Origin of the sequence: Agathobaculum sp. LCP25S3_E8 (assembly GCF_052117165.1) — a bacterium.
GTDB lineage: Bacteria > Bacillota > Clostridia > Oscillospirales > Butyricicoccaceae > Agathobaculum.
Map to the genome: position 1 here is coordinate 1 of NZ_JBQKJR010000021.1, position 49,280 is coordinate 49,280.

Here is a 49,280-nt window from a genome sequence, read left to right on the forward strand (position 1 = left end):
AAGGCAAAGCTAAAGGGCTTGCCGCCTGCAATTCACAGACAACAAGCCCTTTCGGCTGCTTAAACAATTTTTGCTTTCAAATATTGTCTAACTTTTGGGGGTCACTTCACAGTCGGTCTCCGGCGTTTTTCTGCTTTCTGAGAAAAAAGGTTATTCCCAGAAATGCTGCGCGATGTCATCTGCCTGCGCTTCAGCTGCACAGAGCAGAGCTTCTACATCGTTGCCGATGATGTCCAGCCCTTCCGCGGCGAGTGTGTCAAAGCGTCCGTGGCTGAGCAGTTTGCAGATGGACAGCAGATAAGCGGAAGCGTGGTCGGTGAGCACGGGGTCGCGGTTATCCACCACACCGCCGCGCGTGGTGACATAAACAAATCGCTGCAAGCGGCAGTCTCCTACGGGATAATTGTCACTGCCATAGTGGAAGGTCAGACCGGTCACGCACAAATGCTCCAGATAAGTTCGCACCATGGACGGCACGCCCATATCCCAGAACGGGCAGGCCAACACAACAGCGTCCGCCGCTTTGAATTGGTTGGCGAGTGCGAAGAACGGCGTGTCGAAAGCGCCGGCAGAGGATAGTGCATCGCGCTCGGCAATGTCGTCAGCGCCGTAAGGCGTCAGATGCAGCGCGGAAAGCTGCAATACCTCAATTTCTGCATCCGGGATGCGGCTGACCAGTCGTCGGGCCAGCCGCAGGGAGCGCGATGCATTTCCGCGGATGCAACCGTTGACAAATAGAACTTTTTTCATAACTGATTACTCCTTTGGCAAAGCCTTTCCGCATTTGCGGCAAAAGGCAAAATCACTTTGCACCGGTGCGCCACAGTAGGGACAGAAGCTGCTGCCCGATGACAGGGTATCGGAGGTGTTTTCTGGCTTGCTGCCAAAATACTGGTTGAGTGGATCGGGTTCTTCAGCATCATCCGTGATATCGAATTCGGAATAACGGTTTTTACCGGTAGCATTTTTGAAGTTGTAAACGGCGTTGCATATGCCGATGATGATAAACAACACGCCGAACAACGGGAAGATGATGCCGACCAGGCCAAAACCTTGTGTCATAGACGCGGCAAGCACCGTCCAGAAGATGCCGAAAATGATGCCGAATACAGAGCCAAAACCACCCATCATAGAGGGGCCGCGGCCGGGTTTGATGCTTTTCATATAACTCCACCTGCCTTTGCTTCATCATAGCACAGGGGGCGTCAAAAGACAAGAAAACCGCTCCTTTTTTTGAAAGGAGCGGCAAAAGGGAGGGTGAAGGTGATTAGGTTTCGCTTCGCTTGACAAATTTACTGCGCGGAGCGCGGCAGATTGGGCAGACATAGTCATCCGGGATGGTATCATCCAGTCGGACATAGCCGCAGACTGTGCATTTCCAGCCGGCATCCGGCCCGACTTCATGATAAACGGGTGCGGCAGGCGGTGCATCTTTGCCACGGCCTTCGAGCGCCTTTACGGTCAGGCAGTCCCCGTCGGCAAGTACCTCAGCGTCGGTTAGTTCGCAGACAAACAGCGTGTATGAGCCGATGGCCACCGTTTCGGTCACACGCAGACTTAGGCGTGATACCATGCCCTCGCGCAGCCAAGGACAGCCGTTTTCGTCCTTCTCAAAGGGAAAAGCAGCAAATTTATCGATCGCGCGACCGGATTTGTAGCCGAATTCGTTGACGATTTTCTCCTCCGCATCCTGTGCAAGAAGGGTGACGGCGGCAACGCCGGACTTTTTGAGTGCGGCGCCGGTGGCGGAATCATTATTGAGGGACAGCGTGAACTTTGGCGGGCGGGAAGAGGTTACCTGATGCAAAGAATTGATGATGCAGCCGAAATTTTTGCCGTCGGCCGCAGTGGAAATCAGAGAAAGACTGTAATCGAGCTTTTTATAGGCGGCGTTATTCATAAAGCAGCTCCCTTTCTTATTATTGAAAATAAATACTAATTACAAATAAATATTATCATATATAAAAGGGAAATGCTATATCAAAACCTACAAAATTTCAGAGTAGAATTTGGGGAATCACAACAGGTTGATAAGGCTGGGGCGTTCCAGCTCGGGTAAGTGATTTAATTGTGCAAGCAGTTCCGTGCAATCGAGCAGGAAATCCTCTGAACTTTCGGACTCATGTGCAGCAAGCACGCGGTCGAACAGCCGGTCCGCCTGATCAATCTCGTCGTGCAGCAGCAGGGAGCCAAGCAAAAGCTGCGCACTGTCCCAGTGCTGGTGCGCTTTGTCCAGCTCGCCTGCTTGAATTTCAAGGACGATGCTACTGGTAACTTGCTCTACCGCATGCAGACTCCACCAGCTGCCCCAGATGAGCAGCGCCAGAAGCAGCAAAGCGATGCAAAGACGCCGCATATCAGCGTTTCTCCTTTCTTTGGATGAAGCTGTTGCCGCAGTCATCCAGTGTCATTAGAAATACGTCGGACACGGCAAGGCTTTGGTTTCGCAGCCGGTTTTCAATATCTTTGGGATCGAGCTGCAGCAAGCGCAGAGATCGGCGCACCAGCTTGCCGTCGGACACAACGACCAGAGGCAAACCGGTGTCCTTGGGGGTGATGCCCAGCATTTCCGCCGTGACCGGCTGTTGCGGTTGCTTGAGAATTACAGACAGCGTGCCGTCCGGCTCGATGACGCCATATTTGACATCGGACACGGAGGATACATTTTGCTTGCGCAGCGTTTCGATAATTTCATCGGTTGTCAGACGCATTTCGCGCAGCTTAGGGATATCCAGCTGCCCGCCGCGGATGATAATGGCGGGTTGACCGTTGAGCAGCCGCCGAAATGCGCGGCTTTTGAGTGCAATCCAGCTGAGCAGGATTTCGAGTACGATGAGTGTGGCGATAGGGACCAGTCCAGCGAACATCGGGATGCCCAGATCCTGCATGGGAACCGCTGCCAGATCGGAAACCAGGATGGTGATGACCAGCTCGGACGGATCCAGTTCACCGATCTGACGTTTGCCCATCAAGCGCACTGCAGCGATGACTGCAAAGTATAGAATCAGCGTACGAAGCAGGGGAACAGCCATGTTTCGGCCTCTTTTCTATCAGAATTTACCGGTAGTATAGCACAAAAACGGAAGAATATACCCAGACAAGAATTTAACAAAGTAAAATACGAAATAGTTGTTGACATTCGCTGTAAGCGGATTTATAATATGAATTACATTTTGAACAATGCAAGTTGGCGATGACCGGAAAAGTAGCGTCTGGAATCCAAAAGAGAGAGCCGCCGGGTGGTGCAAGGCGGTGGAGGAAGGAAAGTGCGAAAGTCCTCCGTGAGCCGAGCGTCTGAAATGGGATGAAATAAGGCCCTGTGTAAGGCGTTCCGCGTGATCTGCGTTAAAGGATCGAGTGAGTGGCCGCAGTATGCAATCCAATGATACGCGGCAAAAAGAGTGGTACCGCAGAGGAATAGTCTTTGTCTCTTTGTAGAGACAGAGGCTTTTTTTTATTTTGTGATTTGAAGAAAGGAGGCGGATTCGCATGGTAAAGAATGGTTCTGAGATTTTGGTGGAAGCGCTGGTAGAGCAGGGAGTCGATACGATTTTCGGTTATCCGGGTGGCGCAGTCCTCAACATCTATGATGCGCTTTACAAAAACAGCGACCGCATTCGACATATTTTAACCGCCCATGAGCAGGGCGCTGCCCACGCAGCTGACGGCTATGCGCGCGCGACCGGTAAGGTTGGCGTGTGTCTGGCAACGAGCGGCCCGGGCGCAACCAATCTGGTTACGGGCATTGCAACAGCTTACATGGATTCCATTCCGATGGTTGCCATCACCGGCAACGTCGGTACGAGCCTGATTGGACGCGATTCCTTTCAGGAGGTTTACATCGCCGGTATCACCATGCCGATCACCAAGCACAACTTCGTCGTGCGCCATGTGGAGGAACTGGCCGATACCATCCGTAACGCGTTCCGCATCGCGGCGTCCGGCCGACCCGGTCCGGTATTGATCGATATCCCGAAGGATGTTACAAGCGCGGAGTGCGAATATATTCCGGCCCCTAAGGTCGAGGTTCATGAGACGTATGATGTAACGACGGAGCAGCTGGAAACGGTTGCTGGTATGATCGCACAGGCGGAGCGTCCGATTATTTATTATGGCGGCGGCGTGGAGACGGCAAATGCCGGTGCGGCACTGCTCGAGTTGATGCGCCGGGCGGATATCCCTTCTGCGCACACTATGATGGCGATTGGCTGCATTCCGGACACCGAGCCGCTGAGTTTGGGTTTGGTCGGTATGCATGGCACGGTTTCGGCGGCATGGGCGGTTGAGCGCAGCGATTTGCTGATCTGCATCGGCGCGCGTTTCTCCGACCGTGTGGCGACCAATCCGCGGCGCTTTGCCCCCAAGGCAAAGATTATACATATTGATATTGACGCGGCCGAGATCAATAAGAACATCGGCGTGGATTATTCGGTGGTCAGCGATGCAGAGAATTTCCTCCAAGCGCTGCTGCCGTATGTAAAAGAAGCGAAGCACGAGGCATGGCGCGCACAGATTGCCGAGTGGCACAAAACACTTGACTATGTGCCCAAGGATGATGACAGCGTTATTCATCCGCATCAGTTGCTGCGCACGCTGTATGACATGATTGGGGATGACGCCATCGTTGCGACCGATGTCGGCCAGCATCAGCTGTGGTCGGCACAGTATAACCGCTGCCGTAAGGTGCGTCATTTTCTGACTTCCGGTGGTTTGGGTACGATGGGATTTGGCTACGGCGCGGCAATGGGCGCGCAGGTTGCTTTCCCGGAAAAGACGGTGGTCCATATCACGGGCGACGGTTCATTCCATATGAATCTGAACGAGTTGTGCACGTCGGTTACCTATAATCTGCCGATTATCACGATTATTATGAACAACAACGTGCTGGGTAATGTGCGTCAGTGGCAGACCATGTTTTATGAAAAACGCTATTCCCAGACCAATTTGTATCGTAAGACCGATTATATCAAGCTTGCCGATGCGTTTGGCGGCCGCGGCTTCCGCGTGACGAACATTGCGGAGCTGCGCGCGGCGCTGGCGGATGCGCTTGAGCGCACCGGTCCGGTGCTGATCGACTGCTGCATCGACAAGGATGAGCGCGTACTGCCCATGATTCCCGCGGGTGGTACGGTGGACGATATCGTGGCGGACTGAGAAAGGAGTAGAAAATGGAAAAATATATCCTTTCTGTGACCGTGCAGAATAATGCGGGCGTACTGGCGCGTGTGTCCAGCTTGTTTGGCCGTCGCGGCTATAACATTGACTCGTTGACCGTATCGGCGACCACCGATCCCAAGATTTCCCGCATGTCCATTATCGTGCAGGGCGACGAACCCATTCTTGAGCAGATTATCAAGCAGCTGCTTAAGTTGGAAGAGGTGCAGCGTGTCGATCATTTGCAGGAGGATGATTCCTGCTGCAGTGAGCTGGTATTCGTCAAACTTCATGCGGAAGCCGGCAGTGAGCGCGATGCCATCCGCCAGTTGTGTGAGCTATATGATGCACATATTGTGGAATCTACCGATCAGTCGATGATTGTCGAGCTGTCCGAGGTGCCCAGCCGCATCGATGCGTTTCTGGATGTCATCTCCAACTTTGAAGTGATGGAGATGAGCCGTTCGGGTGTTACCGCTATTGAGAAGTAACGGCGGTATATTCAATTTGTTTTCCTAATTTCATTTATATATATTTAGGAGGAGTTAAAAATGGTAAAGATGTTCTATGATTCGGACTGCAACCTGTCCCTGCTGGACGGCAAGACCGTTGCTATCATCGGTTTTGGTTCTCAGGGCCATGCACATGCGATGAACCTGAAGGATTCGGGTGTCAATGTTGTCGTTGGCCTGCGTCCGGGCTCCAAGCATGAAGCAAAGGCAAAGGATTACGGCCTGACCGTTATGACGCCGGCTGACGCTGCTGAGGCGGGCGACATCGTTATGATGCTGGTTCCGGACGAAAAGCAGGCGGACATCTATAAGGAGTCTATTGCGCCGCACCTCAAGCCGGGCAACTGCCTTGCGTTTGCGCACGGCTTCAATATTCACTTCAAGCAGATCGTTCCGCCGGCAGACGTTGACGTTATCATGATCGCGCCGAAGGGCCCGGGCCACATCGTTCGTCGTACTTACACTGAGGGTCAGGGCGTTCCGGATCTGGTATGTGTACATCAGGATGCAACCGGCAAGGCGATGGATATCGCGCTGGCTTATGCTTGCGGTATCGGCGGCGGCCGTGCGGGTATTCTGGAGTCTACCTTCAAGACCGAGACCGAGACCGACCTGTTCGGTGAGCAGGCTGTTCTGTGCGGCGGCGTTTGCGAGCTGATGAAGGCTGGCTTTGAGACGCTGGTTGAAGCGGGCTATGCACCGGAGAACGCTTACTTTGAGTGTGTACATGAGATGAAGCTGATTGTTGACCTGATCAACGAAGGCGGCTTTGCCAAGATGCGTTACTCTATCTCCGACACTGCGGAGTACGGCGATTACCGCACCGGCAAGCGCATCATCACCGAGGAGACCCGCAAGGAGATGAAGAAGATCCTGCGCGAAATCCAGGACGGCACCTTTGCTTCCGAGTGGATTCAGGAGAACAGAGCGGGCGGTCGTGCACGCTTCCTGGCGACCCGTGAGCTGGAGGCAAATACCCAGCTTGAGGAGACCGGCAAGAAGCTGCGCGGCATGATGAGCTGGCTGAAAAAGTAAAAAATACTGCGCACAGGCGGGCGGGTTTCCGCCCGCCTGTTTCGCAAAAGAGGAGGGAATCCCCGTGTCCAAAAGAAGTGACAATATCACTGCGGGTGCAGAGCGTATGCCCAATCGTTCGCTTCTGCGTGCCTGCGGTTTGACCGAAGAAGAGATGAAAAAGCCGATCATCGGTGTGGTTTCCGCATACAGTGAGATTATCCCCGGTCATATCAATCTGGATAAAATTGCGGACGCTGCCAAGGCAGGCGTGCGTATCGCAGGCGGCACGCCGGTACTGGTTCCGGCTATCGGCGTATGTGACGGCATCGCCATGGGCCATATCGGCATGAAGTACTCGCTGCCCAGCCGTGAGCTGATTGCGGACAGCGTTGAGACGCTTGCGCAGGCGCATCAGTTTGATGCACTCGTGCTCATCCCGAACTGTGACAAGATTGTGCCCGGCATGCTGATGGCCGCGGCGCGCCTCAACATCCCGTCTATCATCATTTCCGGCGGCCCGATGCTGGCCGGTCATTATGACGGACAGGAAATTTCGCTTTCCAAGACCTTTGAGACGGTCGGTGCGTACAAAGCTGGACTGATTGATGATGCGAAGCTCGAGGAATGCGAGTGTGGATCGTGTCCGGGTTGCGGTTCGTGTTCGGGTATGTATACGGCAAACTCGATGAACTGCCTGTCCGAAGCGATCGGCATGGCACTGCCCGGCAACGGTACAATTCCGGCTGTGCATGCCGCGCGTATTCATCTGGCCAAGCATGCGGGTATGCAGATTATGGAATTGTTACGCCGCGATATCAAGCCGCGCGACATTCTGACGCCTGCAGCCTTCCGCAATGCGCTGACCTGTGAAATGGCGATTGGCTGCTCGACCAACTCGGTGCTGCATCTGTTGGCGTTGGCGAACGAAGCGGGCGTGCCGCTGGACTTGAATGTACTCAACGAGCTGTCTGCCAAGGTGCCGAATATCTGTCATCTGGCGCCGGCTGGTCCGCACCATATCGAAGAGCTGTACATGGCGGGCGGCGTACCGGCCATCATGAAGGAGCTTACCAAGCGGGACCTGCTTGACCTGTCGCTTATCACCGCGACCGGCAAAACGGTAGGCGAGAACCTTGAGGGCGTCGAGAACAAGAATCCCGAGGTTGTGCGTCCGCTGGAGAATCCGTATTCCGAGACAGGCGGCATTGCGGTGTTGTGGGGTAACATTGCCAAGAACGGCTGTGTCGTCAAGCGTTCGGCTGTCGCACCGGAAATGATGGTGCACGAAGGCCCGGCGCGCGTGTTCGATTCCGAGGATGACGCAATCAAGGCTATCTATGCCGGAGATATTCATAAGGGGGATGTTGTGGTCATTCGCTACGAAGGCCCGAAGGGCGGTCCCGGCATGCGCGAGATGCTCAACCCAACCTCTGCACTGGCCGGCATGCAGCTCGATAAGGACTGCGCGCTCATCACGGACGGTCGCTTCTCCGGCGCGTCCCGCGGCGCATCCATCGGCCACGTTTCGCCGGAAGCCGCTGCGGGCGGCGAGATCGCGCTGATCAAAGAGGGCGATATCATTGCCATCGATATCCCGAACAGCAAGGTCAATGTCCAGATTTCCGACGAGGAGATGGAGGCGCGCCGCGCAAAGTTTGTGCCGCGTGAGCCCAACATCAAGTCGGGCTGGCTGTACCGCTATTCGCGTCTGGTTACCTCGGCTGATCAGGGCGCGGTGCTCCGATAAAACACAGAAAAAGCCTGAAGCGGCCGCTTCAGGCTTTTTCTGTGTTGCAGACGGCTTGTTTCTGCCGGTTAAATCTGGTATACTGGTGACAAATGAAAATAAAGGTGGAACAAGTTATGCTTTCTCAGGCCAAAAAGGAATTTATTGAGTTTATGATGAGCGCGGATGTGCTGCGCTTCGGCGACTTTACGACCAAGTCCGGCCGCAAGACACCGTATTTTGTCAATACCGGCAATTATAAAACCGGTTTGCAGAACTCCCGCCTGGGTGAGTTCTATGCAGCACTGGTCAAGGAGACCATCGGTGATAACTTTGACGCGATGTTCGGCCCTGCGTATAAGGGTATTCCGCTGGCGACATCGGTTTCCGGTGCGCTGGCTCGGAACTACGGCATTGACAAGCCCTTTTTCTTCAACCGCAAGGAGGCTAAGGACCACGGCGAGGGCGGCAATATCGTCGGCTACAAACCGAAGGACGGCGATCGCGTTATCATCATCGAGGATGTAATTACGGCAGGCACGGCGATCCGCGAGACCATGCCGGTGCTCAAGGGCTGCGCAGATGTCAAGGTAACTGATATGTTCATTTCGGTCAACCGCTGCGAGGTCGGCACCACACCGGGCAAGACTGCGGTTATGGAGGTTGGCGAGGAGTTCGGCATCAAGGTGCATGCGCTCGTTACCGTTCAGGATATCCGCGAGTATCTGGCGGACAAGGCAGAGTATGCCGATTTGCTGCCGTTGATGGATGCGTATATGAAGCAGTACTGCGTGTTCTGAGACAAAGCTTGTATTGTATAAAAAACGGCCCGTTTCCAAAGAAACGGGCCGTTTTGTTTTTAGGATAAGGATTGCAGGAATTTGCGCATGCGGAAACAGGCTTCCCGCAGATGATTCATGGAATAGGAATAGGAAATACGCACGTGGCCTTCGCCGCTTGCGCCAAAGGCGCTGCCCGGTACGACGGCGACCTTCTCCTCTTTGAGCAGACGCTCGCAGAATTCCTCGCACGACAGCCCGGTCGAGGTGATGGACGGGAACATATAGAACGCGCCTTGCGGCTCGAAGCATTCCAGCCCCATCGAGCGCAGCTCACCGAGCAAGAAGCGGCGGCGGATGTCGTATTGCGTGCGCATGCGTTCAATATCGTCCTCGCCGGAACGGATGGCCTCAATGCCCGCAAACTGTGCGGTGGTCGGTGCGGACATGATACCGAACTGATGCACTTTGCAGATGTGGCGCATCAGCTCTTTGGGGCCCATCGCCCAGCCGAGACGCCAGCCGGTCATCGCGTAGGACTTGGAGAAGCCGTCTACAACGATGGTGCGCTCCTGCATGCCAGGCAGTTCGGCAAAGCAGACATGCGGGTCCTTGCCGTAGGTCAGGCTGCAATAGATTTCGTCCGACAGAACGACGATGTTAGTGTCACGCAGGACAGCTGCGATCGCTTCCAGCTCGTCCCGTGTCATGATGGCGCCGGTTGGATTGTTGGGATAGGGGAGAATCAGCAGCTTGGTGTGCGGCGTAATGGCCGCGCGCAGCGCGTCTGCAGTCAGCTTGAACTGATCCTCTACACGCGTGGGCAGCGCGACGGGTACGCCGCCTGCCATCTGGGTCAGCGGCGTATAGCAGACAAAGCTCGGCTCAGGAATCAGGACTTCGTCGCCGGGGTTGACCAGTGCACGGATAGCGTTGTCGATTGCCTCGGAGCCGCCTACCGTCACCAGAATTTCCTTATCCGCATCATAGCAAAGCTGATATTTGCGTCGGGTCAGCGCCGCGATTTGGCGGCGAAGCTCGGCAAGACCCCAGTTGGAGGTGTAGAAGGTCTGGCCTTTTTCCAACGATTGGATACCAGCGCGGCGAATCTGCCACGGGGTTTCAAAATCCGGTTCGCCCACGCCGAGCGAAATTGCGTCGGGCATGGTTGCAACCACATCGAAGAATTTACGGATGCCGGAGGGCTTGACCTCCTTGACCCGGTCGGAGAGCAGCTGTTCGTAATCTACCATGCAATCATGACCTCTCTTTTGTCATTATCTGAGGGGTCAAATTCCACGCCGTAATCCTTATACTTTTTCAAAATGAAATGTGTGCCGGTCGAAAGGACGTTTTCCATCGGCGCGAGCTGTTCGGAAACAAAGCGCGCCACTTCTCGCATGGAGCGGTCCTTGATGATGACCGTCAGGTCAAAGCCGCCGCTCATCAGATAAACGCTTTCCACCTGATGGTGGGAGTAGATTTGACGCGCGATTTCGTCAAAGCCCATGCCCTTCTGCGGGGTGATTTTAACCTCGATGAGTGCGGTTACGCTTTCCTTTGCGGTTTTGTCCCAGTCAATAACGGTCTTATAGCCCAGGATTGTAGAATTCTTTTCAAAAGTCCGGATTGCCTCTGTGACCTCTTGCTCGCTTGCACCGGTCATGGCGGCAAGCTGGGCGGGGGTCAGGCGAGCGTCCTGACTGAGTAAATCCAGCAGCTTTTCAGGATTTTCCATGATAATAACCTCCTGTTTGAGTCAGTTTGCGGTCATAGGACAGTGTGATTCACTGCCGTATGGCTATTATACACCAGAGCAAATGAATTTGTCCACTGTGCGGCCTGTTTCTATGACAAATCTCAGATGAGCCAGTCGTATACGCCAATCATGAGCGGCATAGTGACGATGGAAAGCAGGGTGGACAGCACATAAAGCGCGCTCGAGTGCGCCGCGTCCCGGTCGTACAGCTGCGCCAGCGAGGTGACGGTGGCACAGGCGGGTGTGATGCAGGCCAGATAGACGGTCATCAGAATATTTTTGCCATCTGCAATCAGGTCCGCAGCGCCGACAGCGCGAAACAGCAGCACGGTCAGCAGCGGACAGAACAGCAGGCGCAGCGCCGCTGCCAGATAGCCGCGCGGTGCGCTGAACAGCCGGGCGAGAGGGGTATCCGCAATGACCATGCCGGCCAGCAGCATGCCCAGTGGACCGAGCATTGATCCAGTGGTGTTCAGCGTTTGGTTGATAAAGTCGGGCAGTTCAATGCGCAGCAGGAACAGCGCGCAGCCGATGGCAATAGCGATGATGTTGATGTTGAGCAGAATTTTACGCCACTCCATGCCGCCGGTGTTGCAGAGCAGGCTGCGGCAGTGCGTCCAGATGAGGATTTGCTGAATGACCAGGAAGGCGCAGGAATAGATGACATAATCCGCGCCCAGCAGAGCATTCACCAGCGGGATAACCAGAATGCCTGCGTTGGTGTAAATGATTACGGCACGTTCGATGACATCCAGCCGAAGCGGACGGGCAAGCACACGGGCGATGAGCAGGAATAACAGATGTGCCACGCCTGCAAAAGCAAAGGAATAAAGCAGTCCGCCTATCACCTGCGGCGTGTATTCCACCTGAAAGGCATTGATAATCACACATGGCGTCACAATATATACCATGACTACCGAAATGCTGCGGCTGTCCTCGGTGTGCAGCAGTTTGGCTTTGACGATGATATAACCCATGAACAAAATGAGAAAAAGCTGCACAATTTGTTCTGCCAGAATCAGGCTAATTTCCATATGGTCCCCCTGTTTTGTCGATGCAATACAGAAGCCGCCTGTCGGCGGCTCCTGTTGATGGATTAAAATTGGGATTAGAACAGACCGGTGATTTTGCCATCGGCATCGACGTCAATCTTTTCCGCAGCCGGCACCTTGGGCAGGCCTGGCATGGTCATAATGGCGCCAGTTTCAACCACGACAAAGCCTGCGCCCGCAGCAAGACGAGCGGAGCGAACATTGACGACAAATTCGGTCGGACGGCCGAGCAGCGCCGGGTCATCGGACAGGGAATACTGGGTCTTGGCAACGCAAACGGGTAGATTGCCATAGCCCATCTCGGTAATGTTCATCAGTTCCTTGTGTGCTGCAGGAGCGATGGTTACGCCCAGCGCGCCGTAAATCTCCTTGGCAATCTTACGGATCTTTTCTTCAAGCGGCAGTTCATCTTCATACAGCATATGGAAGTCCGCCTTGCCTTCGTCCAGCACGGCAAGGACCTCTTCGGCCAATGCCTTGCCGCCCTCGCCGCCCTTGGCGAATACTTCGGACAAGGCGACCCGGACGCCGCGCGCAGCGCAGTGCTGACGGATGAATTCCACTTCTTCTGCGGTGTCGGTCGGGAATGCGTTGATGGCCACGACCGTCGGCACGCCGAACTTTTTCATGTTATCCAGATGTGCGTCCAGATTGCAGATACCATGTTCGAGTGCCGCCATGTTGGGGACATTCAGTTCGGTCTTGGGTACGCCGCCGTTATATTTCAGAGCGCGTACGGTCGCAACGATGACGATGCAGTCGGGCGACAGGCCGGCCTTGCGGCACTTGATGTCCATAAACTTTTCCGCGCCGAGGTCAGCACCGAAACCGGCTTCGGTGATCGCGATATCCGCGAGCCGAAGCGCGAGCTTAGTGGCCTGCACACTGTTGCAGCCGTGTGCGATGTTAGCGAACGGACCGCCGTGCATCAGCGCGGGCGTGCCCTCCAGTGTCTGCACCAGATTGGGCTTGATGGCATCCTTCATCAGTGCGGTCATAGCGCCTTCGGCCTTGAGGTCGCGCGCGTAAATTGGCTTGCCCTCATAAGAGTATGCGACCAGAATATCGCCGAAGCGCTTTTTGAGGTCCTCCAGATCGGAGGCAAGGCAAAGAATAGCCATGACCTCGGAGGCAACCGTAATCATAAAGTGATCCTCGCGCGGGACACCGTTGACCTTGCCGCCCAGACCGATGGTGATGTTGCGCAGGGCGCGGTCGTTCATATCTATGACGCGGGTGAAGATGATGCGGCGCGGGTCGATGCCCAGCGCATTGCCCTGCTGCAGGTGGTTGTCCAGCATGGCGCACAGCAGGTTGTTGGCAGCTGTGATGGCATGCATATCGCCGGTGAAGTGCAGGTTAATGTCCTCCATCGGTACGACCTGTGCATAGCCGCCGCCGGCAGCGCCGCCCTTGATGCCGAACACCGGGCCGAGGGATGGCTCGCGCAGCGCAATCATAGCTTTTTTGCCGAGCTTTGCCATCGCCTGGCCAAGGCCGACGGTCGTGGTTGTCTTGCCCTCTCCGGCTGGAGTGGGGTTGATGGCAGTGACGAGCACCAGCTTGCCGTCCGGCTGACCGGCCGTCTTTTTCCACACATCGGCAGACAGCTTGGCCTTGTATTTTCCGTATAGTTCCAGATCCTCCGCATCCAGACCGGCGGACGCGGCGACTTCGGTGATTGGGCGCATCTGGCAGCCCTGTGCGATTTCAATATCGGATAACATAGCAGTTCCTCCCGTACATTTTACACAGTGACATTATTATAACAATGTTCTGCACAGTTTTCCAGCGGATAGAGCGAAAAATTTGCCGAATTTGTGACTCGAAAAAGAGGCTGCGTTGTGGTATGATATAAAGCGTATATAATTTCAGCAAAAAGGAGGGTCGGCATGGACGTTTTCAAAACGGTCACGCATTATATCAAAAATACCGACCTGTATCTGGCAATATTGGCACTGGTCTGCTCGGGGTACGGCATGGTGCTGATCTATTCGGCAACGCTCAACCCGGTAACCGTGTATGACGGAAGTACCCGCAACCTATTTATTCAAGGCGCGGCGGTTATCATCGGTCTAGGTGCGTTTGTGGTGATGAGCCTGATCGATCTGGAGGGAATGAGCGGCTGGTGGAAAATTTTTGTGCTGGTCAACATTGGCTTGCAGTTGCTGCTGTTTACTCCGCTGGGTACCGAAGTGAATGGTCAGCGCGCATGGCTGGATCTGGGCCCCACCAGTTTGCAGCCGGGTGAACTGGGTAAGTTGATCTTCATTTTCACGCTTGCCGCACATATCTCGGAAATTAAAGATCATATCAGCGAGTGGCGCGGGTTGTTCGTCATCGGTCTGCATACGCTGATCATGATGGGTGCGGTCGTTATCGCTTCGGGTGATACCGGCATGGCAATCCAATACTTTATGATTGCGCTCATTATGCTGTTTGCTGCGGGGCTTTCGCTCAAATGGCTGGGCGCGGGTTTTGGACTCGGTATTATCAGCATCCCGATCATCTGGAATTTTATCTTGAAGGATTATCAAAAAACCCGTATTCTGGTGTTATTTGATCCATCTATCGATCCGGATGCTTCCATGCAGTCGACCTACGGTAAAATCGCCATCGGATCCGGCCAATTTTCCGGGCAGGGGCTGACGCACGGCACGATGACACAGATGCAGATGGTATCGGAGAACCAGACCGACTACATCTTTTCGGTTGCGGGTGAGGAATTGGGCTTTATTGGCTGTATGCTGATTATCTGCCTGCTGGGTCTGCTCATTCTGCGGTTGTTTTACGTCTCTTACCGCGCATCCACTACGTTTTCCGCGCTGCTGGCGGTAGGCGTGGGCGGCATGTTCCTGTTTCAGACGTTCATGAATATCTTTATGAATGTCGGTTTGCTGCCCGTTATGGGCTTGACGTTGCCGTTTTTCTCTTACGGCGGCACCTCGGTGGTGACAATGTATGCCGCGCTCGGCATTGCAGCGGGCGTGCGAATGCGTGAAAAGCCATCCTGGTTGCAATGACATGAAAAAAGGTAGGCACGTTTGTGTGCCTACCTTTTTATTTATCTTGCTGAATATGGTAGTTCGGGAAATACTTTTCCACAAAGGGGATATGCTGGACATAGAACGTACGGCCGTTTAAATAAGAGAGCGCGGCGGCGTTCTGTTCGAAGCGAAACGTCAGCGAATAGGCGTACAACAGCTGGCCGTTTTCTCGGTAGGGACGGTTTAACTCATTTGTGCCATATTTGCCGTCTCCAAGCAGCGGACAGCCGATGGATGCCATGTGTGCGCGAATTTGGTGGGTGCGCCCGGTGAGCAGTTCGCATTCGACCAGCGACAGCTTGCCGCTGCTGGCAAGCGTGCGATAGCGTGTTTTGGCGGTTTTCGCACCGGGGACGCGCGTTTTATGCAGCGTGACCTGTTTGCGTTTTTCATCTCGCCGCAGATAGTTTTCAATGACTCCTTCGGGCGGTACCGGTCTGCCGTGCACGACACACAGATAGCGCTTTTCCAGCTCGCGATCCTTGATGCGTTCGTTGAGAATACGCAGTGCTTCGGCGGTTTTGGCGCAGATGACAATGCCGCCGGTGTTACGGTCGATGCGGTTGCACAGCGCGGGCGCAAACGAGGCTGCGTCCTCCGGATTCCACGCGCCGGATTGAAACAGATAGGCCTGAATGTGCGCGATGAGTGTATTAGTGTCGCCGTGCTCGTCAGCATGTACGACCATGCCGGGCGCTTTGTCCGCCAGCAGGATGTTTTCGTCCTCATAGACGATGCGGACCTGGGGCTGCGTGATGCGGCGGAAGGCCTCTTCCTCGCGGGGCGCGTTGAAGTATTCGTCGTTGAGGTAGAGTTGCACCGCGTCACCTTCGCAAAGACGGTAGGCGGCTTCCGTGCGCTTGCCGTTGACCTTGATGCGTTTGAGTCGCAGATACTTGTGCATCATGCCGCCGAACAGCAGCGGCACAGCTTTTTCAAGAAATTTGTTCAGCCGTTGCCCGCTGTCGTTTTTTGTGATATAATATTCTCTCAAGATGTGGTATCCTTTTCTGTAAAAAATAATGGAACGCATTCAGTATACCGCATTTCGGAAGAAAAGGGAAGTGCTCCCGCCGGATAGAGAAATGCGTTTTTTGCCGTATTTTTTGGTTGACAAAGCAGGATTGGGTGTAGTATACTATCTTAGTACCATGTGAGGTTGACATGAAGATTGATTTAAAAAAACTGACCGCGTCTCAGCATGCGTCGATTCCGTTTTCCGAAACAATCGACTTGCGGGAAGAGACTTTGTACGGAGCCAAACCGTTTCAAAGCCCGGTTCAGATGAGCGGCGAGGTTTCCGGTGAAAGCGGCATATTGCGGCTCAAGGGAACGATCAAAACGATTTACTCCACCGCCTGTGCGCGCTGTCTCAAGCCTCTTCAGATTCTGCTGACAGCGGAGGTCGATACGGTTTTGTCGGACGACCCCGATGCGGAGGAAGAGGATGATCTTTTCGTGCTGACCGGTGACAGCGTGGATCCGGCGGATGTGATGGTACCCGCATTGATTCTTCAGGTGCAGATGACCTATCTGTGCAAGGAGGATTGCAAGGGCCTGTGTCCGTACTGCGGCGCCGACCGCAATGAGGTCGATTGTGACTGCGAAAGCAAGCAGATTGACCCGCGTTTTGCCGCGCTGCGCGCTCTGCTCGATTCTGGTGAGGATGAGCGCAATTAAAGTTCGTTAATAAAAAATAAAGAAGATAGAGTAGGAGGTGTATCCACCATGGCAGTACCGAAGAGAAAGGTATCGAAAGCCCGTCGTGACAAGCGTCGTAACTCTCATTGGAAGCTCTCTCTGCCCGGCATGACTAAGTGCCCGCACTGTGGCGAGATGAAGCTGGCTCACAGAATGTGCAAGGCTTGCGGTTATTACAACGGCCGTGAGGTTGTCGCCGTTAAGGAAGCGTAAGGCGAAAACAGAAGAGAAGATGGAGAAGGCGGCAACGACTTCTCCATTTTTTTTGGCTTCGTCTTGTGTGAGGGGCCGCAAGCGCTCCAAACAAAGAAGATGTGCCGCGCATAGCACGGGAAAAGGAAATTGCCGAAAGGAGGGCGCTGTATGGCGTCAAAAATTGTCAGCGTGGACGCGGGCAGTCCGGCGGAGCGCGCAGGGATGCAAGCAGGCGAAACCCTGCTGCAAATTGACGGCACCGCGATTCGCGATGTGTTGGATTACAAATTTTACAGCTATGACGCTTCGCTCACTTTGCAGGTGATGGAAGCGGACGGTAAAACTCTGCGCGAGGTGCATGTGCACAAGCGCGAGGGTGAGCCGCTCGGACTAAATTTTGAACACTACCTGATGGATGGCATGAAGCAGTGCTCGAACAAGTGTGTATTCTGTTTCATCGACCAGCTGCCGCGCGGTATGCGAAAAACGCTTTATGTCAAGGATGACGACGCGCGTATGTCCTTTCTGATGGGCAATTATATTTCAATGACCAATTTGTCCGAAGCGGATGTTGACCGTATTCTGCGTATGCATATTTCGCCGGTCAACATTTCGGTGCAGACCACCAATCCGGAACTGCGCGTTAAGATGCTGCGCAACCCGCGCGCAGGTGAAGCACTGAAAATCATGAACCGCTTTGCCGAGGGCGGCATCCAGATGAACTGTCAGCTCGTGGTGTGCAAGGGCTTAAACGACGGCGAGGAATTGAAACGCTCACTGCGCGACCTCAAAGCGCTGTATCCCGCGGTGAATACGATTTCGGTCGTGCCATTCGGTATGACGCGCCACCGTGAGGGATTGTATCCGCTCGCGCCGACCGACAAGGCAGCGGCTGAGGCCATTTTGGACATCGTCGAGCCGTTTGCGGACGAGTGTTTGCGCGAATTGGGCACACGGTTGGTCTGGTGCGGGGATGAGCTGTATCTCAAAGCCGAACGGTCGCTGCCGGATACCGAGTATTACGAGGAATTCACCCAGTTTGAAAACGGCATCGGTATGCTGCCGCTGTTTATGGAGGAGTTCCGACTTGCGCTGCCCGATTACAAGGGCCGCACGGCACGCCCGTTCACCATTGCCACCGGTGCGGCAGCGGCGCCGTCTATGGCGGTTCTGCTTGACGAAGCGGCTGCAAAATGCGATAATTTGAATGGAAAAGTAGTGGAAATCCGCAATGACTTTTTTGGACATCGCGTTTCGGTTGCGGGTTTGATCACCGGACAGGATTTGATCGCGCAGCTGAAAGACCGTGAACTGGGTGAGCGTGTGCTGATTTCGGCTAACATGCTGCGTGACGGCGGCGATGTATTTCTGGATGATTACACCCCGCAGCAGGTTGCGGAAGCAATTGGCGTGCCTCTTGTGCCGGTTGAAATTGACGGCGCGGATTTGCTCGCCAAAATTTTTGAAGACTGACACCCCCGGAGCAAAGAGGAGGGAAACGATATGCCAAAACCGATTGTTGCGATCGTGGGCCGGCCGAACGTCGGCAAGAGCCAGTTATTTAATCGACTGGCGGGCAAACGCCTGTCGATCGTGGAGGACACGCCTGGCGTAACGCGCGACCGCCTGTATGCCGAGAGCGACTGGCGCGGCCGTGATTTTACCATTATCGATACCGGCGGCATTGAGCCGAATAATGACAACGAGATTTTGCAGTTTATGCGTTTTCAGGCAGAAACGGCTATCTCACATGCGGATGTGATTATTTTTATCACCGACCTGCGTACTGGTATTACTGCGGCTGATCAGGACGTGGCAGCCATGCTGCTGCGCTCGGGCAAGCCGATTGTTCTGGCAGTCAACAAATGTGATAAGCCCGGTCAGCCGGAGCCGGAGTTTTATGAGTTCTATAACCTCGGTCTGGGTGAGCCGTACGGCATTTCCGCACTGCACGGCTACGGAATGGGCGAACTGCTGGACGCGGCATACGAGCATTTTCCGCCCGAAGACGAGAACGGGGAGGACGAGGAGCGCATTCGTGTTGCCCTCATCGGCAAGCCGAACGTCGGTAAGTCCAGCTTGCTCAATCGGGTGCTTGGCGAGGAGCGCGTCATTGTATCCGATATGGCTGGTACCACACGAGACAGCGTAGACGCAAATGTGGACAATGCGCATGGAAAGTTTACTTTCATCGATACTGCGGGCATTCGCAAGAAGAGCAAGGTGGACGAAAAGATTGAGAAATACTCGGTGATGCGTTCGCTGCTTGCGGTCGAGCGCGCGGACGTATGCGTTATCATGATTGACGCAACCGAGGGCGTGACCGAGCAGGATACCAAGGTCGCGGGCGAGGCGCACAATGCGGGTAAGGCGTGCATCATTGTGGTAAATAAATGGGATTTGGTCGAAAAAGACGGCTCAACCATGAAGGAATACACGCTGCGTGTGCGCGAGGGTCTGGCCTATATGCCGTATGCGCCCGTGCTGTTTATCTCGGCGCAGACCGGTCAGCGTGTTGACAAACTGTTCGGTCTGATTCATGAGGTATACGAGCAAAACCACATGCGCATCCCGACCGGCCGCTTGAACTCAATCTTGGCTGAGGCGACTGCCCGTGTGCAGCCGCCAACCGACAAGGGCCGCCGTCTGCGCATCTTCTATATGACGCAGGCGTCCACTTGCCCGCCGACCTTTGTTTGTTTCTGCAACGATGCACGGCTGTTCCACTTTTCTTATCAGCGCTATCTGGAAAATCAGATTCGTGAGGTGTTCGGCCTGACCGGCACGCCGGTGCGTATGGTGATCCGGGAGCGCAGCGATAAAAAGGGATAATGGGCGCGGCTGATATTTCTGAAACTGGGGGAAAACCATATGACACTTACGCATTTTGCTATCATTGCGGTGTGCGCCTATCTGCTCGGCTCTCTGAGTTTTGCAATCATTGTCAGTAAGGTTACGCTGGGGAAGGATATCCGCGAATACGGCAGCGGCAACGCTGGACTGACCAACTCCTACCGTACAATGGGCGCAGGTAAGACGCTGTTTGTGCTGCTGGGTGATATCGCCAAGGGCGCAGCAGCGGTGTCGATCGGCGCCATGCTGGCCGGACCGGTCGGCAAGCTGGTAGCGGGCATCTTTGTGATTCTGGGGCATATGTTTCCGCTGTATTTTGGCTTCCGCGGCGGCAAGGGCGTGCTGGTGGGCGCGGTGATGCTGCTGTTGTTCGACTGGCGTATTTTCCTGATTGCATTTGTGCTGTTTTTCGTAGCGGTGGCGCTGACACGCTGGATTTCCCTCGGGTCGATTCTGGGTGCCATCAGCTTTCCTATCACCACCTTTATCTTCTACGATGACCCCGTGCTGATTGCGATGGCGTTCGGCATGGCAGTGGCGGTGATTTTCATGCACCGCTCGAATATCGCACGCATCTTACGCGGTGAGGAAAACAAGTTTTCCTTCAAAAGCAAGAAAACCATTGAACAGTCCGATCGTAACGGAGAGGAGAACGGAAAATGAAGGTTTTTGTACTTGGTACCGGTGGCTGGGGTATTGCGCTGGCACTGCTGCTGCATGACAACGGTCATGAGGTGACCTCGTGGACCTATTTGCAGGAGGAGTGCGACCTGTTGCTGCGTGAACGCGCCAATGAAAAGCTGCTGCCGGGCGTTAAAATTCCAGAGGGTATTGCGATTACCACCGATATGTCGGGTGCGGCAAAGGCGGATCTTGTCGTGATGGCGGTGCCGTCGTTTGCGGTCGCCTCTACGGCGGAGCAGCTGGCGAATATCGTTCCGGCGGGTACCGTGATTGTTAACGTCGGCAAGGGGCTGGATGCCAAGCATGGCTATTGCCGTTTTTCGCAGACCATTGACCGTGCGATGCACGGTAACAATCCGGTTGTTGCGCTGACCGGTCCGACCCATGCGGAGGAGGTTTCGCGCGGCGTGCCTACTGCGATTGTGGCGGCATCGGAAAGCCGTGCGGCAGCGGAGCTGACGCAGGCGGCATTTATGAACGAAAGCTATTTCCGCGTTTATACCTCGGCGGATATTATCGGCTGTGAGCTGGGCGGTGCGTTTAAGAATATCATTGCGCTGGGCGCGGGCATCGCGGACGGTCTTGGCATGGGTGATAACTCCAAGGCGGCGTTTATGACCCGTGGCCTGACCGAGATCGCGCGGCTGGGCGTTCAGTTGGGCGCGCGGCAGGAGACGTTTGCGGGTTTATCCGGTGTGGGCGACCTGATTGTAACCTGTTGCTCGATGCACTCGCGCAACCGTCGCGCAGGCATCCTGATCGGCAAGGGAAAGACTGTGCAGGAAGCGATGCAGGAGGTCGGTGCGACCGTGGAGGGGTATTACGCAACCGAGGCGGGTTACCATTTGGCCAAGCAGCAGGGCGTTTCCATGCCGATTACGGAAGCGATGTATGAAGTGCTGTACAACGGTCTGCCTGCCACCGAAGCAAGCCGCCTGCTGCTAGGGCGTCCGCGGCGCGGTGAGCATGAGGAAGTTTGGGTGCACTGAGACTTAATAGGTAAAATGCACAGGAAATTTCTGATAAATCTGCATTGTTGCTGGCAAAATATGACTTTACAATTTTAGTCTCTTCCTTTATAATGCTTAATACAGTCTTGAAAATAAATAAGGGTAAGGAGAGACACAGTATGAAGAAGAATATGACGAAGCGTTTGTTGGCTGCACTGCTTGCAGCGGCATTGGCATTTTCGCTGGCGGCTTGCGGCGGCGGAAACAATGCTGGTAACGGCGAGAACAGCGGTGAGACCAGCGAAACCGGCGAAGCCGCATCGACTGCTCTGACTGAGGAAGAGTATCAGCAGGCGGTTGAGGATCTGAGCACAGAGATGAGCGAGATTCAGAACAGCGCCAGCACGGCTGTCACCGATCCGGAGTCGGCCAAGCAAGTGCTGGAGTCCATGAAGACTTCGCTGAATGATTTTATTGCCATCACTCCGCCGGAAGCCTATGCAGATGCGCATGCAAAGCTCCAGTCCGGCTGCCAGTCTCTGATCGAGTTCATTGATACCGTTGCTGCGATGACGGAAGAGACCGATCAGACCAAGCTTTCTGAGCTGACCACGAAGATGAGTGAACAGTTGCAAGCTGCCATGACCGATATGGCGGAAGGCGCTAGCATGTTACAGGAAGCAAGCGGCTCGTAAAACAGAAAAATAGCAAATCAAAAAAGGCACCCTTCGGGGTGCCTTTGATTTGCACTTTGCGTCTGCATTTGGTATAATACTTGCGAACATGAAACAATACTGCTGCTGTGCGGCGCGGATGCGGAAGAATGGCATCCGCCTGCCGCTGCGGCCTACTGTGTAGACTTATCGGTTATAGAGCAATGGAGGATTATATGGAAAATATCAATGCATGCATAGCGGCACTGCGCGCTGCGGTTCCGGATATAGAGATAGCGGAGGCAGAGCTGATGAGCCGCCATACGACATTTGCCATTGGCGGACCTGCCGATTTATTTGTCACGCCCAAAACGCTGGAACAGCTGTCGGAAGCGCTTAAGGTAATTCGAAACTGCGGCGTGCCGCTGTTGCTGCTGGGCAATGGCTCGAATATGCTGGTTGCAGACGCGGGTTACCGCGGAGCGGTCATCTGCATGACCGAGCTGGATGATGTACGCACAGGCGATGACAGCACGCTGGTGGCGCAGGCAGGCGCACTGCTTGGCCGCGTGGCCCGGCGGGCACAGCGTGCAGGACTGACCGGCGCAGAGTTTTCCGGCGGTATTCCGGGTAGTGTAGGCGGCGCGGTGTTCATGAACGCCGGGGCGTATGACGGCCAGATGGAAGGTATTGTGGAAAAAACCGAATATTTGGACGGCGAGGGAAATCTGCACACACTTACGGGGGAAGAGCATTGTTTCGGATACCGTAACAGTGCATTCCGCACACATCCGGATTGGACGGTTGTGCGCACGACCATGCGGTTGCAGCCGGGTGATCCGGCGGTGATTTTGGATAAGATGAATGATTTTGCGCAGCGCCGGCGCGATAAGCAGCCGCTTAATTTTCCGTCTGCGGGTTCGACCTTCAAGCGCCCGGAGGGCTATTTTGCCGGAAGGCTGATTGAGGACGCGGGCCTGAAGGGTGTTTCAGTCGGTGCGGCGCAGGTTTCGGAAAAGCACGCAGGCTTTTTGATCAATCGCGGCGGTGCGACCTGCGATGAAATGCTTCGTCTGATTGAACTGGTGCAGAAGCGTGTGCGCGAGCAGTTTGGCGTGGAGCTGGAATGCGAGGTGCGCATCGTTCGCTAAAGCGTGGTGCCGAACAAGGGGGTTGGGATAAATGTATTTTTTAATTGTTTCGGGCATGTCCGGCGCAGGAAAGAGCCGCGCGGTTGCCACGTTTGAGGATTTGGGCTATTACTGCGTGGATAACCTGCCGATTGCGCTGATTCCGCGCTTTGCGGAGATCTGCCTTGCCGCAACCGAGCGGTATGAGCGGGTCGCACTGGTCACTGACGTGCGGGCGGGCGGCGATTTTCAGCAGCTGTTTGATTCCCTTGATTCGATCAAAACCATGGGCTGCGATTATCGCATCCTGTTTCTGGATACGGATACACCAACGCTTATCCGGCGCTTCAAGGAGACGCGCCGCAAGCATCCGCTGATGGAAAAAGGCATATCTATGACCACAGCGATCGAAAAGGAGCGCAATATGCTGGCAGCACTCCGCAACCGAGCGGATTTTGTGGTCGATACGACCGGCTTGTCCGCCGCCGGACTGCGTGAACGGCTGCTTGCCTTGTTCTCCGGAACGGAAGGCAGCGGTGCGTTCGAGGTGATCGTGCAGTCGTTTGGTTTCAAATATGGTATTCCGCCGGAGTCTGATTTGGTGTTTGATGTGCGGTTTCTGCCAAACCCGTATTACGAGATGAGCCTTCGTGAGAAAAACGGCACGGACCCGGATGTACGTGACTATGTCTTTCAGGGTGGCACGGCGGATGCGCTGATGGGGCATCTGACCAGCCTGATCGATTTTCTGCTGCCGCGTTACATGGCGGAGGGTAAGTCCAACGTCATCATCGGCATTGGTTGTACGGGCGGCAAGCATCGTTCGGTCGCTATTGCTGAGGCGCTCAGCAAGCATCTGCGTGGACATGATTACGGTGTGGTCACCATGCACCGGGATTACCAGAGATAAAGAGAGAAAAACAGGGAGCAGAAATGTCCTTTTCAACTGAAGTGAAAAATGAGCTGTGCCGTGTATCGATGCAACGTGCATGCTGCACGCGGGCAGAGGCCTACGGCGCATTGCTGCATGCAACAGTTTTCTCCCATCGGGAGATCCGCTTGTCTACAGAAAACGCCGTGGTTGCGCGTCGCTTGCAGGCCTTGCTGCAGCGCGCGTTTTTTGTCGTGTGTGAGCCGCAGCGACAGGGAAGAAAGTATCAGATTGTGGTTGACCAACCGACGCAGATTGGCCGGATTTTTGATGCGCTGGGGTATGACCGGAAAAGCCATGTGACCTATCATCTTAACCGCAACGAGTTGGAAGAGGAGTGCTGCTTAGCGTCTTTTTTGCGCGGTGCGTTTCTGATGGCGGGTACGGTGGCAGGACCGGAGAAAAAGAGTCATCTCGAGCTGAAAAGCGGGCATCAAAGCCTTGCTGGAGAGGAGACCAGTCTGTTGCTGGATTTGGACCTGTCTCCTAAGCTCGCACGGCGGGGCGGCGCGTGCCTGCTGTATTTTAAAGACAGCGCGAGTGTGGAGGATTTTCTGACCCGCATCGGTGCGCCGCATGCGGCGATGGCGCTGATGGAGGCCAAGGTAGAGAAAAACCTGCGCAATACAATCAACCGTCAGGTCAACTGCGAAACGGCCAATCTGGTCAAGACGGCGGATGCTGCTGCGCGGCAGATTGCGGCCATTCGCACGGTACTCGATACGCGCGGCGAGAAGGCATTTCCGGAGAATCTGCGCGAGACCGTTCGTTTGCGGTTGGCGTATCCCACCGATACGCTGGCGGAGCTGGCACAGCGGTTTGAGCCGCCGATTTCCAAGCCGGGGCTGAGCCATCGATTAAAAAAAATTACTGAGTTTGCGTCAAAGGAGGACTAAATGGTACCGTTTGCGCATTTGCATGTGCATAGTGAATACAGCCTGCTCGACGGCGCATGCCGAATCGAGGGTTTGGTGGATCGTGTGGCGGCATTGGGCCAGACCGCGTGCGCGCTGACCGATCATGGCGTGATGTACGGTGTAATCGACTTTTACCGCGCGTGCAAGGCCAAAGGCGTGCATCCGCTCATCGGATGCGAGGTCTATCTTGCACCGCATTCTCGGTTTGATCGCAGCTATATGAACGGTGAGTGGCACAGCCACCTGATTTTGCTGTGCGAAAATATGACCGGTTATCGCAACCTTATCCATATGGTGTCGCTCGGTTTTTCTGAGGGTTTCTATATGAAGCCGCGCATCGATATGGAGCTGCTCCGGGAGCACAGCGAGGGCCTGATTTGCCTGTCGGCCTGCCTTGCGGGCATCATTCCCCGCGCGTTGGCTGAGGGGGATATGGATGGCGCGTATGAGTTATGCGAGCAATTTCTGGAAATCTTTGACCGCGATCATTTCTATCTGGAAGTGCAGGATCACGGTATCGACGTACAGAAGAAGGTCAACGAGGGCTTGTTCCAGTTAGCCGATGAGTTGAACATCGGTCTGGTTGCAACCAATGACGCACATTATTTGACCAAAAAAGACGCGCGCATTCAGGATGTCCTCATGTCCATTCAAATGGGAAAAACGGTGGACGATCCCACGCGCATGAAGTTTGAGACTGAGGAATTTTACATCAAGGATGCGGACGAGATGGCCGCATTGTTCCCAAATCATCCCGAAGCGCTTGCCAATACGGTCAAAATTGCCGAGCGGTGTCAGGTCGAATTTGAGTTCGGCAAATATCACCTGCCGGAATTTGATGTACCGGAAGGGTATACCGCCCTACAGTATCTGCAAAAGCTATGTGATGAGGGCTTTGCCGTGCGCTATCCGAAGGATGACGGCACGGTGCGGGCGCGCTTGCAGTATGAGATTGACATGATTGCCAAGATGGGCTTTGTCGATTACTTTCTGATTGTTTCCGACTTCATCGGATATGCTAAGCGGCAGGGCATTCCGGTCGGGCCGGGGCGTGGATCGGCGGCAGGATCTATCGTGTCCTACTGTCTGGGCATCACCGATCTTGACCCTATCCATTACTCGCTTTACTTTGAGCGATTCTTGAATCCGGAGCGAGTATCCATGCCGGATATCGATGTGGATTTCTGCTATGTGCGCCGTCCTGAGGTCATTGAGTACGTCACCAATAAGTATGGGAAAGACCGTGTCGCGCAGATCGTCACCTTCGGTACGATGGCGGCGCGCGGTGCCATTCGTGATGTGGGCCGTGCGCTCAATATCCCGTATAATGAGGTTGATGTGGTCGCCAAACAGGTGCCCAATGAACTGCATATCACGATTGACAAGGCGCTCTCGGTCAATCCGGAACTGAAGAAAACGTACGACGAGAAGCCGCAGGTACGGGAACTCATCGACACGGCACGCGCGCTGGAAGGGATGCCCCGCCATGCGTCCACGCATGCGGCGGGTGTGGTTATCACCAAGGACCCGGTCGACACCTATGTGCCGCTTGCGCGCAACGACGAGCAGATGGTCACCCAGTTTACCATGACCACACTCGAAGAGCTGGGCCTGCTCAAAATGGACTTTCTTGGTCTGCGCAACCTGACGGTAATTGCGGATGCAGAAAAGATGATTCGCCGTCATGTGCCGGATTTCAGTATCGAAAAGGTGGACATGAGCGATAAGGCCACCTATGAAATGCTGGGCCGCGGCTCTACGATGGGTGTATTCCAGCTCGAAAGCGCGGGCATTACCAATGTCGTTACCGGTCTGCAGCCGCAGTCCATTGAGGACATTACCGCGGTCGTGGCGTTGTATCGGCCGGGGCCGATGCAGTCCATCCCGCGCTATATTGAGTGCCGCCACCATCCGGAAAAGGTGACCTATAAGCATCCGCTGCTCGAACCGATTCTGGGTGTCACTTATGGTTGCATGATTTATCAGGAACAGGTCATGCAGGTGTTCCAAAGCTTAGCGGGCTACTCGCTCGGCAAGGCGGATATGGTGCGCCGCGCGATGAGCAAGAAAAAGATGAAGGAGCTGGAAAAAGAGCGCGTCAACTTCATTCACGGCAACGAGGAGCTTGGCATCGACGGTGCGGTGAAACGCGGTGTGCCGGAAGCGGTTGCCGCAAGCCTGTTCGACGAAATTATGGATTTCGCCAACTATGCGTTTAACAAGGCGCACGCAGTATGCTATGCGGTGGTTTCCTTCCGCACGGCGTATCTCAAATGCCATTATCCGCGTGAATATATGGCGGCGCTGTTGACCAGTGTACTCGATTCGTCGGACAAAATTTCTGAATATATTCAAGCGGCGCGGGAAATGGGCATTTCTGTGCTGCCGCCCGATGTCAACGAGTCGTTTGACGGATTTTCGGTTTCCGGACGGGATATCCGGTTTGGCCTTGCCGCTGTTAAGGGTGTGGGCCGTTCGTTTATGAAGCAGCTGGTGGCAGAGCGCGAGGCGGGAGGACTGTTTTCCTCGTTTCAAGAGTTCTGCGAGCGCATGTACGACCGCGAACTCAACCGCCGTGCGCTTGAAAGTCTGATTAAAGCGGGTGCGTTTGACTCGATGGGCTACCGTCGCAGTCAGCTGATTCAGATTGTGGGCGCGGTGGTGGATGCAATTGCGCAGAGCCGCAAAAAGAATATCGAAGGGCAGATGGATCTGTTCGGTATGGGCAACGATGCGGTGCAGGATACGCAGATTGCGTTGCCGAACATCCAAGAGGTTTCCAAGCGGGAATTGCTTGCGATGGAAAAGGAAACAACCGGACTGTACCTGTCCGGACATCCGATGGACGAATACCGTGATTTGGCGCGGCAGGCGCAGGCGGCTTCGGTCCGGCAGATCATCGACGACCTGTCCGGCGAGAGCGCACAGCCGCAGTATAAGGACGGTATGACCGTTCATTTGGCGTGCGTTATCACGGCGGTGCGGCTCAAATCCACGAAAAACGGTTCGATGATGGCGTATGTAACGGTGGAGGACGAATCAGCGGCTATTGAACTGGTTGTGTTTCCACGCTCACTCCAGCAGTGCGGCGCGTATCTGACCGAGGACAGTGCGGTGCTGCTGACTGGTAAAATTGATGCACGCGAGGATGAAGCGCCTAAGATTCTGTTAAACGAAGCGCAGCCGCTGACCGAAGCGGCGGTCAGCAGTATGCAGGCGCGTGAGCATCCCCAGCAGTCGGTTTATACCGACGCGCAGGCAGCGCGTATGGCACCACAAAAGCTCTATTTGCGCATTGCCAGCATGAAGAGCGATGAATGGCCGCAAATCAAAGAGATTTTGGTCACGCAGCCGGGCGATACGCCGGTATATTTGTACCCGACGGATACTAAGAAAAAGACGCTCGCGGCTCGTCGATACTGGTGCAGACCGGATGTTCCTCTTTTGGAAAAATTACGCTTTCTCTTAGGGGAAGAAAATGTTATAATGAATTAAAGTGAAAATTATCAGCACCGATATAGGGAGGCTCATTATGGACAAGCAGATTCGTAGAATTGGCGTACTCACCAGCGGCGGCGACGCCCCCGGTATGAATGCATTGATTCGCGCGGTCGTTCGAACCGCATCCGCAAATGATATTTCCGTGCTTGGTATCCGCCGTGGTTACAGCGGCCTTATCAACGGTGACATCATTGAGATGGGTGCACGCAGTGTCGACGGTATCATCCGTCGCGGTGGCACGATGCTGTATACCGCGCGCTGCAAAGAGATGATGACCGAGGAGGGACTGCAAAAGGCGGCGGATACCTGCAAATATCTTGGCATCGACGGACTGATTTGCTGCGGCGGCGACGGTACCTTCCGTGGCGCGCAGGCACTTTCCCGCAAGGGGGTGCCGTGCATCGGCGTACCCGGTACGATTGATAATGATATCGTATGCACGGATTACACCATTGGCTTTGATACAGCATGCAATACTGCAATTGAGTGTATCGACAAGCTGCGCGATACCATGCAGTCGCATGAGCGCTGCTCTGTTGTCGAGGTAATGGGACGCCGCGCAGGCCATCTGGCGCTGCATGTTGGCTGTGCAGTTGGCGCAACAGCGATCTGCCTGCCCGAGCGCAAACTGGATTTTGACATCGATATTGTAGAAAAAATGCGTGTGGGCCGCATCAAGGGCCGCAATCATCATATCATCATCGTGGCAGAGGGATATGGCTCTGCCCAGGAGGTTGCCGACCATATTCATGAGGCAACGGGTATCGACACCCGCGTGACCATTCTGGGCCACATCCAGCGCGGTGGCTCTCCGAGCGCACAGGATCGAGTTATGGCAACCCGTATGGGCTATGCGGCTGTGCGTGCGCTGATGGAAGGAAAGACCAATCGTGTGGTGGTATTTGATAACAATCAGGTTACGGATCTGGATATCGAAGAGGGCCTGTCCCGCGATAAGGATTTGAATCAGTGCCTGTTTGAAGCGCAGCAGACGGTTGCAATCTGATGGCGCAGACGGTTTTTATTACAGGCGGATCACGCGGTATCGGCGCGGCGTGTGTGCATGCCTTTGCCGCAGCCGGCTGGCAGGTTGCGTTTACCTATCGCGTCAACCGGGAAGTAGCCGGTGCGCTGGCAGCGCAGACTGGTGCATTGGCGTTGTGTGCTGATCTGCATGACGATAAGGCGGTCAGTCGTGCGTTTGGAGAGGTGCGCGGTCATTTCGGCGCGCCGGATGCTGTGGTGTGCAACGCGGGTATTGCGGAGCAGAAACTGTTTCAGGACATCACGGACGAGGACTGGCTGCACATGCTGGATGTCAACCTGATGGGAGCGGTGCGTACCATTCGCGCTGCACTGCCCGATCTGCTGCACCGAAAGCATGGCAGCATCGTGACCATTTCCTCCATTTGGGGGCAGACGGGCGCATCCTGCGAAAGCCATTATGCGGCGAGCAAGGCAGCGCTGATTGGGCTGACCAAGTCGCTGGCGCAGGAATTCGGGCCGAGCGGCATCCGAGTCAATTGTGTAGCGCCCGGCGTCATCGATACGGATATGAATGCAATGCACAGCGGTGAAACCATGCGCGGGCTGGCGGCAGAAACACCGCTCGGTCGCATCGGTACTGCGGATGAGGTTGCGCAGAGTGTGCTGTATCTTTGCTCAGAGCGCGCTTCGTTTATCACCGGGCAGGTGCTCGGCGTGACCGGTGGATTCTGACCGTTGGACAAATTGGTACACAGAAAAAGGTCTTGCCTGGGGGCAAGACCTTTTTTGATTACAGCGGGCTGAATCCAAAGTAGCTGAGCATGCCGTTATAGATGCCTTGCGCGAAGCCGTAGGGATCATCCTCAAGCTTTTGGGCATCCGCTTTGTTGCTCAGATAGGCCAGCTCGACCAGAATGGCGGGCATGCGGGTGCGGCGCAGCACATACAGGCTGGGGTTGAGCCGCACGCCGTTGTCCTTGGTACCGACACGATTGACAATACCTTGCAGCACATGCTGCGCCAGCCAATAGGGCTGGGTGTTCTGCTGATAAACGTAAACCTCGGTGCCGTTGATGGCGGGGTTGACGTTAGAATTGCAGTGGATGCTGATAAAATAATCCGCAGGCCAGCTATTGGCCATGTTGACGCGCGTGGCAAGGCTGGTCGCATTGCTTGTGCCAAGAATTTCGGTCGGGCTGTTGCGGCTCAGCCGAACGGCAAAGCGCGGGTCGGCGCGCAGCAGGTCGGCAAGGTACATGCTGACAGCATAGTTCACGTCCTGCTCGCGCAAGCCGTTTCCTTCTGCGCCGGTGTTTGGACCGCTCGGGTTGTGTCCCGGGTCAATGAAAATACGGATGGGCAAAAAATCACCTCCTCGGTTCATTGTATTCGGTTGGACACCGGAACGGGACACGGGGGACGGTAAAATAACGCGCTGTGCTTGACGCAGAATAAAGCATGGTGCTATGCTGAATGCAGAAAAATGCAGTAACAGGAGCGGATTCAATATGGCGGAAGTGTTTATTGAGATTGATCAGGCATATGTGGATGGGATTTTGCCACGCAGGCAACCGGATGCGGATAAAAATGCCTTTGGGCGCGTGCTGTGCGTGTGTGGTTCTGCAGGCTATACGGGCGCGGCGTATTTTGCCGCACAGGGTGCGGTGCGCATGGGCAGTGGCGTGGTGACGCTGGCAACGCCCGAAAAGGCTTGGCCGGTGCTTGCAGTCAAGTTGAACGAGCCGGTCGTACGGCCGATGCCGTGTGACGCGGACGGCGTGCTGTCTCGTGAGGCCCTGCCTGTGCTGACCGCTTTGGCTGCGCGGGCGGATGCAGTACTTATTGGATGTGGTCTGGGACGGTCGGACGCGGTGACGGAGATGGTATGTGAACTGCTGCAAGGTGTAAAATGTCCGGTCGTTTTGGATGCGGATGGCATAAATGCGCTTTCCGCACATAAAGATGTATTACAGCAGACGGCGCAGCCGGTCGTGCTCACACCCCATGCAGCTGAGTTTGCGCGACTGAGCGGTATCCAACAGCCGCAAACAGAGGAGTTATCCGCATTTGCACAGGAAAACAACTGTATTTTGCTCTATAAAGGCCATCGAACACGCATTTTTGCACCGAATAGCACGATGTACCGCAACCACTCGGGCAATCCCGGTATGGCAAAGGGTGGAAGTGGAGATGTGCTGGCGGGTATGCTGGTGTCGCTGTGCGGGCAGGGAATTTCGCCGGTGCAGGCAGCTTGCGCTGCCGCTTGGCTGCATGGCCGCGCGGGGGATTTGGCGGCAAACCGACGGAGTGAGTACGGTATGACGCCGGGAGATATGCTGCAATACCTGCCCGAACTGCTCAAACGGTACAATACAAGGGAGTGGTAACCTGAAACGGTTTGTTTGCATAGCCATGCTGCTGGCGGTGGTATTGTCCGGCTGCGGCGGCGATACGGCAGCGGACGGATTAACCGTACGCACACATTTTGAGGAGCTGGCCGGATTTGAAGCGCATTTGAAAATTTTATCTGATCTGGACCAATCGGTACTGGAATATGAAGTGGATTACGTTTATAATAAGGAAGATAACGACACTTTCACCATCACCGCGCCCGAAAGTCTTGCCGGCATCGGCGGTACCATCGCGGGTACGGACAGCGCTTCTTTTGTATTGCAGTATGACGGCCTCGCATTGGATGACGCGATGCCGCAGCGCACGGGACTAACGCCTGCGGATGCACTGTTCTGTCTGCTGGATGATTTGCGCCGTGCAGAACCGACACAGATTTGGACGGAAAGCACCGGCGGCGTAAAACTGTTGGCGCTGCGTTATGAGCAGGATGGCGACGATGGGAAGGTCGAAAAGCAGGTGTGGATCACCGAACAGGGGTATCAGCCGGTCTGTGCCGAATTGTATGCGGACGGCGAACGGGTGCTGCAAATTCAGGTGATGTCCTACCGGGAAACATAAATCTGGGGATGAATAACAATATGAAGCCGAGCAAACACCGCACTTGGGCTGAAGTGGACTTGGGTGCGATTGAACACAATTACCGTGTGATTTGTCAGCAGGCGAAGGCGCCTGTGCTGTGTGTGGTCAAGGCGGACGCATATGGACATGGCGCTATACCGGTCGCACAGCGTCTGCAAGCGATGGGCGCGCCGTATTTTGCTGCCGCAACCGTGCCGGAAGCGGTCGAGCTGCGTGAAAACGGCATCACAAAGCCCATTTTGATTTTGGGCTATGTCGACGAAGCGGATATGGACACCATTGCACGCCAGCATATCACCGCACCTGTATACGACGAGGAAACTGCGCGGCTGTTGAGCGATGCTGCGGTACGCACAGGAGAAAAACTGACCGTTCATTACAAGCTGGACACCGGCATGACTCGTCTGGGGTTTCCCGCATGGGAGCGTGAACAGACAGTTGAGCGGATTGCATCTTGTGCCAAGCTGCCGGGACTGATATCCGAGGGTATTTTTACGCATTTCGCGGTTTCCGATGTGCCGGAAGGCGAGACGTATACCGAATTGCAGTATCAGCGTTTTGCGGATGTGTGCAAGGATTTGCAAGCACGCGGATTGGAGCTTCCGCTGCGGCATTGTGCCAACAGCGGCGCAATCCAAAGCTATGAGCGGATGCACTGCACGATGACGCGTGCGGGGATTATTCTGTATGGATATCGTCCGGATGCTTCCGTGCCGCCGGTGTTGGATTTACGGCCTGCAATGACGGTCAAGGCACGTGTGGTGCAGGTGCGTGATATTCCGGCACACACCACGGTTAGCTACGGACGCACCTATGAAACGGACGAGCCGACCAAGGTAGCAGTGGTTTCCATCGGCTATGCCGACGGCTTTTTGCGCACCGGATCGGGCAAAGCGCATGTGGTGCTGGCTGGACAAAAGGCGCCCGTACTCGGCCGCATCTGTATGGATATGTGTATGGTGCGTGTGCCGGACGGCGTGAACGTGCGCCGTGGTGACGAGGTGACCGTGTTCGGGCCGGAGGTCTGGACGGCCGAGGACACCGCCGAGGCGGCAGGTACCATTTCCTATGAGATCATCTGTGCGGCAAGCAGCCGTGTGCCGCGATTCTATATCGGTTGACGATTGGGCAGCACACTGCATAGGATGAAGCGGGAAGAAATTCCCGCCCGCGTCTGGGTGAATTGGCAGACATCTGTTATATTTTTTCGCAGCGCGGGGAAAATAGGTTTGCGGACAAACCGCAAATCTATTTCATCGGAGTGTGAACCAACGTGGATACCAGCATCAAACGGGGAGATATTTACTATGCCGATCTCAGTCCGGTGGTCGGCAGTGAGCAGGGCGGTATCCGCCCGGTGCTGATCGTGCAGAACAATGTGGGCAACCGCTATAGCCCGACCGTGATCGCCGCCGCCATTACATCGCAGATCAACAAGGCCAAAATGCCGACGCATATTACGCTCGGCGCGCCCAATTACGGCCTGACCAAGGATTCCATTATCCTGACGGAGCAGATCCGCACGCTGGATAAGCGTCGGCTGCGTGAAAAAATGGGGTCGCTGGATGAGAAAGCGATGCGTCATGTGGACGAAGCGCTGGCGGTCAGCTTTGGTCTTGGCTCTGTACAAGGCTGAGGGCATATCAGTAAAGCAAAACGCGTATCCTGTAAGCAGGGTACGCGTTTTTTTAAGGAGGTGTGGCAATGCGGACGGCGGTGGAATATGAAGGGAAACCGGTGGGCTGGCTTTTATGGGAGCCAGATGCATACGGTGCGCAGATTGAGGTGGATTGTGAAATGCCGTCCGGTGCCCCCCTGCTGCGCTGCTATGGGGAAACCGGTGACGCGCCGCTGCTGGTCGGCCTGCCCGCGCCGGAAGACGGCAGGCTGCGGTTGAGGAGGCATCTGTCCAAAGAGACGCTTAAGGCAGCAGGATGTATAGAAAGCCCGCCCACGGCGTTCTATCTGGCAGAGCGCCCTCGGCAAAAAGACGATGTTGTGCCGCAGGTAGAGCAGTTTCCGCAAAATACAACATTGCAGCCTCCGGACCATGGAAAGTCGCCGCTCCGGACAGGCGATGCGGTGCTGGACGCGCTGCTGGACAGTGGCGAGGTGCATGCGGAGCGTATACAAGAGGGGATTCGCCTGCATTGTCTGTTTGCGCCAAACCAGCCGTTTGGACTTGCGCCTGCGTTTGTGCTGTGTCGGGTGGAAGGGGATGAGGCGACGCTCGACTGGATAAAAAAGGACGCAGCCGATGTGGCTGCGTCCGATGCCGAACAGAATGTTACTTGACGATTGTCTTAGCTTCCATATAGTAGCGTTTTTCATGCGCTTCGCCCATGGAGAAAGTCTTTCGCGGGAGCACGCCGTCAAAGACAACGCCGCGGAACAGGTCGTTCTTGGCGATGTCCGGCAGGATAAAGCCCAGATTGCCGGGCTTTTCGGCCAGATTGCACACCACATCCGCACCGTGGATATAGTCGATGCGCGTGGACGAGTGCGTTTCCAGATAGTTATCGAGCGCGGTCTGCATGGTGGCAACCGGGATGGACCACTTGGGGTTTTCGACCACAAGCACACCGGTCTTTTCTGCTGCACAGAACGGGAAAATATGGGCCGTGGTATCGGCGGGGGCCTCGTCCGCAACATAGGCCTTGCAGCCTTGTGCTTCGTAGAATGTGGTCAGGCCGTTCAGCAGTTCATTGGCATCTACCCCGAACAGGATGCGGTGAATCGGCTCAATAATCAGGCTCTCGTCATGGATGTTGACCACCTCGACCAACACGAAACGCGCAGGGTGGTTTTCCTGCTCCTCGGCGGACAGTCCGGCCTTGACTTCTTCCCAGTAGGCCTTGGCGGTCGCCATCGAGTGGTTGCCGTCGCCGACCGCATAGGGCAGCAGGGCCTGCGCGTCGGTACAGCCATACTTGTGGTTAAAGATTTCGCGGTCGCACAGGGCTTCCAGTCCTGCTTCAATGGTATCGGTCTGTGCGCCCTTCGGGATGAACCAGCCGGTGATATGGCCGCCGTTCTGCATCAGGTCGGTGTCGTACACCTTTTCCAGCTTTGCGGTCTGGTCAAACAGCGGCTCGATGATTTTACGCTCCGGGTCATCGATGAGGATCATGATATGCGGCAGCTCTATGCATGCGCCCTGACGAACCTTGAGGCGTGGCGGAATGCGCTCGACCACGGTTTTTTCGGTCGGACGGATGAGCGAAGCCGAGCCGGGGGTGTATTCATAGGCTTCCAGATCGACTGCCAGCACGATGCCGCGGCGCGGGCAGCTGCCGCCCGACCAACGCTCGGTCAGGATGACTCCTGCGGGCAGCGTGCGCAGCGTGCCGTCCTCGATGTAACGATGCATGGTGCTATGAATTTTCTCGGTGCGCTCGGCAACATCATCCTGCTCCAGATAAACCTCAGGCAGTGTCAGACGCAGGGTAGAAGGTGCGTCGCCAACTGTCCGGTCGGTCTCGGCCCAGTATTCGGGCTGGGAGGTATATTGGTCGCAGGCGATGACCGCCCATTTGGAAAGATCCGTGCCCTCGCGGGGCAGCATAATTTCGGGAATATGAGTGCAGCGGTTTGCCATGGTTGTCATTCCTCCTGTAGAAGATCATATATATGGAATGGTATAAGTATAGCAGAAAACAGGCCATTCGGTACAATTTTTTTTGAATTCTTGCAAGTTTTCGGAAAAATGCCCTGTACACTTGACGAAAGAGCGTAGATATTATACAATGTAATTTGAGAAATGCATATGGTTTTTGTATAAGAAATACAAGAAAACAGGAGGATACGGCTATGGTCAAGTTTAAAGCGATCGGCGTTTCGGAGGGGCTTGCACATGCTAAGGCCTTGGTCATCAAAGAGGAGGATTTGACGGTCGTCAAAGACAGCATCACGGATGTTGCGGCCGAGCAGAAACGCGTGACCGATGCTGTGGCAAATGCAAAAAAGCAGATTGAAGCATTGCGCGATGAAGCGGAGAAAAACATCGGTGCGGCGGAAGCGGAAATTTTTGATGCGCATCTGCTCATGCTGGACGATCCGGACTTCATTGAGGGTATGACCAATCTGGTGGAAGAGGAAAAGGTGTGCGCGGAGTATGCCTGCTTTGTCAATTGCGAGAATTTTCAGGCGATGTTCCGCGCAATGGATGACGAATACATGCAGGCGCGTGCGGCGGATATCGGGGACATTTCCAAGCGTGTGCTCAAAAATCTCAAGGGCATTGCGGACAATGCGATCGATTCGATTACTGAACCGTGCATTATCATTGCCAACGACCTGACGCCGTCTGATACGGCGAAGATCGGCTCGAAGCCGGTTGTTGGCTTTATCACCCGCATCGGTGGTCGCACCAGCCATTCTGCGATTATGGCGCGCTCGATGGGCATTCCGGCTATTGCAGGCGCAGGCGATAAGGTAGACGGCATTGAGGATGGTTCCGATCTGCTGCTGGACGGCGTGGCAGGCGAAGTCGTGGTCAACCCGGATGAGGAAACACTGGCGCAGTTTGCAGAGAAGAAAAAGGCGGAGGACGAGCGCAAGGCGATGCTGGCCAAGTTTAAGGATCGCCAGGGTGCAACGAGCGATGGCCGCCGCATTGTGGTTGAAGGCAACATTGGTACGCCGGACGATGCAGTCCGCGTGGCGGAGCTGGGCGGCGAAGGCGTTGGCCTGTTCCGTTCCGAATTCCTGTTTATGGACCGCGATGATCTTCCGAGCGAGGAAGAGCAGTTTGAGGCCTATAAGAAGGCGTGCGAAACCATGGCGGGCAAGCCGGTCATCATCCGTACGCTGGATATTGGCGGCGATAAGGAAGTGCCGGCGCTCGAGCTTGAGAAGGAGCAGAATCCCTTCCTCGGTTACCGTGCAATCCGTATCTGCCTGAATAAGACTGATTTGTTCCTGACTCAGCTGCGTGCGCTGCTGCGTGCGGCAAAGTATGGCGATTTACGTATTATGTTCCCGATGATCTCCTCAATTGAGGAAATCCGCAACGCCAAGCAGATTCTCCGTCAGGCGAAGGATTTGCTGGCAGCTGAGGGCGTGGAGCATAATCCGGATGTCAAGGTCGGTATCATGGTGGAGATTCCGGTGGCTGCTGTCTGCGCGGATATGCTGGCCAAGGAAGTTGATTTCTTCTCGATTGGTACCAACGACCTGATTCAGTATTCCTGTGCGGTGGACCGCATCAATGAGAAGATTTCCTATCTGTACCGTCCGCTGCATCCGGGTGTGCTGCGCCTGATTGCAATGACGGCTAAGGCAGCCAATGAGAATGGCATTGAGGTCGGCGTGTGCGGCGAGATGGCCGGTACGCCCGGCATGGCACCGGTGCTCTGCGGTCTGGGCGTGACCAATCTGTCCATGTCCGCTTCGGCAATGCTGGCGGCGAAGGCCGATCTGGCAGCGCACTCGTACGCGGAGTGCAAGGAGCTGGCGGATAAGCTGGTGGCAGCGCCGAGCGCCACCGATGCAGAGCAGATTTTTGCCGCGTGGCGTGGTTGAGCAAGATCTGCTTAATAAGACCGTACAATGTGATGCGCTGCATCTCATAAAAGCAAAACAAAGCCCGTTCACTTTAAGGTGAACGGGCTTTTTGTATTTGTACGGTGGGCTGTCAGCGAGGCTGGCGGGTATGAAATACGGCGCCGCGGTCGAAAATCGACGGCGCGGTATTGATACCGCCGAAGCGTTTGTCCAAGTCCCGGTCAAAAATGGATGCAGCGGTGTTCACGGGCTCAAAAGCCCGGAACTCCATTTCCTCTTCGGTTTCCTCATCGGGAACGGATGGGAGCTTTTTTGCATTCATGCGCTGGTTTTTTTCCAATTGCTCAATGGAACGCATGCGGCATTCTCCTTTCAGGTCAGCACAAGATTTGCATATGGCTCAAAGTCCGCGCGGGTGAATACCTTGCCGGTTTTGACAAATTCGTACCGGATTGCCTGTAGGTAGTGCTTCATATGCACATCGCCGTCGCTTTCCGGATCGGCAGCGGCGAGAAACGCAGCGTTCAGAATACAGTTTTTGATATTACCGCCAACGAACTCAAAGCGCTCGGCCAAAAAGCGGATATCCACATCATCGGCCAGCGGCGTACCCTTGGGAATGGTGGTTTTCCACAACATTTCGCGGGTGTCCGGGTCGGGGAACTGGAACTCGACGATGAATTTCATGCGGCGGAAAAACGCGGGGTCGATGTTGTGTTTGTAGTTGGTAGCCAGCACGGATACGCCATCGTATGCCTCAACCTCCTGCAGCAGCAGCGCGGTTTTGTTATTATTGGAGGATTGGTTGGAGCCACCATCATCCGAGCGCTTGGCAAACAGCGTGTCGCATTCGTCGAAAAACAGCACGACGTTACACTTTTTTGCCTCACGGAAAATCATCGAAATGGATTTTTCTGTTTCGCCTACGTATTTGTCAACGACCTTGGATAAGTCGACACGGTACAATTCCAGATTGAGCGCATTGGCGATAACCTGTGCACACATGGATTTGCCGGTGCCGGGCGCGCCGAACAGCAAAACGGACAGGCCGCGGCCGTACTGATACTTTTTCAAGTAGTTCCAATCCTCATATACCTGCTTGCGATAGGTCATTTGGTCGACTGCATGCTGTAAGGCTTCGCGCTGGTCCTTATTCATAACGATGTCATCCCAAGTGAAGTTTGCGGGGATGCGCGTAGCCTTTTGCGTTAGCTCATGGCTCATCTGCGCGTTGCATGCTTTAAACAGCTTGTCACGCGAAATCAGAATTTCCTTATCCATCGAGGCAAGGCTGCGTGCCTGATGCAGTGCGTTTTTAATTTTGCCGCCGGTAAACAGGAATTTGGTGGCCATTTCGGACAAATCGACATCTTCTGCCATCGCATATCCTTCGGCATAATGCTGCCAGAGCGCGATGCGTTCGCGGTTGTTGGGCGTGGGCAGTTCCAAATGAGCAAAGTCCAGTGAGGTCATTTCACGCAGGGGCAGTTTGTCACGGCTGTGTGTGAAAACCGCCACACCATGGTCGGACAGCCGCTCGAAGCATAGGTCCATATAGCCGAAAAAGCGATCCTTCTCCTCCTCGCGGTAGGATAGATTGGTCAGACAGCAGCATGCCTCGGTAAGCAGACACTCGCGCGCGACCGCCCACAGAGCTTGCTGAACAAAGGTAAAGTCATAGCCAAACAATTTGGCACCGTCGACCGTGATGCAGCGCAGTCCCTTCTGGGCGCAGAAATGGCGGATGGTGAAGCGGCGCCCCGAGCCTTCGTCACCGTAAAGAGAGAACAGGCGCACGCCGTCTTCGTAGGCGATGGTGAGCGCATCGAGTACCTGCTGATTGGCGAGAAAGGGGTCGAGTTCCTGCTCGTTTGTCAGCATTGAGAAAAAGCGTTTGTAATTCTGGTCGATGCGCAGCGGATCGCAGCCGAAAAGGAAGTCAATCAGACGCTTATCGGGGGAGACAATGGTAGAAAAGGGCAGATCTTGGTTAATTTTAAGGTCAACCACAGGTGCAAGCTGTTCGAGTGCGCGCGACATTTCGCCGTAGGCTGTGGTGATGGAAAAGTCTTTGCCGTAGTAAACACGCGCAGCGGATTCGATGCTGGGTGCAACCAGATTGCCGTTCTGGCCGATGACCTGAAAAATAGATGCATAGTTGGTCTGCGTGGCGGAAAGCATGGCGCAGGCAAAACAGAACAGGGAGAAGTCGCTCAGATGCAATGTCTCACACAGCTGATGCATCGGCAGCGGAACTTGGGTAGCTGCCGCGCGCTGCCGCAGCACATGCAGCATGGCGGCGATATCGGTATCGGCTTCCGGTTCGGGCGCAGCGGAAGGCAGGTCGTTGGCAAAATCGGCAAACAATTCATCAAATTCACTGTCGAACAGTGAATTCGGAGTATCTTCCGATTTGGAAGAGGGCGCTTGATCGGACGCCGGCAGCTGTGTACTGAGAAAATCGTTGACATGCTTTTCACACAGTCTGTTAGCGATCTCCAGATCAGGGTAAAGGATATTTTTCAGATTGCCGTTTTCTGATGTGAATGATTGTATCAATTGGTCAACATACTGGCTCAGCAGCTGGTCAACGCAGGCAAACAGGTAGCTGGTATATTGCGCATAGCTTTCAAACGGTGTTTGAGCAGATGCGGGAGTAAATAACTGTGGGATATTCATGTTAAATGACCTCCGTTGACAGGCGCAGTGGTGGGCTTTGTGTTGAAAATGTAGCCTGCCCCACGCACAGTCTGGATGATGCCGGTGTGGTTGGGGTCAATTTTTTTTCGCAGGTTGGAGATATGCACCATAACTGTACGGGTGTCTCCTGCGCTGTCAGCTTTCCAGATATGGCGGTGCAGCTCATTATAAAGCAGCAGGGTGTTGGGGTGGTCGGAAAAATAGAGCAGCAGATCGTATTCGATGGTGGACAGCGAAACGGGTTGTCCGTCCCCGTCCGTGAGCCGAACGCAATGGTGTTCGGTGTCAATGGAAAAGCCGGGATATTCTCGTGTGCCAAGCGGTGCAGGCTGTATGGGTGCCGCACGATGTCGGCGCAGGTTCGCTTCAATGCGCGCCAGCATTTCGTCATAATTGAGCGGTTTTATCATGTAGTCATCCCCGCCGGATTGCAGTGCATGGATGATGGTTTGACTGTCATCTTGGCAGCTGGCAAAAATAATCGGGCACTGTGAATGCTCACGTATCAGCGCGCAGAGTTCCGTTCCTCGCCGGTCGGGCAGGACAACATCAAGAATAATGAGGTCAAAGGTATTATTTTCCAGCAGCGTAAGCGCTTCAGCACAGGAATAGGCTGCGGTAGATACGTAACCTGCGTGTTTGAGGTGTAGGCGGATAATATTGGAGAGGTCAGGTTCATCCTCCACAACTAATATTTTTATCATAGGTTTTTGCTCCCTCGATGTTAAGTCGAAACACACATGCACATGCACAGGCGTGACTAGGGTAAGCGCACAAAAGTGCGATAAGAATATAGGATATTATTATCATATCACGCTGCTTTTTTTCGTGTCAATTACTTCGTATGGGAATTTGCAGAACTGATATGCAAGAATAGATAAAAAAGATTGCGTGATAATGCAAAAAAAGGTATACTGAATATGATAAAAGCGTGGGGGAAATCTATCACAGCATAGTTAGGTGAAAAGAAGATGACACAGCGGGAGAAAAACAGACGGCTGTATCTTACCGGTGCATGCGCCGTGGGGTTCGAACTGTTGCTTTGCATATTGGGATATATGCAAATGCTCGACGGCTGGACGGTGCTGGTGGGTGCGTTGGTATGTGCGGTGATTGCGGTATATGCGTATCGTCTGCGGGAATGTGAGAAGGAAAACGAAGTTCTGAACGGACAGCTTGCGCAGGAACAGACACGGCTGCGGTTGGTGCAGGCACAGCTGGAGCAGGAGAGAAAGGACGCTGCGAAACAATTGGAGCAGGAGCGCGCAGCGTCGCATCGTGCGTTGCTGCAGATGCAGGTCGAGTGTGAGGAGCGTAACGAAGCATTTTTCAGCCATGTTTCGCATGAGCTGCGCCTGCCGGTTTCGGTTGCCATCGGCTATGCCGAGCTGCTGCGTGACGGCGTTATCGAGGAGACGGAGGAGCAGCGGGAATATTTGGGTAAAATTGCCGACAAGCTGAAGTACATGAATGAATTGATAGGGCGCAATCTGCAAAAGGTGCGTGACGGCGAAGCCGATTTATCGGAAGGACTGCAAAAGGTTTCGTTTGATTTGGTTGATTTTTTGCAGAAGAATCTGGGCGATTTGCGCGCGGCAGCGCAGGAAAAGGATATAGATTGTCAACTGGTTACGCTTGTTCCGGCCATGCCGGTTTTGGCCGACCCGATTTTGATGCAGCATATATTGGATAATCTTGTGGAAAACGCCATGAAATACATGGGCAGACCAGGTACGGTGACGTTTCTGCTTGCGTATGGCGAGAATGAAGTGGTACTCACTTACCGAGATGACGGCTTCGGTATGGACAGTGCGCAAACAGCGCACATTTTTGAAAACGGTTTTCGTGGAAGCAATACACAGCGCTTGAGCGGCAGTGGACGTGGGCTGCATCTAGTGAATATTATCGTTCATGCACATGGCGGACGCTGTGAGGCGGAGAGCGCCCCAGGTATGGGAATGCGTATCGTCCTGCATTTGCCGATTGGCAAGCCACAGTCAGAAAATATATAAAATGACGGAAAAAGACACGGATTTTGTGAGTTTGCACAAAATCTGTGTTTTTTATTGCATACAATAGGAGGAGAAAAAGGGAAAAATGAATGTTTTTAGATAATCTTTAATTTTTTTGTCAAAAAATAATGGTATAATATGGGCAATGTGTTTGAAAGGCGGAAACGGACGCCGTTGTCCGCAGAGGGGAATCAGACTGCGCGCACAGGATGTGGGTGTCGGCGCCGGTCCAAACGAAAATGGGGTGCTTTCTTTGAACAACAAACAGTTTTTTCCGTTTGAGAGGAATCGGTATTATGTCGGGAAATTGCTGACCTCGGCGGATTTTCAGGCAGAGCAGACATATATGGGGAACAAACGGCGCTTTTTAAATGAGATGCTTTTTGGAGAGGGCGTTGTTTGCGGTTTGGGTGTATATGCGCTGGATGATGTTTCGCTCATGATTGAATCCGGCGTTGCGCTGGACAGCATGGGGCGTGAGCTTGTACTGGATCGCTCTGTTGTGCGCAAGCTTAGTGCAATTGACGGCTTTGAAGCCCTTGAGAGCGACTGCGTCAGCCTATGCCTGCGGTATGAGGAAAAGCCGGAGCAGCCGGTTTATACGGTCAACCGACGCGATCAGGAGGAGTACGAAATGAACCGCCTGCGCGAGGGCGTATCGTTTCTGTTGCTCGATGCGGATAAAACCGCGCTGCCCGTGCAGCCGGAAAACGAATTTTTCAGCCGTATGCAGTTGTATGCGGACGCGGATTATGCAGTGGAATTGAGCATTCCTGCCTTCATTCCCTGCGGCAGCCGCGTGCGGATGACGCTTACCGTTACAAAGCAGTCCGACCGGACACTTCCGTTTTCCATGGAGTGCGTTTTACAGTCCCCGGCCTTGACCGCGGAAGATGAAACGCATGAGACGAAGATCACGGTCGTTGATGCCATGCTTGCAGAGGGGGAGCGGATTGTGCGTCAGGTTTGGCTGACCGCACAGCAGCGTCCCGCACAGGATTCGGTCATTATTGCGGAGCCGGGACGCGTGGACATTCGTCTGGCGGGCCAGCGGGTACAGATATCGGAAAAAATGACCGTGCGCGCGGTGATTGAACAGACGGACGCAGAGGCTATCATTGAGCGGGAACTGGGACGGGTCAGTCTGGAAAACCGTGAGATGGCGGCGGGGGATACCTATATCCGTTTGGCAGAACTGAAATTGCAGCGCACGCAGAACAACTGCATGATCGAGTCGGTACAGGAAAGCGGCGTCAAACAGTATGTGCGCACCAACGTCGGCGAGGCGCAGCGGCGTATGCTCCGCACCTATTATGGCAGTCAGGATGCCGCGCCGGTTATTGTGCATACGGCAGAGCCGACTGAGCAAACGGAGCACATGCCGGCTGCGCCGCGTGAACCGCTGTTTGCGACCGGTTTGTGTGAAATTCCGCTCAATCGGGAGGCAAAGCCGGGACGTGTATTCTATTCGGACGAGATTATGCACGGTTTGGGCAAGGGGGATGTGTTTGTCAGCCTCGGGTTTGAGTATCTTTCCGAGGACCCCAAGACCAACCAGATGTCGCGCAGCATTATTTACGGAAACACCGACCTGTTTGCAGATGAGCAGACCCCGGTGCCGAAGGCGGAACTGGCAATCAAGGTGATGAGCGATCGCGGCAGCTTTATGGTTGCGGCCAAAATGCTCGAGGAGACGACCAACGCGCTGCTTATGCTGCGTTGGATGGCTTACAAAATTCCGGCTGCAGGAGATAAGCTGGAAAGCGATTTGAAGGGCAAGCGCATTGCCGCCATGCCGCCGACAATCGTCATGGGCACACGGGACAGCCGTTATTTCAATGTGCGTTTCCACAATATGGAGCCTTGCACGCTGACTTATACGCTGACCGAAAAGGGCTCGGGCGAGATCACGACGGACGGCGTGTATACCGCGCCGGCACGCGAGGGCGTGTACGAAATTCGCATCGCCTGCACGGATGATCCGCTGATCAGCACTTATGCGTATGCGGTGGTCAAAAAGAATACGGAGTCGGAAGACGAGCAATCGGAAGAAAAATAACTTTGCGCTGAGATTTGCGCACAGAAGGGATGGGTTGGATTGGTATACCGCACAGAGAACATGCTGCTCGAGCCCATTCATGAGGTGCTGCACGGCACGCACAACGATGTGGTGATTTGCCGCGACCGGAATTCACCCGTTGCGGCGAAATATACGCTTTGGATAGTGCACGACCGGGGGTGCATTCGTGCTCTGCTGGACTTGTTTGAAAACAGCCCGCGTGAGCTGTTGGAGGGAGAAAGCCCTTATCTGGCCCGCTTTGCGGAGGGGGAGAGCCTGTGTTTTCTGTTTGATTACCGGCCGGCTCGACCGCTTCGGCGTTTTGCACCCGGTCAGGCGGTCAGTGTGCAGCAGCGTGAGCAAATCGGCATCGATTTGGTCATGGCGTGTCTGTCAAGTCCGATGCCGTTTGCCGTGCTGGCCCTGCTGTTGGAACAGGATTGCGTAAACATTGCCGCAGATGGGTCGGTATATTTCACTTATGAGGTGGATTTGGCACCGCTCAATCCGGCAGATGATGAGGGTGTATGCACAGACCTTTGTGTGACGGCTATATTGGCACTGGAGCCGGATAATAAGAAGCTCAAAAGCATGAAGCTGCTGCACATGAAGCTGGAGAAGTCATCCTACCAGAGTTTGGCGGAGTTGTATCGGGACATCCGACTGACACTGGTGCCCGAACGCAAGCCGTCTTTGCGCAAGCGCTTGCAGGGCATGTGGCTGCGGAATAAGGATAGATGGTTCCGATGGCTGCTGCGCGTGTCGGTTGTGATTGTCATTCTAACGGTGCTGGTGCTGTTGTGCCAATTGATTCTCGGCGATGTGCCGCTGTTCCGACTGTTTGAGCATTCGATGGATGTGGTGGGAACCGAGCGGCTGGACGGAGGAGCCTAAATCACCCGCCTGCTGGCGGAACAGAGGGGAGAAACTGCGATGAGAAAAAAGTGGCTGGGGATTGGGCTGCTTTTGCTGCTGTCATGCCTGTGTGCGCTGTTTTTGCCGGTGGATTTGCTTCCGCTGGATGAAATGACGCAGGATATGGCCTTTGATGCGGACGGCAGCGTGTACATGACGGCAAACGATGACAGCCATTCCCGCATCATCGCAGCGGACAGCAACGGTCGTGTGCAATATGCTTACCAGGAAGACAGCCGTGCGCAGGACCGCGCGACGGCAATCGGGCCGCTGGCGGTATCGGATGGGCAGGTGTTCTTCATCCGTCGGTTCGGCAATACACGACTGGCGTCGTTTGACGGTTGGGAACTGGTCCGTCTGGATATGGCAAGCGGAGAGACCGCAGTACTGTGCACGGACCGAGTGGATAATTTGGATGTGACGGGCCTGTCGGTGTCCGACCGCATGGTTTATCTGGCCGGTGTGGGAGAAGCGAGCCGCGCAGGTGTGCGGATTGACACGATAGAGCTGTATCGCTTGAATCTGGAAGAGGAGGACGGAGAGCTGCTTTCCGTCACCGAAGCCAATGCGCCGGAGGGAAAAAACGTTGTCACCGCAGTGCATGGCGGCGGCAGCACGCTGTGCGCGCTGCTGTCGGATGGTACGCTGGTTTATACGGTGGGGCAGACGCTGGAAACCGTTGTGCTGGAGGAGGGCGATACGCCGCTGAGCGGCCTGTGCGCTTCCAATGGGTATCTGTGGGCGCGCGGCGCGCAGCCCGGCGTATTTTTGACCGGCACCTCCAACCGGCTGCGGGCGCGTGAAATCGACGAAACCGTGCTTTCGGGCGCGGCAACTTCTAATTTACTGGCGCTGCGCGTTTATACCGAGGATGGGAAAACCGCCTTGGCCCGCACGGAGGGCGAGGATGTTCGGTTGGTTGAACGACTGCAAGTGCCGCTGGACGTTCGGCTGGAACTGCGGTGGCCTGCGGTTTTGATGACGGCGGTCGCGGTGTTCGTACTGGTGCTGCTGGTGCTTGGCGTGCTGCATTTTGTGGCAGGACATCGCTTGCGCAGCCGCATGACAGCAGCGGTCGTTGGCATATCGGCGTTGTTTTTTGCGGCGCTGGTGCTGGTAGCTTGTGGTTCGATTTGGCAAAGCAAGCAAGGCAGTACGGAGCAGACCGCGCAGTGGTATGCGCAGAACCTGGCCTCTACGCTGTCATATAGCAACGTTTCCGAGGAAACAGACGGGCAGACAACGCTCGATGGAATGGAAGAAGCCGACCTGATGGTGGCTTATGCGGTGTATGCCATACAGGATGGCGCACAAACACCGGTATATTTGTCGCGTGACGGCCTGACCGCAAATGCGGACCTGATGCAGTGCGTGATGCAGACGAATGAGCACGGCTATCTGACCAGCGGGAGCACTACGCTGGACGGTCATCGCACCAGCCTGTGTGCCGTGCCGGTGCGTCAGGCCGGGCAGATGGTGTCCATACTGGTGGTGGCAGTCAGTGGGACGGAAAAGTCCCTGTTGGATAATGGCGGTCTGGGGCTGTTTCTGCTGCTGGCATTGGTCATTTATGTAGTGTTTGCTGTGGTGCTGGCGATGCTCATCCGCCGGTATCTGCGGCCACTGGTGCCGCTGGCTGCACAGATGGACCGCTTGGCGATGGGAGATACCAATCTGGATGAGGTGACCTGCGCGGACGATGAACTGGGCCGTCTCTGGCAGTCGCTCAAGGAGCTGTCGATCGGCATGGCGATTCGCGATTATGAGCTGAATGCAACGCTCGAGTCCTGTCGGCGTTTTGTGCCGCACAGCATGGAGCAGCTGCTTGAGCGGGGCACGGTGACCGAAGTCAACTGCGGTGATCTGGTCGCAGCGGATGGTTCACTCGGCCTGATTGCTTTTGGGGACAGTGAGCGCATGCGCGCTTCGCTGAGCGACCGCGATTTCATGGATTATGTTAACCGCTGCTTTTTGGACCTCAGCCAAAGCATTCGTCCGCGGGGCGGTGTGCTGCTGACCGGCGGATTTGACCTTTCCGCAGTACGGGTGATGTTCAAGCAATCGCCCGACCAAGGCGTGCGGGCGCTGCTTAATTTGTTGGGCGACAATGGCAGTGGTAATACAAATTGCTTTGCGCTGCTGCATAAAGCGCATTTCCTGTATGGCATTGCAGGGACGGAGGATGAGGCATTTCCGTATCTTGCTTCCTCTGAGGTCAGCTTTTTCAGCAGCAAACTGACGCAGCTGGCGGAAACCGGTTGTCGCCTTGTGGTAACGGACGCTTTTCTGCAAACGCTCAGTGAGCATTTCAGCACGCGCTATATCGGCTTTTTCTCCACCGCGGATGGAAAGACGATGTACAAGCTCTATGAGATGCTCGACTGCTACGGCGAGATGGAGCGCACCAAGCGGGAACAGTATGATGCCCGCATGCAGGAAGCCATCCGCTGCTTCTATCAAAATGATTTTTATCTGGCAAGAAACCTCTTCCTTGCTATCCTGCGGCTGTCGCCGGCGGATGGTGTGGCGCGCTGGTATCTGTTTGCCTGTGAGCATTATTTCAATGCAGGTGCGGGAGAGGAAGCCCACTATGACCTGTTTGGCATTTCGCATTAACCAACCCTGAAAGGAGGCCCGAAACTCGTTGAAACGAATATTTGATACGCTGTTTTCCGCGCTTCGGGCCAAGGCTACCAGCCTATGGAACAAAATTCGGCTGGTGTTCACCCTTTCGTTCTGGCAGACCAAGGTTATCTCCAAACTGCGCCAATTTTTCAGCAAGCTGTTTGATGTTCGGCCCAGAGATAAACGGGATTACTATCCGATGTTTCGCTGGCTGGTCAGCAAGCGACTGGCTTACGCGATTGTGGTTGCGCTGAGTGTTGTGTGCTTGTTGATCCTTTGGCAAATCGGTTCGGGCTGGATTGCCAAGGACGGAGGCGGGGACCCTACCTACCGCTATAATTCCATCGTGTTGAAATTTTACAGCGGCCGGGCGCGCGTGACCGCGCACGACGGTTATGTTGCCTATATCGGTGATGTGAAAAAGGGCGTGGCCGAGGGGCAGGGTGCATTGTATAACGCAAACAACGATTTGGTGTATGAAGGTGCGTTTTCCGGCAGCAAATACAATGGCACAGGAACACTGTACTATCCCGGTGAAGGTGTACGATATGTCGGCACTTTTGTGGATAACGAGTACAGCGGCACAGGCAAGGAGTATCGCGCAAGCGGTGTTCTGGAATATGAAGGAGAATATTCCCAGGGAAAACGGGCTGGTGCGGGTAAGCTGTTCAATGCCAGTGGAAACGCGATTTATGCCGGCAATTTCCGCAGCGGGGACATCGTTTATGATGAACTGCTGGGTAAGACCATGGCGGAGGTTGCCCAGATGTATACCGGCACGCAAACGCTGTATTCTTACGATACCGAATCCTGCCAGTCTGTCGAAAAAGTCCAGCAAAAGCTGGGCTTTTTCGTTTGAGCGCGGTAAAATAGGAATAGGTGGTGAGAGCAATGCTGGAACGAGGAAAAATGGATCGGGATGTAG

46 protein-coding genes and 1 other annotated feature are annotated in these 49,280 nt (G+C 54.7%); of the genes, 30 read left to right on the top strand and 16 right to left on the bottom strand.

All coding sequences use genetic code 11. From position 1 onward, the window contains the following. Positions 1-150 precede the first annotated feature (150 nt). The 5 genes from ACTQ34_RS08850 to ACTQ34_RS08870 form a co-directional block, all read right to left on the bottom strand. Complete coding sequence (locus ACTQ34_RS08850) at positions 151-750, bottom strand: NAD(P)H-dependent oxidoreductase (protein WP_441363478.1); 600 nt, start codon at positions 748-750, stop codon at positions 151-153. Between the two features lie 6 nt (positions 751-756). Further along, on the bottom strand, positions 757-1,164 hold the full coding sequence (locus ACTQ34_RS08855) for a DUF7577 domain-containing protein (protein ID WP_441363479.1): 408 nt from the start codon (positions 1,162-1,164) through the stop codon (positions 757-759). 103 nt (positions 1,165-1,267) lie between these two features. Next, positions 1,268-1,900, bottom strand: coding sequence for a flavin reductase (locus ACTQ34_RS08860; protein ID WP_441363480.1), 633 nt, complete (start codon positions 1,898-1,900; stop codon positions 1,268-1,270). A gap of 117 nt (positions 1,901-2,017) precedes the next feature. After that, complete coding sequence (locus ACTQ34_RS08865) at positions 2,018-2,356, bottom strand: DUF4363 family protein (RefSeq protein ID WP_441363481.1); 339 nt, start codon at positions 2,354-2,356, stop codon at positions 2,018-2,020. 1 nt (position 2,357) lies between these two features. Continuing rightward, on the bottom strand, positions 2,358-3,032 hold the full coding sequence (locus tag ACTQ34_RS08870) for a DUF421 domain-containing protein (RefSeq protein WP_441363482.1): 675 nt from the start codon (positions 3,030-3,032) through the stop codon (positions 2,358-2,360). 152 nt (positions 3,033-3,184) lie between these two features. Further along, positions 3,185-3,435 (top strand) — a binding site (T-box leader). A 54-nt stretch (positions 3,436-3,489) separates the two neighbouring features. Here ACTQ34_RS08870 and ilvB point away from each other — a divergent pair. The 5 genes from ilvB (at position 3,490) to pyrE (ending at position 9,209) form a co-directional block, all read left to right on the top strand. Beyond that, positions 3,490-5,154: a biosynthetic-type acetolactate synthase large subunit gene (gene ilvB, locus ACTQ34_RS08875; protein ID WP_441363483.1), complete on the top strand. Its 1,665-nt coding sequence runs from the start codon at positions 3,490-3,492 to the stop codon at positions 5,152-5,154. Positions 5,155-5,168: 14 nt separating this feature from the next. Next, complete coding sequence (ilvN, locus tag ACTQ34_RS08880) at positions 5,169-5,645, top strand: acetolactate synthase small subunit (protein ID WP_441363484.1); 477 nt, start codon at positions 5,169-5,171, stop codon at positions 5,643-5,645. Positions 5,646-5,705: 60 nt separating this feature from the next. Further along, positions 5,706-6,701 carry a ketol-acid reductoisomerase gene (ilvC, locus tag ACTQ34_RS08885; protein ID WP_441363485.1) on the top strand — a complete coding sequence of 332 codons (996 nt, stop codon included), beginning with the start codon at positions 5,706-5,708 and terminating at the stop codon, positions 6,699-6,701. A gap of 64 nt (positions 6,702-6,765) precedes the next feature. Next, complete coding sequence (ilvD, locus tag ACTQ34_RS08890) at positions 6,766-8,430, top strand: dihydroxy-acid dehydratase (RefSeq protein ID WP_441363486.1); 1,665 nt, start codon at positions 6,766-6,768, stop codon at positions 8,428-8,430. Positions 8,431-8,546: 116 nt separating this feature from the next. Then, positions 8,547-9,209 (top strand): orotate phosphoribosyltransferase, encoded by a 663-nt coding sequence (pyrE, locus tag ACTQ34_RS08895; RefSeq protein WP_441363487.1) that lies wholly within the window; start codon positions 8,547-8,549, stop codon positions 9,207-9,209. Here pyrE and cas5 read toward each other — a convergent pair. From cas5 to ACTQ34_RS08920, 5 genes are all read right to left on the bottom strand, one after another. After that, on the bottom strand, positions 9,109-9,324 hold the full coding sequence (cas5, locus tag ACTQ34_RS08900) for a CRISPR-associated protein Cas5 (RefSeq protein ID WP_441363520.1): 216 nt from the start codon (positions 9,322-9,324) through the stop codon (positions 9,109-9,111). The genes pyrE and cas5 overlap by 101 nt on opposite strands. Beyond that, positions 9,269-10,441: a pyridoxal phosphate-dependent aminotransferase gene (locus ACTQ34_RS08905; protein WP_441363488.1), complete on the bottom strand. Its 1,173-nt coding sequence runs from the start codon at positions 10,439-10,441 to the stop codon at positions 9,269-9,271. The genes cas5 and ACTQ34_RS08905 overlap by 56 nt, the downstream gene beginning before the upstream one ends. After that, positions 10,435-10,926: an Lrp/AsnC family transcriptional regulator gene (locus ACTQ34_RS08910; RefSeq protein WP_441363489.1), complete on the bottom strand. Its 492-nt coding sequence runs from the start codon at positions 10,924-10,926 to the stop codon at positions 10,435-10,437. Before ACTQ34_RS08910 ends, ACTQ34_RS08905 begins: the two co-directional genes overlap by 7 nt. A gap of 122 nt (positions 10,927-11,048) precedes the next feature. Next, on the bottom strand, positions 11,049-11,981 hold the full coding sequence (locus ACTQ34_RS08915; RefSeq protein WP_441363490.1) for an AEC family transporter: 933 nt from the start codon (positions 11,979-11,981) through the stop codon (positions 11,049-11,051). A gap of 74 nt (positions 11,982-12,055) precedes the next feature. Beyond that, entirely contained in the window at positions 12,056-13,726 is a 1,671-nt protein-coding gene (locus tag ACTQ34_RS08920) for a formate--tetrahydrofolate ligase (protein WP_441363491.1), read from the bottom strand. 165 nt (positions 13,727-13,891) lie between these two features. Here ACTQ34_RS08920 and ACTQ34_RS08925 point away from each other — a divergent pair, with 165 nt between their 5' ends. Beyond that, positions 13,892-15,022, top strand: coding sequence for an FtsW/RodA/SpoVE family cell cycle protein (locus tag ACTQ34_RS08925; RefSeq protein WP_441363492.1), 1,131 nt, complete (start codon positions 13,892-13,894; stop codon positions 15,020-15,022). Positions 15,023-15,059: 37 nt separating this feature from the next. Here ACTQ34_RS08925 and ACTQ34_RS08930 read toward each other — a convergent pair whose 3' ends face one another. Beyond that, on the bottom strand, positions 15,060-16,040 hold the full coding sequence (locus ACTQ34_RS08930; protein WP_441363493.1) for an RluA family pseudouridine synthase: 981 nt from the start codon (positions 16,038-16,040) through the stop codon (positions 15,060-15,062). A gap of 170 nt (positions 16,041-16,210) precedes the next feature. Between ACTQ34_RS08930 and ACTQ34_RS08935 the strand changes: the two genes are divergently transcribed. From ACTQ34_RS08935 to ymfI, 13 genes are all read left to right on the top strand, one after another. Next, positions 16,211-16,726, top strand: a complete 516-nt coding sequence (locus tag ACTQ34_RS08935) for a YceD family protein (protein ID WP_441363494.1) — start codon at positions 16,211-16,213, stop codon at positions 16,724-16,726. Between the two features lie 48 nt (positions 16,727-16,774). Continuing rightward, positions 16,775-16,960, top strand: a complete 186-nt coding sequence (rpmF, locus tag ACTQ34_RS08940) for a 50S ribosomal protein L32 (protein ID WP_125114771.1) — start codon at positions 16,775-16,777, stop codon at positions 16,958-16,960. Between the two features lie 150 nt (positions 16,961-17,110). Then, entirely contained in the window at positions 17,111-18,415 is a 1,305-nt protein-coding gene (locus tag ACTQ34_RS08945) for a DUF512 domain-containing protein (RefSeq protein WP_441363495.1), read from the top strand. Between the two features lie 30 nt (positions 18,416-18,445). Next, positions 18,446-19,774, top strand: a complete 1,329-nt coding sequence (gene der, locus ACTQ34_RS08950) for a ribosome biogenesis GTPase Der (protein WP_441363496.1) — start codon at positions 18,446-18,448, stop codon at positions 19,772-19,774. 39 nt (positions 19,775-19,813) lie between these two features. Next, on the top strand, positions 19,814-20,458 hold the full coding sequence (gene plsY, locus ACTQ34_RS08955) for a glycerol-3-phosphate 1-O-acyltransferase PlsY (protein ID WP_441363497.1): 645 nt from the start codon (positions 19,814-19,816) through the stop codon (positions 20,456-20,458). Next, complete coding sequence (locus ACTQ34_RS08960) at positions 20,455-21,468, top strand: NAD(P)H-dependent glycerol-3-phosphate dehydrogenase (protein ID WP_441363498.1); 1,014 nt, start codon at positions 20,455-20,457, stop codon at positions 21,466-21,468. The genes plsY and ACTQ34_RS08960 overlap by 4 nt, the downstream gene beginning before the upstream one ends. 140 nt (positions 21,469-21,608) lie before the next feature. Next, entirely contained in the window at positions 21,609-22,124 is a 516-nt protein-coding gene (locus ACTQ34_RS08965) for a DUF6376 family protein (RefSeq protein ID WP_441363499.1), read from the top strand. A gap of 194 nt (positions 22,125-22,318) precedes the next feature. Then, complete coding sequence (gene murB / locus ACTQ34_RS08970) at positions 22,319-23,233, top strand: UDP-N-acetylmuramate dehydrogenase (protein WP_441363500.1); 915 nt, start codon at positions 22,319-22,321, stop codon at positions 23,231-23,233. Positions 23,234-23,264: 31 nt separating this feature from the next. Continuing rightward, complete coding sequence (gene rapZ, locus ACTQ34_RS08975) at positions 23,265-24,122, top strand: RNase adapter RapZ (protein ID WP_441363501.1); 858 nt, start codon at positions 23,265-23,267, stop codon at positions 24,120-24,122. A 23-nt stretch (positions 24,123-24,145) separates the two neighbouring features. After that, the gene (gene whiA, locus ACTQ34_RS08980) at positions 24,146-25,039 is read left to right on the top strand and encodes a DNA-binding protein WhiA (protein ID WP_441363502.1); all 894 of its coding nucleotides are present in this window, start codon (positions 24,146-24,148) and stop codon (positions 25,037-25,039) included. Further along, a complete protein-coding gene (locus ACTQ34_RS08985; protein WP_441363503.1) occupies positions 25,040-28,555 on the top strand; it encodes a DNA polymerase III subunit alpha in 3,516 nt (1,171 codons plus the stop codon). It abuts the gene before it with no gap. A gap of 37 nt (positions 28,556-28,592) precedes the next feature. After that, on the top strand, positions 28,593-29,567 hold the full coding sequence (gene pfkA, locus ACTQ34_RS08990; protein ID WP_373163481.1) for a 6-phosphofructokinase: 975 nt from the start codon (positions 28,593-28,595) through the stop codon (positions 29,565-29,567). Further along, entirely contained in the window at positions 29,567-30,280 is a 714-nt protein-coding gene (gene ymfI, locus ACTQ34_RS08995; RefSeq protein WP_441363504.1) for an elongation factor P 5-aminopentanone reductase, read from the top strand. Before pfkA ends, ymfI begins: the two co-directional genes overlap by 1 nt. Positions 30,281-30,338: 58 nt before the next feature. On the opposite strand, the gene ACTQ34_RS09000 is transcribed toward ymfI, so the two are convergent. Further along, complete coding sequence (locus ACTQ34_RS09000; RefSeq protein WP_441363505.1) at positions 30,339-30,911, bottom strand: N-acetylmuramoyl-L-alanine amidase family protein; 573 nt, start codon at positions 30,909-30,911, stop codon at positions 30,339-30,341. Positions 30,912-31,056: 145 nt separating this feature from the next. Between ACTQ34_RS09000 and ACTQ34_RS09005 the strand changes: the two genes are divergently transcribed. The 5 genes from ACTQ34_RS09005 to ACTQ34_RS09025 all read left to right on the top strand — a co-directional run bounded on the left by ACTQ34_RS09005 (position 31,057) and on the right by ACTQ34_RS09025 (position 34,834). Next, positions 31,057-31,935 (top strand): NAD(P)H-hydrate dehydratase, encoded by an 879-nt coding sequence (locus tag ACTQ34_RS09005; protein ID WP_441363506.1) that lies wholly within the window; start codon positions 31,057-31,059, stop codon positions 31,933-31,935. Between the two features lie 25 nt (positions 31,936-31,960). Continuing rightward, complete coding sequence (locus tag ACTQ34_RS09010) at positions 31,961-32,518, top strand: hypothetical protein (RefSeq protein WP_441363507.1); 558 nt, start codon at positions 31,961-31,963, stop codon at positions 32,516-32,518. A 20-nt stretch (positions 32,519-32,538) separates the two neighbouring features. Beyond that, a complete protein-coding gene (gene alr, locus ACTQ34_RS09015) occupies positions 32,539-33,660 on the top strand; it encodes an alanine racemase (protein ID WP_441363508.1) in 1,122 nt (373 codons plus the stop codon). A gap of 152 nt (positions 33,661-33,812) precedes the next feature. Beyond that, positions 33,813-34,175, top strand: coding sequence for a type II toxin-antitoxin system PemK/MazF family toxin (locus ACTQ34_RS09020; RefSeq protein ID WP_125114755.1), 363 nt, complete (start codon positions 33,813-33,815; stop codon positions 34,173-34,175). A 68-nt stretch (positions 34,176-34,243) separates the two neighbouring features. Continuing rightward, the gene (locus ACTQ34_RS09025) at positions 34,244-34,834 is read left to right on the top strand and encodes a hypothetical protein (RefSeq protein WP_441363509.1); all 591 of its coding nucleotides are present in this window, start codon (positions 34,244-34,246) and stop codon (positions 34,832-34,834) included. On the opposite strand, the gene ACTQ34_RS09030 is transcribed toward ACTQ34_RS09025, so the two are convergent. Further along, a complete protein-coding gene (locus ACTQ34_RS09030; protein WP_441363510.1) occupies positions 34,827-36,137 on the bottom strand; it encodes a DUF1015 domain-containing protein in 1,311 nt (436 codons plus the stop codon). The two genes, ACTQ34_RS09025 and ACTQ34_RS09030, sit on opposite strands and share 8 nt — an antisense overlap. 212 nt (positions 36,138-36,349) lie before the next feature. On the opposite strand from ACTQ34_RS09030, the gene ptsP reads away from it, so the two are divergent. Beyond that, positions 36,350-38,062: a phosphoenolpyruvate--protein phosphotransferase gene (gene ptsP, locus ACTQ34_RS09035; RefSeq protein ID WP_441363511.1), complete on the top strand. Its 1,713-nt coding sequence runs from the start codon at positions 36,350-36,352 to the stop codon at positions 38,060-38,062. Positions 38,063-38,174: 112 nt separating this feature from the next. On the opposite strand, the gene ACTQ34_RS09040 is transcribed toward ptsP, so the two are convergent. The 3 genes from ACTQ34_RS09040 to ACTQ34_RS09050 are packed head-to-tail and all read right to left on the bottom strand — an operon-like array spanning position 38,175 to position 41,448. Further along, positions 38,175-38,402, bottom strand: a complete 228-nt coding sequence (locus ACTQ34_RS09040; protein ID WP_441363512.1) for a hypothetical protein — start codon at positions 38,400-38,402, stop codon at positions 38,175-38,177. A gap of 14 nt (positions 38,403-38,416) precedes the next feature. Next, positions 38,417-40,723, bottom strand: a complete 2,307-nt coding sequence (locus ACTQ34_RS09045) for an AAA family ATPase (RefSeq protein WP_441363513.1) — start codon at positions 40,721-40,723, stop codon at positions 38,417-38,419. Next, complete coding sequence (locus ACTQ34_RS09050) at positions 40,720-41,448, bottom strand: response regulator transcription factor (RefSeq protein ID WP_441363514.1); 729 nt, start codon at positions 41,446-41,448, stop codon at positions 40,720-40,722. Before ACTQ34_RS09050 ends, ACTQ34_RS09045 begins: the two co-directional genes overlap by 4 nt. Before the next feature lie 267 nt (positions 41,449-41,715). On the opposite strand from ACTQ34_RS09050, the gene ACTQ34_RS09055 reads away from it, so the two are divergent. The 5 genes from ACTQ34_RS09055 to ACTQ34_RS09075 all read left to right on the top strand — a co-directional run bounded on the left by ACTQ34_RS09055 (position 41,716) and on the right by ACTQ34_RS09075 (position 49,214). Then, positions 41,716-42,756 (top strand): sensor histidine kinase, encoded by a 1,041-nt coding sequence (locus ACTQ34_RS09055; protein WP_441363515.1) that lies wholly within the window; start codon positions 41,716-41,718, stop codon positions 42,754-42,756. A gap of 253 nt (positions 42,757-43,009) precedes the next feature. Further along, entirely contained in the window at positions 43,010-44,815 is a 1,806-nt protein-coding gene (locus tag ACTQ34_RS09060; RefSeq protein WP_441363516.1) for a hypothetical protein, read from the top strand. A 39-nt stretch (positions 44,816-44,854) separates the two neighbouring features. Then, complete coding sequence (locus ACTQ34_RS09065; protein ID WP_441363517.1) at positions 44,855-45,709, top strand: hypothetical protein; 855 nt, start codon at positions 44,855-44,857, stop codon at positions 45,707-45,709. A 39-nt stretch (positions 45,710-45,748) separates the two neighbouring features. Then, positions 45,749-48,346 (top strand): hypothetical protein, encoded by a 2,598-nt coding sequence (locus ACTQ34_RS09070; RefSeq protein ID WP_441363518.1) that lies wholly within the window; start codon positions 45,749-45,751, stop codon positions 48,344-48,346. A 28-nt stretch (positions 48,347-48,374) separates the two neighbouring features. Continuing rightward, on the top strand, positions 48,375-49,214 hold the full coding sequence (locus ACTQ34_RS09075) for a hypothetical protein (RefSeq protein WP_441363519.1): 840 nt from the start codon (positions 48,375-48,377) through the stop codon (positions 49,212-49,214). Positions 49,215-49,280: the final 66 nt, after the last annotated feature.

Coding starts and splice junctions, on each gene's coding strand:
- rapZ (WP_441363501.1), top strand. CDS start 23,265: ATGTATTTTTTAATTGTTTCGGGCATGTCCGGCGCAGGAAAGAGCCGC.
- ACTQ34_RS08910 (WP_441363489.1), bottom strand. CDS start 10,926: ATGGAAAATCCTGAAAAGCTGCTGGATTTACTCAGTCAGGACGCTCGC.
- pfkA (WP_373163481.1), top strand. CDS start 28,593: ATGGACAAGCAGATTCGTAGAATTGGCGTACTCACCAGCGGCGGCGAC.
- ACTQ34_RS08860 (WP_441363480.1), bottom strand. CDS start 1,900: ATGAATAACGCCGCCTATAAAAAGCTCGATTACAGTCTTTCTCTGATT.
- ACTQ34_RS08985 (WP_441363503.1), top strand. CDS start 25,040: ATGGTACCGTTTGCGCATTTGCATGTGCATAGTGAATACAGCCTGCTC.
- ACTQ34_RS09005 (WP_441363506.1), top strand. CDS start 31,057: ATGGCGGAAGTGTTTATTGAGATTGATCAGGCATATGTGGATGGGATT.
- ACTQ34_RS08920 (WP_441363491.1), bottom strand. CDS start 13,726: ATGTTATCCGATATTGAAATCGCACAGGGCTGCCAGATGCGCCCAATC.
- ACTQ34_RS09040 (WP_441363512.1), bottom strand. CDS start 38,402: ATGCGTTCCATTGAGCAATTGGAAAAAAACCAGCGCATGAATGCAAAA.
- ilvB (WP_441363483.1), top strand. CDS start 3,490: ATGGTAAAGAATGGTTCTGAGATTTTGGTGGAAGCGCTGGTAGAGCAG.
- pyrE (WP_441363487.1), top strand. CDS start 8,547: ATGCTTTCTCAGGCCAAAAAGGAATTTATTGAGTTTATGATGAGCGCG.
- ACTQ34_RS08960 (WP_441363498.1), top strand. CDS start 20,455: ATGAAGGTTTTTGTACTTGGTACCGGTGGCTGGGGTATTGCGCTGGCA.
- ptsP (WP_441363511.1), top strand. CDS start 36,350: ATGGTCAAGTTTAAAGCGATCGGCGTTTCGGAGGGGCTTGCACATGCT.
- plsY (WP_441363497.1), top strand. CDS start 19,814: ATGACACTTACGCATTTTGCTATCATTGCGGTGTGCGCCTATCTGCTC.
- ACTQ34_RS09055 (WP_441363515.1), top strand. CDS start 41,716: ATGACACAGCGGGAGAAAAACAGACGGCTGTATCTTACCGGTGCATGC.
- ACTQ34_RS08855 (WP_441363479.1), bottom strand. CDS start 1,164: ATGAAAAGCATCAAACCCGGCCGCGGCCCCTCTATGATGGGTGGTTTT.
- der (WP_441363496.1), top strand. CDS start 18,446: ATGCCAAAACCGATTGTTGCGATCGTGGGCCGGCCGAACGTCGGCAAG.
- ACTQ34_RS08945 (WP_441363495.1), top strand. CDS start 17,111: ATGGCGTCAAAAATTGTCAGCGTGGACGCGGGCAGTCCGGCGGAGCGC.
- ymfI (WP_441363504.1), top strand. CDS start 29,567: ATGGCGCAGACGGTTTTTATTACAGGCGGATCACGCGGTATCGGCGCG.
- ACTQ34_RS08915 (WP_441363490.1), bottom strand. CDS start 11,981: ATGGAAATTAGCCTGATTCTGGCAGAACAAATTGTGCAGCTTTTTCTC.
- ilvC (WP_441363485.1), top strand. CDS start 5,706: ATGGTAAAGATGTTCTATGATTCGGACTGCAACCTGTCCCTGCTGGAC.
- ACTQ34_RS08935 (WP_441363494.1), top strand. CDS start 16,211: ATGAAGATTGATTTAAAAAAACTGACCGCGTCTCAGCATGCGTCGATT.
- alr (WP_441363508.1), top strand. CDS start 32,539: ATGAAGCCGAGCAAACACCGCACTTGGGCTGAAGTGGACTTGGGTGCG.
- ACTQ34_RS09010 (WP_441363507.1), top strand. CDS start 31,961: ATGCTGCTGGCGGTGGTATTGTCCGGCTGCGGCGGCGATACGGCAGCG.
- ilvN (WP_441363484.1), top strand. CDS start 5,169: ATGGAAAAATATATCCTTTCTGTGACCGTGCAGAATAATGCGGGCGTA.
- murB (WP_441363500.1), top strand. CDS start 22,319: ATGGAAAATATCAATGCATGCATAGCGGCACTGCGCGCTGCGGTTCCG.
- ACTQ34_RS08965 (WP_441363499.1), top strand. CDS start 21,609: ATGAAGAAGAATATGACGAAGCGTTTGTTGGCTGCACTGCTTGCAGCG.
- ACTQ34_RS08925 (WP_441363492.1), top strand. CDS start 13,892: ATGGACGTTTTCAAAACGGTCACGCATTATATCAAAAATACCGACCTG.
- whiA (WP_441363502.1), top strand. CDS start 24,146: ATGTCCTTTTCAACTGAAGTGAAAAATGAGCTGTGCCGTGTATCGATG.
- ACTQ34_RS09045 (WP_441363513.1), bottom strand. CDS start 40,723: ATGAATATCCCACAGTTATTTACTCCCGCATCTGCTCAAACACCGTTT.
- ACTQ34_RS09070 (WP_441363518.1), top strand. CDS start 45,749: ATGAGAAAAAAGTGGCTGGGGATTGGGCTGCTTTTGCTGCTGTCATGC.
- ACTQ34_RS09050 (WP_441363514.1), bottom strand. CDS start 41,448: ATGATAAAAATATTAGTTGTGGAGGATGAACCTGACCTCTCCAATATT.
- ACTQ34_RS08905 (WP_441363488.1), bottom strand. CDS start 10,441: ATGGTAGATTACGAACAGCTGCTCTCCGACCGGGTCAAGGAGGTCAAG.
- ACTQ34_RS09025 (WP_441363509.1), top strand. CDS start 34,244: ATGCGGACGGCGGTGGAATATGAAGGGAAACCGGTGGGCTGGCTTTTA.
- ACTQ34_RS09030 (WP_441363510.1), bottom strand. CDS start 36,137: ATGGCAAACCGCTGCACTCATATTCCCGAAATTATGCTGCCCCGCGAG.
- ACTQ34_RS08870 (WP_441363482.1), bottom strand. CDS start 3,032: ATGGCTGTTCCCCTGCTTCGTACGCTGATTCTATACTTTGCAGTCATC.
- ACTQ34_RS08865 (WP_441363481.1), bottom strand. CDS start 2,356: ATGCGGCGTCTTTGCATCGCTTTGCTGCTTCTGGCGCTGCTCATCTGG.
- rpmF (WP_125114771.1), top strand. CDS start 16,775: ATGGCAGTACCGAAGAGAAAGGTATCGAAAGCCCGTCGTGACAAGCGT.
- ACTQ34_RS08850 (WP_441363478.1), bottom strand. CDS start 750: ATGAAAAAAGTTCTATTTGTCAACGGTTGCATCCGCGGAAATGCATCG.